At 71.9% G+C, this 56,908-nt stretch carries 53 protein-coding genes (2 of these 53 only partly in view); 27 read left to right on the forward strand and 26 right to left on the reverse strand.

Translation table 11 applies throughout. The features are described 5' to 3' along the window. Positions 1-702, reverse strand: the 5' portion of a protein-coding gene (locus IAG44_RS24605) for a hypothetical protein (protein WP_187749240.1). Its footprint begins 81 nt before the window's first position; the window shows 702 of its 783 coding nt (coding positions 1-702); its start codon is at positions 700-702; its stop codon lies beyond the left edge, outside the window. A gap of 303 nt (positions 703-1,005) precedes the next feature. Further along, positions 1,006-2,226, reverse strand: coding sequence for an acetyl-CoA C-acetyltransferase (locus tag IAG44_RS24610; protein ID WP_187749241.1), 1,221 nt, complete (start codon positions 2,224-2,226; stop codon positions 1,006-1,008). A gap of 247 nt (positions 2,227-2,473) precedes the next feature. Between IAG44_RS24610 and IAG44_RS24615 the strand changes: the two genes are divergently transcribed. After that, the gene (locus tag IAG44_RS24615) at positions 2,474-2,977 is read left to right on the forward strand and encodes a GNAT family N-acetyltransferase (RefSeq protein ID WP_187749242.1); all 504 of its coding nucleotides are present in this window, start codon (positions 2,474-2,476) and stop codon (positions 2,975-2,977) included. 225 nt (positions 2,978-3,202) lie between these two features. On the opposite strand, the gene IAG44_RS24620 is transcribed toward IAG44_RS24615, so the two are convergent. After that, on the reverse strand, positions 3,203-4,378 hold the full coding sequence (locus tag IAG44_RS24620; RefSeq protein ID WP_187749243.1) for an SGNH/GDSL hydrolase family protein: 1,176 nt from the start codon (positions 4,376-4,378) through the stop codon (positions 3,203-3,205). A 169-nt stretch (positions 4,379-4,547) separates the two neighbouring features. On the opposite strand from IAG44_RS24620, the gene IAG44_RS24625 reads away from it, so the two are divergent. Further along, entirely contained in the window at positions 4,548-5,936 is a 1,389-nt protein-coding gene (locus IAG44_RS24625) for a cystathionine beta-synthase (protein WP_187749244.1), read from the forward strand. A 411-nt stretch (positions 5,937-6,347) separates the two neighbouring features. Next, entirely contained in the window at positions 6,348-6,788 is a 441-nt protein-coding gene (locus IAG44_RS24630; protein ID WP_187749245.1) for a DUF6924 domain-containing protein, read from the forward strand. On the opposite strand, the gene IAG44_RS24635 is transcribed toward IAG44_RS24630, so the two are convergent. Both IAG44_RS24635 and IAG44_RS24640 read right to left on the reverse strand, forming a co-directional pair. After that, a complete protein-coding gene (locus IAG44_RS24635; RefSeq protein ID WP_187749246.1) occupies positions 6,688-7,131 on the reverse strand; it encodes a hypothetical protein in 444 nt (147 codons plus the stop codon). The two genes, IAG44_RS24630 and IAG44_RS24635, sit on opposite strands and share 101 nt — an antisense overlap. A gap of 129 nt (positions 7,132-7,260) precedes the next feature. Then, positions 7,261-7,947, reverse strand: a complete 687-nt coding sequence (locus tag IAG44_RS24640) for a carbonic anhydrase (protein WP_187749247.1) — start codon at positions 7,945-7,947, stop codon at positions 7,261-7,263. A 181-nt stretch (positions 7,948-8,128) separates the two neighbouring features. Between IAG44_RS24640 and IAG44_RS24645 the strand changes: the two genes are divergently transcribed. Then, positions 8,129-8,971, forward strand: coding sequence for a MurR/RpiR family transcriptional regulator (locus IAG44_RS24645; protein ID WP_187749248.1), 843 nt, complete (start codon positions 8,129-8,131; stop codon positions 8,969-8,971). A gap of 134 nt (positions 8,972-9,105) precedes the next feature. Continuing rightward, positions 9,106-9,660: a hypothetical protein gene (locus IAG44_RS24650; RefSeq protein WP_187749249.1), complete on the forward strand. Its 555-nt coding sequence runs from the start codon at positions 9,106-9,108 to the stop codon at positions 9,658-9,660. Between the two features lie 97 nt (positions 9,661-9,757). Here IAG44_RS24650 and IAG44_RS24655 read toward each other — a convergent pair whose 3' ends face one another. Further along, positions 9,758-10,132 carry a roadblock/LC7 domain-containing protein gene (locus IAG44_RS24655; RefSeq protein ID WP_187749250.1) on the reverse strand — a complete coding sequence of 125 codons (375 nt, stop codon included), beginning with the start codon at positions 10,130-10,132 and terminating at the stop codon, positions 9,758-9,760. A gap of 14 nt (positions 10,133-10,146) precedes the next feature. Then, positions 10,147-10,686 carry a roadblock/LC7 domain-containing protein gene (locus IAG44_RS24660; RefSeq protein ID WP_187749251.1) on the reverse strand — a complete coding sequence of 180 codons (540 nt, stop codon included), beginning with the start codon at positions 10,684-10,686 and terminating at the stop codon, positions 10,147-10,149. A gap of 367 nt (positions 10,687-11,053) precedes the next feature. Between IAG44_RS24660 and IAG44_RS24665 the strand changes: the two genes are divergently transcribed. Then, positions 11,054-11,485 (forward strand): hypothetical protein, encoded by a 432-nt coding sequence (locus tag IAG44_RS24665; protein ID WP_187749252.1) that lies wholly within the window; start codon positions 11,054-11,056, stop codon positions 11,483-11,485. Between the two features lie 272 nt (positions 11,486-11,757). On the opposite strand, the gene IAG44_RS24670 is transcribed toward IAG44_RS24665, so the two are convergent. The 3 genes from IAG44_RS24670 to IAG44_RS24680 form a co-directional block, all read right to left on the reverse strand. After that, on the reverse strand, positions 11,758-12,141 hold the full coding sequence (locus IAG44_RS24670; protein WP_187749253.1) for a hypothetical protein: 384 nt from the start codon (positions 12,139-12,141) through the stop codon (positions 11,758-11,760). A 713-nt stretch (positions 12,142-12,854) separates the two neighbouring features. After that, the gene (locus tag IAG44_RS24675; protein WP_187749254.1) at positions 12,855-13,256 is read right to left on the reverse strand and encodes a hypothetical protein; all 402 of its coding nucleotides are present in this window, start codon (positions 13,254-13,256) and stop codon (positions 12,855-12,857) included. 140 nt (positions 13,257-13,396) lie between these two features. Then, on the reverse strand, positions 13,397-14,794 hold the full coding sequence (locus tag IAG44_RS24680) for a type III PLP-dependent enzyme domain-containing protein (RefSeq protein ID WP_187749255.1): 1,398 nt from the start codon (positions 14,792-14,794) through the stop codon (positions 13,397-13,399). A gap of 151 nt (positions 14,795-14,945) precedes the next feature. Between IAG44_RS24680 and hutU the strand changes: the two genes are divergently transcribed. The 4 genes from hutU (at position 14,946) to hutI (ending at position 21,206) form a co-directional block, all read left to right on the forward strand. Continuing rightward, entirely contained in the window at positions 14,946-16,610 is a 1,665-nt protein-coding gene (gene hutU, locus IAG44_RS24685; RefSeq protein WP_187749256.1) for a urocanate hydratase, read from the forward strand. A 794-nt stretch (positions 16,611-17,404) separates the two neighbouring features. Further along, a complete protein-coding gene (locus IAG44_RS24690; RefSeq protein WP_187749257.1) occupies positions 17,405-18,613 on the forward strand; it encodes an allantoate amidohydrolase in 1,209 nt (402 codons plus the stop codon). Beyond that, entirely contained in the window at positions 18,610-19,950 is a 1,341-nt protein-coding gene (locus IAG44_RS24695; RefSeq protein WP_187749258.1) for a formimidoylglutamate deiminase, read from the forward strand. Before IAG44_RS24690 ends, IAG44_RS24695 begins: the two co-directional genes overlap by 4 nt. A 23-nt stretch (positions 19,951-19,973) precedes the next feature. Continuing rightward, positions 19,974-21,206, forward strand: a complete 1,233-nt coding sequence (gene hutI / locus IAG44_RS24700; RefSeq protein WP_187749259.1) for an imidazolonepropionase — start codon at positions 19,974-19,976, stop codon at positions 21,204-21,206. Between the two features lie 6 nt (positions 21,207-21,212). Here hutI and IAG44_RS24705 read toward each other — a convergent pair whose 3' ends face one another. Then, positions 21,213-22,121 carry an RNA polymerase sigma factor SigF gene (locus IAG44_RS24705; protein WP_187749260.1) on the reverse strand — a complete coding sequence of 303 codons (909 nt, stop codon included), beginning with the start codon at positions 22,119-22,121 and terminating at the stop codon, positions 21,213-21,215. Between the two features lie 284 nt (positions 22,122-22,405). Between IAG44_RS24705 and IAG44_RS24710 the strand changes: the two genes are divergently transcribed. Both IAG44_RS24710 and IAG44_RS24715 read left to right on the forward strand, forming a co-directional pair. Continuing rightward, on the forward strand, positions 22,406-22,789 hold the full coding sequence (locus IAG44_RS24710; RefSeq protein ID WP_187749261.1) for an STAS domain-containing protein: 384 nt from the start codon (positions 22,406-22,408) through the stop codon (positions 22,787-22,789). 156 nt (positions 22,790-22,945) lie between these two features. After that, positions 22,946-23,410, forward strand: coding sequence for an ATP-binding protein (locus IAG44_RS24715; RefSeq protein WP_187749262.1), 465 nt, complete (start codon positions 22,946-22,948; stop codon positions 23,408-23,410). 400 nt (positions 23,411-23,810) lie between these two features. Here IAG44_RS24715 and IAG44_RS24720 read toward each other — a convergent pair whose 3' ends face one another. The 4 genes from IAG44_RS24720 to IAG44_RS24735 all read right to left on the reverse strand — a co-directional run bounded on the left by IAG44_RS24720 (position 23,811) and on the right by IAG44_RS24735 (position 28,457). Beyond that, positions 23,811-25,016, reverse strand: a complete 1,206-nt coding sequence (locus IAG44_RS24720) for a hypothetical protein (RefSeq protein ID WP_246564378.1) — start codon at positions 25,014-25,016, stop codon at positions 23,811-23,813. A gap of 77 nt (positions 25,017-25,093) precedes the next feature. After that, positions 25,094-26,122 (reverse strand): hypothetical protein, encoded by a 1,029-nt coding sequence (locus IAG44_RS24725; protein ID WP_187749263.1) that lies wholly within the window; start codon positions 26,120-26,122, stop codon positions 25,094-25,096. A gap of 4 nt (positions 26,123-26,126) precedes the next feature. Continuing rightward, positions 26,127-26,780, reverse strand: coding sequence for an LPXTG cell wall anchor domain-containing protein (locus IAG44_RS24730; protein ID WP_187749264.1), 654 nt, complete (start codon positions 26,778-26,780; stop codon positions 26,127-26,129). Between the two features lie 171 nt (positions 26,781-26,951). After that, a complete protein-coding gene (locus IAG44_RS24735; protein ID WP_187749265.1) occupies positions 26,952-28,457 on the reverse strand; it encodes an oligopeptide:H+ symporter in 1,506 nt (501 codons plus the stop codon). Between the two features lie 289 nt (positions 28,458-28,746). On the opposite strand from IAG44_RS24735, the gene IAG44_RS24740 reads away from it, so the two are divergent. Beyond that, positions 28,747-29,424, forward strand: a complete 678-nt coding sequence (locus tag IAG44_RS24740) for a response regulator transcription factor (protein WP_055720913.1) — start codon at positions 28,747-28,749, stop codon at positions 29,422-29,424. Between the two features lie 77 nt (positions 29,425-29,501). Beyond that, positions 29,502-30,776 (forward strand): HAMP domain-containing histidine kinase, encoded by a 1,275-nt coding sequence (locus tag IAG44_RS24745; protein ID WP_187749266.1) that lies wholly within the window; start codon positions 29,502-29,504, stop codon positions 30,774-30,776. 20 nt (positions 30,777-30,796) lie between these two features. On the opposite strand, the gene IAG44_RS24750 is transcribed toward IAG44_RS24745, so the two are convergent. Beyond that, on the reverse strand, positions 30,797-31,312 hold the full coding sequence (locus IAG44_RS24750) for a GtrA family protein (protein WP_187749267.1): 516 nt from the start codon (positions 31,310-31,312) through the stop codon (positions 30,797-30,799). Between the two features lie 197 nt (positions 31,313-31,509). On the opposite strand from IAG44_RS24750, the gene IAG44_RS24755 reads away from it, so the two are divergent. From IAG44_RS24755 to IAG44_RS24775, 5 genes are all read left to right on the forward strand, one after another. Then, entirely contained in the window at positions 31,510-32,649 is a 1,140-nt protein-coding gene (locus IAG44_RS24755) for a 5-(carboxyamino)imidazole ribonucleotide synthase (protein ID WP_187749268.1), read from the forward strand. Continuing rightward, a complete protein-coding gene (gene purE / locus IAG44_RS24760; protein ID WP_187749269.1) occupies positions 32,646-33,170 on the forward strand; it encodes a 5-(carboxyamino)imidazole ribonucleotide mutase in 525 nt (174 codons plus the stop codon). The genes IAG44_RS24755 and purE overlap by 4 nt, the downstream gene beginning before the upstream one ends. Further along, the gene (locus IAG44_RS24765) at positions 33,167-34,360 is read left to right on the forward strand and encodes a dipeptidase (protein ID WP_187749270.1); all 1,194 of its coding nucleotides are present in this window, start codon (positions 33,167-33,169) and stop codon (positions 34,358-34,360) included. The genes purE and IAG44_RS24765 overlap by 4 nt, the downstream gene beginning before the upstream one ends. Positions 34,361-34,498: 138 nt before the next feature. Beyond that, on the forward strand, positions 34,499-35,623 hold the full coding sequence (locus IAG44_RS24770; protein WP_187749271.1) for a dipeptidase: 1,125 nt from the start codon (positions 34,499-34,501) through the stop codon (positions 35,621-35,623). 91 nt (positions 35,624-35,714) lie between these two features. Then, the gene (locus IAG44_RS24775; protein ID WP_187749272.1) at positions 35,715-35,963 is read left to right on the forward strand and encodes a hypothetical protein; all 249 of its coding nucleotides are present in this window, start codon (positions 35,715-35,717) and stop codon (positions 35,961-35,963) included. Position 35,964: 1 nt separating this feature from the next. Here the strand turns inward: IAG44_RS24775 and IAG44_RS24780 are convergent, their stop codons facing one another. Further along, positions 35,965-37,308: a UDP-glucose dehydrogenase family protein gene (locus IAG44_RS24780; protein ID WP_187749273.1), complete on the reverse strand. Its 1,344-nt coding sequence runs from the start codon at positions 37,306-37,308 to the stop codon at positions 35,965-35,967. A gap of 169 nt (positions 37,309-37,477) precedes the next feature. Between IAG44_RS24780 and IAG44_RS24785 the strand changes: the two genes are divergently transcribed. The 6 genes from IAG44_RS24785 to IAG44_RS24810 all read left to right on the forward strand — a co-directional run bounded on the left by IAG44_RS24785 (position 37,478) and on the right by IAG44_RS24810 (position 44,952). After that, entirely contained in the window at positions 37,478-38,641 is a 1,164-nt protein-coding gene (locus tag IAG44_RS24785) for an acyl-CoA dehydrogenase family protein (RefSeq protein WP_187749274.1), read from the forward strand. Between the two features lie 88 nt (positions 38,642-38,729). Continuing rightward, positions 38,730-39,128 carry a VOC family protein gene (locus IAG44_RS24790; protein ID WP_187749275.1) on the forward strand — a complete coding sequence of 133 codons (399 nt, stop codon included), beginning with the start codon at positions 38,730-38,732 and terminating at the stop codon, positions 39,126-39,128. An 11-nt stretch (positions 39,129-39,139) separates the two neighbouring features. Beyond that, the gene (locus IAG44_RS24795) at positions 39,140-39,523 is read left to right on the forward strand and encodes a VOC family protein (RefSeq protein WP_187749276.1); all 384 of its coding nucleotides are present in this window, start codon (positions 39,140-39,142) and stop codon (positions 39,521-39,523) included. Between the two features lie 161 nt (positions 39,524-39,684). After that, a complete protein-coding gene (locus IAG44_RS24800; protein ID WP_187749277.1) occupies positions 39,685-40,998 on the forward strand; it encodes an LCP family protein in 1,314 nt (437 codons plus the stop codon). A gap of 93 nt (positions 40,999-41,091) precedes the next feature. Continuing rightward, the gene (locus IAG44_RS24805) at positions 41,092-41,715 is read left to right on the forward strand and encodes an HAD-IA family hydrolase (RefSeq protein ID WP_187749278.1); all 624 of its coding nucleotides are present in this window, start codon (positions 41,092-41,094) and stop codon (positions 41,713-41,715) included. Between the two features lie 186 nt (positions 41,716-41,901). Beyond that, on the forward strand, positions 41,902-44,952 hold the full coding sequence (locus IAG44_RS24810; RefSeq protein WP_246562043.1) for a S8 family serine peptidase: 3,051 nt from the start codon (positions 41,902-41,904) through the stop codon (positions 44,950-44,952). Positions 44,953-45,020: 68 nt separating this feature from the next. On the opposite strand, the gene IAG44_RS24815 is transcribed toward IAG44_RS24810, so the two are convergent. The 5 genes from IAG44_RS24815 to IAG44_RS24835 form a co-directional block, all read right to left on the reverse strand. Then, a complete protein-coding gene (locus tag IAG44_RS24815) occupies positions 45,021-45,539 on the reverse strand; it encodes an RICIN domain-containing protein (RefSeq protein ID WP_187749280.1) in 519 nt (172 codons plus the stop codon). A gap of 191 nt (positions 45,540-45,730) precedes the next feature. Beyond that, a complete protein-coding gene (locus IAG44_RS24820) occupies positions 45,731-46,522 on the reverse strand; it encodes an SAM-dependent methyltransferase (RefSeq protein WP_187749281.1) in 792 nt (263 codons plus the stop codon). Between the two features lie 82 nt (positions 46,523-46,604). Continuing rightward, a complete protein-coding gene (locus IAG44_RS24825; RefSeq protein WP_187749282.1) occupies positions 46,605-46,988 on the reverse strand; it encodes a VOC family protein in 384 nt (127 codons plus the stop codon). Between the two features lie 11 nt (positions 46,989-46,999). Continuing rightward, positions 47,000-47,488, reverse strand: coding sequence for a VOC family protein (locus IAG44_RS24830; protein ID WP_187749283.1), 489 nt, complete (start codon positions 47,486-47,488; stop codon positions 47,000-47,002). Between the two features lie 303 nt (positions 47,489-47,791). After that, positions 47,792-49,213, reverse strand: a complete 1,422-nt coding sequence (locus tag IAG44_RS24835; RefSeq protein WP_187749284.1) for an LCP family protein — start codon at positions 49,211-49,213, stop codon at positions 47,792-47,794. Between the two features lie 120 nt (positions 49,214-49,333). Between IAG44_RS24835 and IAG44_RS24840 the strand changes: the two genes are divergently transcribed. Continuing rightward, a complete protein-coding gene (locus IAG44_RS24840; RefSeq protein ID WP_187749285.1) occupies positions 49,334-50,359 on the forward strand; it encodes a glycosyltransferase family 2 protein in 1,026 nt (341 codons plus the stop codon). On the opposite strand, the gene IAG44_RS24845 is transcribed toward IAG44_RS24840, so the two are convergent. The 4 genes from IAG44_RS24845 to IAG44_RS24860 all read right to left on the reverse strand — a co-directional run bounded on the left by IAG44_RS24845 (position 50,360) and on the right by IAG44_RS24860 (position 56,310). Beyond that, positions 50,360-52,024, reverse strand: coding sequence for an LCP family protein (locus tag IAG44_RS24845; RefSeq protein ID WP_246562044.1), 1,665 nt, complete (start codon positions 52,022-52,024; stop codon positions 50,360-50,362). It abuts the gene before it with no gap. A 230-nt stretch (positions 52,025-52,254) separates the two neighbouring features. Further along, on the reverse strand, positions 52,255-54,036 hold the full coding sequence (locus tag IAG44_RS24850; RefSeq protein WP_187749286.1) for an LCP family protein: 1,782 nt from the start codon (positions 54,034-54,036) through the stop codon (positions 52,255-52,257). 244 nt (positions 54,037-54,280) lie between these two features. Beyond that, complete coding sequence (locus IAG44_RS24855) at positions 54,281-55,360, reverse strand: LCP family protein (RefSeq protein ID WP_187749287.1); 1,080 nt, start codon at positions 55,358-55,360, stop codon at positions 54,281-54,283. A gap of 191 nt (positions 55,361-55,551) precedes the next feature. Then, entirely contained in the window at positions 55,552-56,310 is a 759-nt protein-coding gene (locus IAG44_RS24860; RefSeq protein ID WP_187749288.1) for a TIGR03089 family protein, read from the reverse strand. A 129-nt stretch (positions 56,311-56,439) separates the two neighbouring features. Between IAG44_RS24860 and IAG44_RS24865 the strand changes: the two genes are divergently transcribed. Then, positions 56,440-56,908, forward strand: partial view of a peptidoglycan recognition protein family protein gene (locus tag IAG44_RS24865; protein WP_187749289.1) — the beginning only. The gene runs 716 nt beyond the window's last position; the window shows 469 of its 1,185 coding nt (coding positions 1-469); it begins with the start codon at positions 56,440-56,442; the stop codon falls past the right edge of the window.

Here is a 56,908-nt window from a genome sequence, read left to right on the forward strand (position 1 = left end):
GATGCCGGAGCCGCCCAGCAGGATCGGGGCGTGGCCGGCGGTGAGGGCGGAGGCGAGGCGTTCGGCGGTCTCGCGGTGGCCCGGGGTCATGCAGAGGGTCGTGCCGTCGGCGAAGACGTAGACGTCGAGGGTGCCGAGCGGGCCCGGACGGACGTCCGTCAGTTCCACGCGCCCGGCGGCCAGCTCCTCCAGCGTGCTCACCGTGCGCTCGTGGTCGCCCATGACGGGAGACTGGACGGGGACGAAGTCGGGGTGGGAGGGGTGGCGGCGGCGGGCCGCGGCCAGCTCGGGGGAGTCACCGGCCGTCAACTCGTCCGCGTCCGAGGGGAGTTCGCCCACCGGCTCCAGGCCGGCGAAGTCGGCCTGGCGGGGGAGGTACAGCTCGCTGTCGGGCAGCCCGAGGAAGGAGGGCGCCTCGGAGACGTCACGGGCCTCCTGGGCCGCCCAGAACGCCCGCGCCTCGGCCAGCTCGCGCTCCCGCTCCTCCGCCAGCGCCTCCGCGACGGCGGCGCGTATCCCGTCGGTGTCGGAGCTGCGCGCGGCGGGTACGAGACCGTGCGCCAGGGCGGCGTGGTCCTCGGCGAGCTGGGTGCTCAGCGCCGTCACCTGGCGGCGCAGCGCCAGCAGGGTGCGCAGGACGGCGACACCCACGGCGCCGGTGGCGGCCGTGGTGACCAGCAGGGCGATCGGCAAGGCGCTCACTGACGTACTCCCGGTTCAAAGTCGACCCCCGACTTCCTACCTCAGCTTGGCGGGCGGACTCGCCCACTGTCAGTGCGTAACGTCACGAAACGGACAGGACTTTGGGCCCGGAGACAGTGGGTGGAACGGCCCTGAGCTGGGGAATTGCGGTGGTCAGGGAGATAGGTCACATCCTGGGGGAGATTGGATCACAAATCGGCCCGGAGTTCGGGGGAATCCCTCACTCCGGGCCGACCGGTGACTTCGGGTGCCACAGCGGTCACGGACGGCCGTCAAAAGGCCGTCCACGGGCCGCCGTCCGGCTCAGCTCAGCCGCTCGATCACCATCGCCATGCCCTGCCCGCCGCCCACGCACATCGTCTCCAGGCCGAACTGCTTGTCGTGGAACTGGAGGGAGTTGATCAGCGTGCCCGTGATGCGCGCGCCGGTCATGCCGAAGGGGTGGCCGACGGCGATGGCGCCGCCGTTCACGTTCAGCCGGTCCAGGTCGATGCCGAGGTCGCGGTAGGAGGGGATCACCTGCGCCGCGAACGCCTCGTTGATCTCGACGAGGTCGATGTCGCCGACCGTCAGCCCCGCCCGCTTCAGCGCCTGCTTGCTCGCCTCGACCGGGCCGAGGCCCATGATCTCGGGGGAGAGGCCGGAGACGCCGGTGGAGACGATCCGCGCGAGCGGGGTGAGGCCCAGCTCGCGGGCCTTCGTGTCCGACATGATGACGACGGCGGCGGCGCCGTCGTTCAGCGGGCAGCAGTTGCCCGCCGTCACCAGGCCGTCGGGGCGGAACACCGGCTTCAGGCCCTCCACGCCCTCCAGCGTCACGCCGGGGCGCGGGCCGTCGTCCTTCGAGACGACCGTGCCGTCCGGCAGGGTGACCGGGGTGATCTCGCGCTCCCAGAAGCCCTTCTTGATGGCTTCCTCGGCGAGGTTCTGGGAGCGGACGCCGAACTCGTCCATGTCCCGGCGGGTCACGCCCTTCACGCGGGCCAGGTTCTCCGCGGTCTGGCCCATCGCGATGTACGGGTCGGGGACGAGGCCGTCCTCGCGCGGGTCGTGCCACGTCGAGCCGGTCGACTGGGCGACCTCCGCCGTGCGGGCCTGGGCCTCGGCGAACAGGGGGTTCGTGGTGTCCGGGAGGCCGTCCGAGCTGCCCTTCGCGTACCGGGAGACCATCTCGACGCCGGCCGAGATGAAGACATCGCCCTCGCCCGCCTTGATCGCGTGCAGGGCCATGCGGCTCGTCTGGAGCGACGACGAGCAGTAGCGGGTGACCGTGCAGCCCGGGAGGTGGTCCATGCCCATCTGGACGGCGACGATGCGGCCCAGGTTGTAGCCCTGCTCGCCGCCGGGCAGGCCACAGCCCAGCATCAGGTCGTCGATGTCCCTCGGGTCCAGCTCCGGGATCTTCGCGAGGGCCGCCTGGATGATCGTCGCGGTCAGGTCGTCCGGGCGCAGGTCCTTCAGGGAGCCCTTGTTGGCACGGCCGATGGGGGAGCGGGCGGTCGAGACGATCACGGCTTCGGGCATCACGGCTCCATTGACGTTCACGGATCAGCTGGTGCTTGGAAGTTACCCGGACGTATGGGGTTGGTCACGGGGGTTGTGGTGTGACCCTGACCGCAATTGTCCAAGCGCTTGCTTGGACGGGTGGGGAGGGGGCGAGGCTCGCTGCTATGGTGTCGATCACCAGCGAGCCTTCACGGCGGGACTTCCCCGCCGCGGAGGCTTTTTTCGTGCCCGTTTCCCGGGCGCGGACCACGCTGAAAGGCTCGCCATGCAGATACGTACCGCCGTGCCCGCCGACCGGGGTGTCGTCGACCGGCTCTGGCTCATGTTCCGCCACGACCTCTCCGAATTCTCCGGGACCCTCCCCTTCCCCGACGGCTCCTTCCGCAGCGAACGCGTCGACTCCGCGTTCGGCGAACCCGGCTGGGCCCCCTACCTCCTCCTTCTCGACGACCGCCCCATCGGCCTCTCCTTCATCCGCGGCCTTGACGGCCCCTCCGCCATCATGAACACCTTCTTCATCACCCGCGCCACCCGCCGCCGTGGCCTCGGCCTCACCGCCGCCCGCACCCTCATCTCCCACCACCCCGGCCCCTGGCAGATCCCCTTCCAGGACACCAACCCCACCGCCGCCCCCTTCTGGCGCCGCGTCGCCACGGAGGTGGCCGGCGAGGCATGGACAGAGGAACACCGTGCGGTACCGGGACGGCCTGACTTGACGCCGGACACGTGGATCTCGTTCGACACGGGGAGTGGGACGGGCGGCAGGTAGAGGCCGGGGGGCTGGAAGCGGGGGCGGGGGCGAGAGGGGCCGAGGCCGGCGGAGGTGGGGTGCGGCGGGCCGGGGCCGGGGTGGGGAAGCTCCCGGCCGACGTGGTCTCCTCGCCGATGCGGCGTCCCACCCGTCTGTGCCTGCGCCGGTTCCCGCTTCCGCGTTTCCTCCCCCCCGGTGCTCCCGCTCAGCTCCGTCGCCGGCTCACCTCGTGTCACGGCTTGGTCAGGGGGTGCCCGTCGGCTCGGGGAGTCTTCTGCGGCGGCGTTTGAGGAGGGCCCAGGGGCCTCGGGGGCCGGTGGGGAGGGCGGCGGTGACCTCGGTGCCGGGTTCTGCCGCCGCTTCGGCTGCCGCGCGGGCGACGGGGAGGAAGCCTTCGTGGCGGGAGGTGTCGGGGCGGTCCTCTTCCGCCGGCCAGAGGGAGAGGGCGGCGCAGAGGGTGGGGAGGACGGCCATGGCGGCGGTCGCGTAGCCCTCGGCGGACGGGTGGTAGTGGTCGGGGCCGAACAGCTCCCGGGGATTCGCCTCGAACTCGGGGCCCAGGAGGTCGCCCAGGGAGACCGTCCGCCCGCCCTGCTCCACCGTCCCGATCGTCTGCGCCGCCGCCAGTTGGCGGGACGCCCTGCGGGCCAGCCAGCGCAGGGGCTGGCCCACCGGTTCGATCGTGCCGAGGTCGGGACACGTGCCGACGACCACCTCCGCGCCCGCCGTCCGCAGCCGCCGCACCGCCGCGGAGAGGTGCCGCACGGACCGGGTCGGCGGCATGCGGTGTGTGACGTCGTTCGCGCCGACGATGATCACGCAGATGTCCGGCACGGGTTCGCCGGCGCCGAGGACGAGGGAGACCTGCCGGTCGAGGTCGTCGGACTGCGCCCCGGGGAGAGCGACGTTGCGCAGGCGCACGGGACGCTCCGCCACCGCGGCGAGCCCCGACGCGAGCAGTGCACCCGGCGTCTGCGAGGCCCGGTGCACCCCCTGCCCGGCAGCCGTGGAATCACCCAGAAGCACGAGCCGCAACGGGGGTTCGGCAGAGCCCGACGCGGACGCCGTGCCCTCGCTGGACGCCGAGGACGATGCCGAGGCCGGCCCCGAGTCCGACGCCGAGCCGGAGACCGCCGAGCCGGAGACCGCCGGGCCCGAGCCCGGTGCCGCGCCCGAGGACGCCGTCAACCCCGACGGCGTCGTCACCCCCGCCCCCACCCCCGCGTACACGCTCCCGTACACCCCGTCCGCCTGCGGCACCCGGGCCGACGTCACGTTCTCCACGTGCCGGCGGGCCCACTGGGCCTCCGCGAGGAGGAGTCCCACCGCCGCTGCCCCGGCGAGCCCGATTCCGCCGCCGCCGTACGCGGCGCCCGCCGCGATGCGCCGGGCCACCCGTGCCCTCGACATGCTGGTCATACCTCGCCGCCACCTCCCTCGTCGCCGTACAACCTCTCCTTGCCCCGCGGACCCCGCCACCCAATCTCCCGGGGGCCCGCGACTCTCGCCGTCCGGCACCGCCCCCGGTCAGGGCTTTAGGCTGGCGGCACCATCACGACCAACCTTTTGCAAGTGACCGGAGACAACGGTGCAATTCCACGACTCGATGATCAGCCTCATCGGCAACACCCCGCTGGTGAAGCTCAACAGCGTGACCCAGGGCATTCAGGCGACCGTCCTGGCGAAAGTGGAGTACTTCAACCCGGGCGGCTCGGTGAAGGACCGCATCGCCGTACGCATGATCGAGGCGGCGGAGAAGAGCGGTGAGCTCAAGCCCGGGGGCACGATCGTCGAGCCGACCAGCGGAAACACCGGCGTGGGGCTGGCGATCGTGGCCCAGCAGAAGGGGTACAAGTGCATCTTCGTGTGCCCCGACAAGGTCAGCCTGGACAAGATCAACGTGCTGCGCGCGTACGGCGCCGAGGTCGTCGTCTGCCCGACGGCCGTCGCCCCGGAGCACCCGGACTCGTACTACAACGTCTCGGACCGCCTCGTACGGGAGACCCCCGGCGCGTGGAAGCCCGACCAGTACTCGAACCCGAACAACGTCCTGTCGCACTACGAGTCCACGGGCCCGGAGATCTGGACGCAGACGGAGGGGCGGATCACCCACTTCGTCACCGGCGTCGGCACGGGCGGCACGATCTCCGGCACCGGCCGCTACCTGAAGGACGCGAGCGACGGCCGGGTCAAGGTCATCGGCGCCGACCCGGAGGGCTCCGTGTACTCGGGCGGCTCGGGACGCCCGTACCTCGTCGAGGGCGTCGGTGAGGACTTCTGGCCGAGCGCGTACGACCGCGGCGTGGCCGACGAGATCGTCGCCGTCTCGGACAAGGACACCTTCCAGATGACCCGCCGCCTCGCGAAGGAGGAGGGCCTGCTGGTCGGCGGCTCCTGCGGGATGGCCGTCGTCGCGGCGCTGCGGGTCGCGGAACGCCTCGGCCCGGACGACGTCGTCGTCGTCCTGCTGCCGGACAGCGGGCGCGGGTACATGTCGAAGATCTTCAACGACGAGTGGATGAAGGACTACGGCTTCCTGGAGGACGAGGGCCTGAGCGCGCGCGTCAGCGACGTCCTCGACGACAAGGAGCACGGCGCGATCCCCTCGCTCGTGCACATGCACCCCGACGAGACCGTCGGCCAGGCGATCGAGGTGCTGCGCGAGTACGGCGTCTCGCAGATGCCGGTCGTCAAGCCGGGCGCCGGGCACCCGGACGTGATGGCGGCGGAGATCGTCGGCTCGGTCGTCGAGCGGGAGCTGCTGGACGCGCTGTTCTCCAACCGGGCGTCGCTCGTCGACCCGCTGGAGAAGCACCTGTCGGCGCCGCTGCCGCAGGTCGGCTCCGGGGAGCCCGTCGAGGACCTGATGTCGGTGCTGGGCGAGGCGGACGCGGCGATCGTGCTGGTCGAGGGGAAGCCGAAGGGGGTCGTGAGCCGGCAGGACCTGCTCGCGTTCCTCGCGAAGAACGGCAAGTGAGCGGCGCGTAAGTCGACCGGCGCTCGGGGTGTACGGCGGGGAAACCTGCGGTGCCCCCCGGGTTCCACCGTTGAACATCCTTTTACCCACCGAAACGATGGACTTCGCGGAAGTGGTACGAGCGCGTCACGTCCGCGCAGCACTCGCTTAACACGAGTCCGGCACATTGGTGGGTGTCGGCAGGCGGGAGCGGCTCCCCGCCGAACCGGCGAACCGAACGGCGTCACGGACCTCCGGAGCGGCTCCCGGACCTCCACAGACGCCTAGGACGCAGGGTTCAGCCCGCGTCCCTCGCGGGGACCGCCGTCGTCCCGCCCCCCTCACAGGGGGTGCGGCGGTCCCCGCGCATATCTCTTTCCGGGGACCCTCAGCGGTACTACGGGTACTACGGCGGCTGCGAGGATGTGCCGTATGCCGCTTCCCCAGCCCAACGGTCTGACCTCGCTCGTCGTGCGTACCGACTTCTCCGACGACACCGCGTGGGACGCGCTGTGCGCGGTGCTGGGGACCGCGGCGACGTGTGTGAACGACCCCGGGTACGACGGGGTCGAGATCGGTGAGCTGCTGGGGGAGGACCTGCACCACGTCTTCCTCGCGGACGCCCGCGCCCAGCGCGAGCACCTGCTGCTGGCGCTGGACCTGGCGGACCTGGTGGGGGCGGTGCTGCGGGTGCCGGTCGACCGCTTCGCGGAGGTGTCGGCGCACCTGTCGTCCGGCGCCGTCGACCTGGAGGACTACCTGTGCGCCGGGTTCAGTCCTCCCAGCGGTCGTCCTTCCGGGACTTCCCCCGGCGGCGGCTCAGCAGGGCCTCGACGAGGCCGGGGGATCCTCGGAAGGCGTGGACCGCGTTGACGCCCACGATGCCGGCCCAGGCGACGAAGAGGCCGGGGAGGTCGGCGTTGACGACGGCGATCGCCGAGAGGGGGATCGCGAGGACGAGAGAGACGATCCCGAAGCCGAAGCGCTCGCCCCAGGAGTCGGCCGGGCCGGGCGTACGGGCGTCCCGGGCCGCCGACATCTGCTGCTCGGCGAACTGCCGGCGCACCCGGCGCTCCACCGCCCCGTCGATGCGCTGGTCCACCTTCTCCAGGAACGACTCGACCAGCGCCGAGTCGTACTCCTCGCCCAGCTCCCTGCGCGCGTGCAGCGTCGCGTCGAGTTCCTTCTTCAGTTCGGTGTCCCGGCCGGCCGTCATCGTCGTCTCCTCAATCCCCTGGAACCTCCTCCAGGCTAGGGAGCGTGGCGCGGCGCCGCACGGGGGGTAGCCCCCCTCTTGGGGCGGGGGACGCCGGGAGGGCGGCGCGGGTGCCGGCGTCCCGAGCGGCTACGGCAGGACGGTCACCAGGCCCGTGTCGAGGTCGAAGCGGGCGGCGGTCACCTGGGCGCCGGAGAACGCCGGGTCGTGGCGGAGGGTGTCGCGGACGCGGACCGTGTGGGCGGTCATGGTGTGCTCGGCCCAGTCGCCGGGGACGGCGCGGGTGCGGTGCGCGGCGGGGGCGATCTCCTCGACGAGGAGTTCGAGGTGGCCGGGGGCGTCGGCGCCGGACCGCAGGTGGTCGAGGGTCGCGGCGACCGCGCCGCAGCGCTCGTGGCCGAGGACCAGGACGAGGGGGATGCGCAGCTCCGCCACGCCGTACTGGACGGACGCGAGGACGGCCTCGTCCAGCACCTGCCCCGCCGTTCTCAGGCACAGCACGTCGCCGAGGCCCTGGTCGAAGATCAGCTCCGGCGGCACACGGGAGTCGACGCAGCCGAGGACGACGGCGTACGGGTGCTGGCCGCCCGCGAGGGCGTGGCGCAGGCGCCGGTCCTCGTGCGGGTGGCTGGGGCGGCCGGCCGCGTAACGCCGGTTGCCGGCGAGGAGTTCGGCCAGGGCCTCGGCGGCGGTGGCCGGAGGGCCGGTGCGGTGCGGACGGCGGCTGCGCGGGGCGCGGGTCGCGGCGGCGGCGGGGGCGGTGGCCAGGGCGGCGACGGCACTGGCCGTCAGGAAAGCCCGGCGGTTGGAGGGCATGACGCTTCCTCGGGGTCGTACGTGGATCCTCACGGGAGGGATGAATCACCGTACGCGCGCAGTCACTTACTCTGCGTGCCTGTTTAACGATCCTTTGCCGGGCGGTGGTGCGGGGGAGCGGTGCGGCCTGTATGACAACATGCAGGGACGTCGCAGCCTGAATAGCCAGGGGGAGCACAAGATGAGCGTGTCCGAGGGTCCCGCCGCGCGGCTTCAGGCGCTCTTCGAGGGGCACCGGCTCACGCCGACGCAGCGGCGGATCGCCCACAGCATGGTGCGGCGGGCCGCCGACGTGCCGTTCCTGTCCAGCGTCGAGCTGGCGGAGCTGGCGGGGGTGAGCCAGCCGTCCGTCACCCGGTTCGCCGTGGCCCTCGGGTTCGACGGGTATCCCGCGCTGCGGCGCCACCTGCGGGAGGTCGCGCCCGTCGAGTCGGCGGCGGCCTCCCGGCCGTTCAACGCGTACCAGCAGGCCGTCGAGGCCGAGATCTCCAATCTCCGGCATCTCGCGGAGGCGCTGGCGGACGACGGGCCCGTCCGGCGGGCCGGGCGGCTGCTCGCCGCGTCCCGGCCGCTGCCGGTGCTGGGGCTGCGGGCCGCGGCGTCCCAGGCGTACGGGTTCTCGTACTTCGCGGCGAAGGTGCACCCCGATGTGCGGCTGCTCGACGAAGGGGGGTCCATGCTGCGGGACCGGATCGACGCGGTCGTCCGTGCCGGGGCCTCCGCGCTGCTCTGTTTCGCGCTGCCCCGGCATCCCCGGGAGGTCGTGGAGGCGCTGGGGTACGCGAAGGGGGTGGGGCTGACGGTCGTGACCGTCGCCGACTCCGCGTTCGCGCCGGTCGCCAAGGTGTCCGACCTGATGCTGCCCGCGGCTGTGGGGACGGGGCTCGCCTTTGATACCGCCTGTGCGCCGATGCTGCTCGGGCGGGTGTTGCTGGAGGCGATGTGTGATGACTTGCCGGAGGCGCAGGCTTGGTTGGAGGAGTTCGACGCGGGGGCTGCGGCTCGGGGGTTGTTCGTGGAGTGAGGGGGCGTCAGGGGGGGGCGGGGCTTTCTCAGGTTCGTTTCACGTTCGGTCGGTAGGTTTCCCGGCGAAGTCCGGACCGGAGGATCGGCTTGGGGAGGCGAGGCGTCGTGCGCGGTGGGCAAGGGTTGGTTCGGGTGGCTGTTGTGGTGCGGGCCGCTGCTGTGGGCTGGTGGTGGTGCGGGGTGTTGGGGGCGGGGGTCGGGGTGTTGGTGCCGGGGGTGACTGGGCGGCGGATCGGGGTGCTCGCGGGGGCCGCGGGGTTCCTCGTGGCGGCGTTCGTTGTCGCGTGGGCGCGGCGTCGGCGGTACGAGGCGCTGGCGCGGGGGGCCGTGCGGGCGGGGAAGCACGACCTGCTCCAGGACCGGGGCGTCAGCGTGCGGAACTGGCGGCGGGGGCATCGGTGGGGGCTGGCCGGGGCGTTCCTTGTGGCGGTGGGGAGTTCGTTCGTGGTGCCCGCGGGGGTGGGGATGCTGATCGCCGGGTGCGGGGTGGGGCTGTGGTGGAAGGCCGTCCGGCTCGGGCGGTGGGAGCGGGGGGCCGGGGAACTGCTGTGGGTGCGGGTGGACTGGCTGGGGCGGCGTGGGGGCGGGGTGGTCGGCAAGGGGGTCAAGGGGTTCCGGAGTACCGGGATCGCGGCGGGCGATGCGGCTCCTGGGGGAGCGCGCCGACGGGCTGGGGCTTCGGCGTGAGCGGGCGGTGGCCCGGGTTTTCGGGTCGGCCGTGATGTGACGCGGGCCGGGCGGGTGTGGGGCCCCGCCCGGGGACCGGCGTTCGTCCTGAAGGGCCTCAGACCTCCAGCTCCTCCTCGATCCGCTTCAACTGGTGGCGCGCCATCGCCAGGTTGGAGCGCTTGGAGTCCAGGACGAGGTACAGGAAGAGGCCGTTGCCGCTGCGACCGCTGAGCAGCCGCAGCAGGTGGTACTGGTCGCTGAGGGTGATGAGGATGTCCTCGATCTGGCCCTTCAGGCCCAGGTGCTCCATCGTGCGCATCTTCGCGCGGACGACGTCCGTGTTGCCGGCGGCGGCGACGTTCAGGTCGAAGCTCTTGCTGCCGCCGAGCGTGCCGAGGGCCATGCCGCTGGTGTAGTCCACGAGGGCGACGGCGGTGGCCCCCTCGATCGAGGCGAGGGCTTCCTTCAAGGCGGTCTCGGTGTTGGCCATGACGGTGGTTCCTTTCAACTCTCTTCGGTGGAGCGCGCGTTGTTGGATGGAGTGCGCGCGGGTAAGGGGGGAAGCGTGGGGAGGGGGACGCCGTCGGAGGCGCCGGGGGCGGGGGGAGAGGTGGGCTTGGCGGGAGTGGACGGTTTTCTCGTCGCGGTGCCCTTTCGCGCCGTTCTCTCCTTGGCCGCCGCGTCGACCAACTCCCCTATCCGCGTGCTGGTCCGGCGTCCTTCGAGGTGCAGGCGGCCCACGTTCACGCGGTCCTGGGCGAGCAGCGTGAGGACGGCCGCGTCGCCGGCGGCGTACGTCGCGACGTACCCGTCGACTCCCCGGACCAGCAGTTCCCGGAGTTCGCCCTGCCCGGTCGCCTCCGCCAGGCGGACGGCCACGCCGAGCGCGGCGGCGGTCAGGGCGGCGACGCCCTCCGGTTCGACGCCGGGGGTGTCCGCCGCGAGGACGAGTCCGTCGACGCTGGCCGCCAACACGCCCGTGAGCTGCGGGACTCCTACCCGAAGCCGCCTCAACTCGTCGAGTATCTCGGCCTCGTGAGCCATCAGGTCTCTCCTCTCGGCCTGCGGCCGATACCGCTCAAAGGGCTTCCAGCGCATCTCTGAGCCTTCTCAGCAGGTTGATGTGAGGGTCGTCATCGGGGCCCACCTCGTCCGGAGGGGGCGGGGCGGGGGTGGTTGGGGAAGTGGTGGCGGTCGGGGGAGGTTCGGCAGGCGGCGCGGATGTGGACGTCGGGGAGATGGCAGCCGGGGAAGGATCAACAGGCGGCGCGGATGCGGAAGTTGGGGAAGGGATGGCGGGCGGTGCGGATGCGGCAGCCAGGGAAGGGCCAACAGGCTGCGCGGATGCGGCAGTTGACGTGGATCCGGCGGCCGGTGCGAGGGTTGTGGACGGGGTGGGGCCAACGGCCCTGTGGCTGGCGTCAGTTGGCGGAGCCTGCGGCCTCGCCGTCACCAACCCCGCCGCGGCCAGCCGGCGGACGTCGAGCAGGACCGGGAAACCCCGGCGTCCGAGCCGGCGTGCGATGTCGGAGGCCGTGCGCTCGCCGTCGACCTCGTCGAGCACCGCGCGTCGCCGTGCGGGGAGTTGTGGCGGCGGACGGGAGTCGGCGCGCACGAGGGGCGCCTCGTCGACGCGGCCGTCCGGCCAGGCCCGCTCCAGCAGGGCCCGGCGTCGAACCGTCTCCCGCTCCAGCGCGCCGGCCTCGACGGGGCGGACGACGCCGGGGACGTCCCCGGCGTCGTCATACCGGAACCGGGCGGGCGCATCGGCGGGCGTCAGGGTGAAGTACGCGGCGTCGTAGAGGGCCCCGAGCAGACAGACCTCCGCGGCGCCGCGAGGTAAATACCCCTCGTCGACGAGAACCCGCACCGCGTCCCCCCGACCGACAGCACTCCGCCACACATCACGCTCCAGCACACCACCGGAAGCCAACAACGCTCCCACCCCCGGCACCGACGAACTCTCCGCACCCACCACCCTCCCCCGCACCACCCACAACACCCCACCCGCCCGACTCAACACCCCACTCGCCCCTTCCCCCGCAACCCGAGCCAACAACCCCGAAACCTCCCCCACAAGATGAGCCCGAACGGGCAGAGCCTCCACGACCACCATCACCACCCCCTCACAGGGAGGTTGAGGGCGAGGGCGGGAACGAGGACGTGGGTGAGAGGGAGGGCGTGGGCAAGGGCGAAGGCGTGTGCGGGAACGAGGACGTGGGTGAGGGGGAGGGCGTGGGCGAGAGCGAAGGCCGGGGCGAGGACAAGGGCGGAAGTGAAGTCGTGGACGTGGACGAAGGCGAGGCGTTGGCCCCCACGCTCCCACCGCCCAGCACCAGCCACCTCTCCGCCGTTCTCCCCCCAACTTCCCCGGCCCTCGTCGCCGGCCGCCCAACTCGCCGTGTCACCCTCGACGTTCAGGCCGCCGGCCTCGAAGCCGACCGCTCGACTCCCGACCCAGGCGCCGCCCCGGCAGCCCGCACCGGCTGCCCAACTCACGGCACCGCACTGGGTACTCCGGACACGGACCGCAGCCCCGGTCGCCCGGCACCGCGCCCCGCCTCCTCGGCCGTCGCCCCCACGCTCCCACCGCCCAGCACCAGCCACCTCTCCGCCGTTCTCCCCCCAACTTCCCCGACCCTTGCCGCCAACCCCCCAACTCACCGCGTCACCCTCGACGTTCAGGCCGCCGGCCTCGAAGCCGACCGCTCGACTCCCCACCCCGGCGTCAGCCGCCCAACTCGCGGGGCCGGGCTCGGAGTCAGGGCTGCGGCCCTCGAAGCCGTCCGTTCGACTGGCCCCGCCCTCGGCCGCTCGACCGCCGGGGCCCTTCGCCCAACTCGCGCTATCAGCACCAGAGTTCCGGTGGTCGCACCCGGACCGGGCGGTCAGACCCTGCGCCCCGCCCTCGCCTCCCCGGCCTCCGGCCCCGATCCCCTGGCCGGCGCCCCCGACGCCTGTCGACCAACTCGCGGAGCCGGTCTCGGGGTTCAGGCCATCGCCCCCGTCGATCCCCGCCCCGCCGTCCCCGGCACGCCGGCACCCGCTCTCCAGCTCAGCCTTCCAACCCGCGAAGTCGTGCCCGGAGTCAAGGGCATCGCTCCCGCAGATCTCCACCCCGCCGCCCCCGGCGTGCCGGCCTCCACCCCCCAATCCCGCCCTCCAACTCCCCACGCCACCCAAGCCGTTCAGCACCCCAACCTCCCGCCCCCTCACGCCAGCACCAGCTTCCTCGCCAGTTCCTCCAGGCGGATCCGCGTGAGGGCGAGGTTGCCCTCGTGGCGGGTGAGGCAGATGTGGAGGAAGGCGGTGGTGTCGAGGGAGGTGGGGAGGAAGTGGAGGAGGTGGTAGCTGTCGGGGTTGGTGATGATGAGGTCGGTGATGGGAGGGGCGTCGGAGGGGGAGGGGGTCGAGGAGGGGTCCGGGGTGAATGCGCGTTGTTCCGTGGCCAGTCGGGCGAGTTCGGCGGATTCCGTCGCCGCGATCTCGGGATCCCCGCCGGGAAACTCCCCGACGATCCCGAGGGCGAGCCCGCTGGTCCAGTCGACCAGGGCGGCACCCCGGGCGCCGGGCAGGCGCATGGCCTCCAGCAGACACTCGTCGATTCCGGGCACCAGTGACTCCCTCCCCCTGTGGTACGGCTGAGTGAGAGAGACGCTACAGACCGTGTGTGCGACGGGTGAGGGCTTTGGCAATTTCACTTGGAAAATGCCAACGGCAAGCTAGAGTAGGCGAGTTTGCCTGGTTTTCGGGGCTATCGGGGACCCAGAGAAGTGAGCGCGTCCGCGTACGCCCCGCCCGCCTCCGCGACGATCGACTCGACCGACTGGGCCGCACGGACCAACGCGAACTCGACCCGCCCGTCCGCACCGGGCGCGTACCCGTAGACGGCGGGCCGGGGAAGGGAGTTGTAGGCGTAGTGGTGGATGAAACAGTACGCGCCGGTGTCCAACGCGGCGGCGTAGTCCCCCTGTTCGAGCAACGGCAGACTCCGCCCCCGAGCGAGTAGATCCCCGGAGAAACAGGCGGGCCCGGCGACGTCCTGGACGACTTCGGGCCCGCCCTTGACCCGCCCCTTCGCGTCGTACGCGGCGATCCGCAGCGGCCAGGCCGCCGGCGCGTACACGGTCCGCGTGGCGACCTGGACGCCCGCGTGGGTGACGGCGATCCGCCGCCCGCCCGCGTGCTTGGCGTACTCGACGCGCGCCACCAGCGTCCCCTGCTTCGCCAGCAGCGACCGCCCGAACTCGGTGACCAGCCCGTACCGCCCGTCGAACAGCCCCGGCACGGCCTCCCGGAGCAGACCGGCGTACTGCGCGTACGTCGGCGTCGTCTCGTCGGAGGCGTAGTGGACCGGCAGACCGCCGCCGATGTCGACGGTGTCGATCTGCCGGCGCCCGACGCGCCGGTTGATCTCCTCGGCGAGTGCGTACGCCTCGGCCACTCCGCGCGCCATCAGCGTCAGTGGCACCCCCTGCGAGCCGGTGTGCGCGTGCAGCCGGGTCAGCCACGGGCGCTCGGCGTACGCCCCGATCACCCACTCCCGCGCGCCCTCGTCCCGCAGGGCCACCCCGAACTTGGAGGTCGCCGTCGCCGTGGACGTCGACTCGATCGTCCCGCCCCCTACCTGGGGGTTAATCCTGATACCCAGGGGTGACGTGCTCGGCGCCGACCGCATCAGGGCGTCGATCCGCGCCAGCTCCTGCGGATTGTCGGCGTTGACGGCGATCCCCAGCGCCAGCGCCTCCCGCAGCTCGGCCGGGGTCTTCGCGGGGGAGTCGAGGACGGTCGCCCGGGGCCCGAAGCCGGCCGCCCGCGCCAGCGCCAGCTCGCCGGGGCTCGCGACCTCCGCGCCGAGACCGGCGTCCCCCAGGAGTCGTAGTACCCCTACCAGAGGGGCAGCCTTCACGGCGAACGCGTGCAGGACCGGGGTGCCCGCGGGGACGACGGCGTCGAACGCGGCCCGCAGCTCCCGCGCCGACTCCCTGATCCCCACCGCGTCCAGCAGCCCCACGACCGGGACGTCCGCCCCGAGCAGGCCCTGTTCCACCGCCGCGCGCACCGCGTCGTCCCGGCGCGCCGCCCGCGCCTCGTCCGCCGTCTGCCGCACATCAGCCCCCGTCGAGGTCGTCCGGTATCGCGAGCGGAGCATGCCCCGTCCGTCGGCCGGGTGTGCTCCTCCTTCCAGCCAAACACCCGTACGGCGTGCGTGTCGGTTCCGCGCGCTATTGACTAGTTCTATTCACCTGGCCAGGATGTGAATACAAGCGGAATATCGGCGACGTGCCCCCAGGAGGCAGCCCATGTCAGGACCCCGGCCCGTGCGAGCCCCCCGCGGAACCGAACTGAGCGCCCTGGGCTGGCAGCAGGAGGCGGCCCTGCGGATGCTCCAGAACAACCTCGACCCCGAGGTCGCCGAGCACCCCGACAAGCTCGTCGTCTACGGCGGCACCGGCAAGGCCGCCCGCGACTGGCGCTCCTTCGACGCGATGGTCCGCACCCTGCGCACGCTCAAGCAGGACGAGACCATGCTCGTCCAGTCCGGGCGTCCCGTCGGCGTCATGCAGACGCACGAGTGGGCGCCGCGCGTCCTCATCGCCAACTCCAACCTCGTCGGCGACTGGGCCAACTGGGAGGAGTTCCGCCGCCTCGAAGCGCTCGGGCTGACCATGTACGGCCAGATGACCGCCGGGTCCTGGATCTACATCGGCACGCAGGGGATCCTCCAGGGCACCTACGAGACGTTCGCCGCCGTCGCCGCGAAGAAGTTCGGCGGCTCCCTCGCCGGAACGATCACCCTCACCGCCGGGCTCGGCGGGATGGGCGGCGCCCAGCCGCTCGCCGTCACCATGAACGACGGCGTCGCGATCTGCATCGACTGCGACCCGCGCGCCATCGAACGCCGCATCGAGCACCGCTACCTCGACGTCAGGGCCGACAACCTCGCCCACGCGCTCCAGCTCGCCACCGAGGCCCGCGACGCCCGTCGGCCGCTCTCCATCGGCCTCCTCGGCAACGCCGCCGAGCTGCTTCCGCAGATGCTCGCCGAGGGCGCCCCCATCGACATCGTCACCGACCAGACGTCCGCCCACGACCCGCTGTCCTACCTGCCGGTCGGCGTCGCCTTCGAGGACATGGCCGACGCGGCGGCGAAGGACCCGGCCGGGTTCACCACGCGGGCCCGCGAGTCCATGGCCCGGCACGTCGAGGCGATGGTCGGCTTCATGGACGCCGGCGCGGAGGTCTTCGACTACGGCAACTCCATCCGGGGCGAGGCCCAACTCGCCGGTTACGACCGGGCGTTCGCGTTCCCCGGGTTCGTCCCCGCCTACATCCGCCCGCTGTTCTGCGAGGGCAAGGGCCCCTTCCGCTGGGCCGCGCTCTCCGGTGAGGCGTCCGACATCGCCAAGACCGACAAGGCGATCCTCGACCTCTTCCCCGAGAACGAATCGCTGCACCGCTGGATCAAGATGGCCGGTGAGCGCGTCCACTTCCAGGGCCTGCCCGCCCGCATCTGCTGGCTCGGCTACGGCGAGCGCGACAAGGCCGGCGAACGCTTCAACGACATGGTCGCGAGCGGCGAGCTGGCCGCGCCGCTGGCCATCGGCCGCGACCACCTCGACGCCGGTTCCGTCGCCTCCCCCTACCGCGAGACCGAGGCCATGCTCGACGGCTCCGACGCGATCGCCGACTGGCCGCTGCTGAACGCCATGGTCAACGTCGCCTCCGGCGCCTCCTGGGTCTCCATCCACCACGGCGGCGGCGTCGGCATGGGCCGCTCCATCCACGCCGGCCAGGTCACCGTCGCCGACGGCACTCAGCTCGCCGGCGAGAAGATCCGCCGCGTCCTCACCAACGACCCCGGCATGGGCGTCATCCGCCACGTCGACGCCGGCTACGACATCGCCGAGACGGCGGCCGACGAACGGGGCGTACGGGTGCCGATGCGCGAGGGCGGCGCCGCGTGAGCGACGACACCACTGCGGCGGGGAACCGGAGCACGCCCCCGCCGCCCACCCCGGCCCACCCCGCCCAGCCCCCGTCCCCGGCCCCGAAACCCCCGGCTCGGCCCTCGGCGTCGGTCCCGGAACCCCCGGCTCGGTCCTCGGCGTCGGTCCCGGAACCCCCGGCTCGGTCCTCGGCGTCGGTCCCGGAACCCCCGGCTCGGTCCTCGGCGTCGGTCCCGGAACCCCCGGCTCGGTCCTCGGCGTCGGTCCCGGAACCCCCGGCTCGGTCCTCGGCGTCGGTCCCGGAACCCCCGGCTCGGTCCTCGGCGTCGACCTCGGAGCACCCGGCTCGGCCCTTGTCCCCGGCCCCGGAACCCCCGGCTCGGCCCTCGGCGTCGGTCCCGGAGCGCCCCGCCCGGCTCTCGGCGTCGGCCTCGGGTCACCCCGTCCAACCCCCGTCACAGACTCCGGGCCGCCTCGTCCAGCCCTCGGCGTCGGCCTCGGGTCACCCCGTCCAACCCCCGTCACAGACCCCGGGCCGCCTCGTCCAGCCCTCGGCGTCGGCCTCGGGTCACCCCGTCCAACCCCCGTCACAAACCCCGGGCCGCCCCGTCCAGCCCTCGGCGTCGGCCTCGGGTCACCCCGTCCAACCCCCGTCACAAACCCCGGGCCGCCCCGTCCAGCTCTCGGCGTCCGCCCCGGGCCACCCCGCTCGGCCCTCGGCGTCCGCCCCGGGCCACCCCGCCCGGCCCTCGTCCCCGGCCCCGGAACCCCCCGTCCACCCCCCGTCGCCCACGCCCCCCACCTTCCAGGAGATGTGGCGGGAGCTGCGCCCCCTCGGCCGGCACCCCGACTCCGGTGGCTACCGGCGTTTCGCCTGGACCCCGGCCGACGCCGAGTGCCGGGGCTGGTTCGAGGGGCAGGCGCGGTTGCGGGGGCTTGTGTACGAGGTCGACCGGAACGGGAACCAGTGGGCCTGGGTGGGCGACCCGGGCGCGGGGGACGCTGTCGTCATCGGGTCGCACCTCGACTCCGTGCCCGACGGGGGCGCTTTCGACGGCCCCCTCGGGGTCGTGTCGTCGTTCGCCGCGCTCGACGAACTCCGCGCCCGGGGCGTCGAGTTCACCAGACCCCTCGCCATCGTCAACTTCGGCGACGAGGAGGGCGCCCGCTTCGGCCTCGCCTGCGTCGGATCGAGGCTCACCGCGGGGCAGCTCACCAAGGAGCAGGCGCACCGGCTGACCGACGGGGACGGCATCACCCTCCCGAGGGCGATGGAGACCGCCGGGTACGACCCGGACGCGATCGGCGTCGACAGCGACCGCCTCGACCGGATCGGCGCGTTCGTCGAACTCCACGTCGAGCAGGGCCGCGCCCTCGACCTGAGCGGCGACCGGGTCGGCATCGCCAGCGCCATCTGGCCCCACGGCCGCTGGCGGTTCGACTTCCGCGGCGAGGCCAACCACGCGGGGACGACCCGGCTCGTGGACCGGCGTGACCCGATGCTGTCGTACGCGGAGACCGTCCTCGCCGCCCGCAGGGAGGCCCGGCTCGCCGGCGCCGTCGCGACGTTCGGGAAGATCGCCGTCGAGCCGAACGGCGTCAACGCGATCCCCTCGCTCGTGCGGGGCTGGCTGGACTCCCGCGCCGCCGACCAGGAGAGCCTGGACGCGGTCGTCACCGGCGTCGAGCAGGCCGCGCACGCGTACGCGCGGGAGCACGGCGTCGAACTGGACGTCGTGCGCGAGTCGTTCACGCCGGTCGTGGAGTTCGACCACGCCCTGCGGGACGAACTCGCCCGCATCCTCGGCAAGGAGAAGGACCCCGCCCTCGCGGTCCCCGTGCTCGGCACCGGCGCCGGACACGACGCCGGGATCCTGTCGGGGCGCGTCCCGACCGCCATGCTGTTCGTGCGCAACCCCACAGGCGTCTCGCACTCCCCGGCGGAGTTCGCGGCCGAGGACGACTGCGTCGCCGGGGTGCGGGCGCTCGCCGACGTAGTGGAAGGGCTGGCCGGCAAGTGACAACCGCACAGACGTACTGGCTGGAGCACGCCTGGCTGGATCCGGTCGTCGAACCCGGCGTCGCCCTCGACGTCGCCGACGGCAGGATCACCGCCGTCCGCACAGGCGTCGACACCCCGCCCCCCGGCGCCGAGGTGCTGCGCGGCCTGACCCTCCCCGGCCTGGCGAACGCCCACTCCCACGCCTTCCACCGCGCCCTGCGCGGCACGGTCCAGGTCGGCAGCGGCACCTTCTGGACCTGGCGCGAGGTGATGTACGGCGTCGCCGCCCGCCTCACCCCCGAGAGCTACCACGCCCTGGCCCGCGCGGTGTACGCCGAGATGGCGCTGGCCGGCGTCACGGCCGTCGGCGAGTTCCACTACGTCCACCACAACCCGGACGGCACCCCCTACGCCGACCCCAACGCGATGGGCGAGGCGCTGATCCAGGCGGCGGCGGACGCCGGGATCCGGATCACCCTGCTGGACGCCTGCTACCTGTCGGCCGGGTTCGGCGAGGCACCCAACGCCCACCAGCGGCGCTTCTCCGACGGCGACGCCGACGCCTGGGCCACACGCTGTTCAGGACTCAAGGAACGGGATCACGCACGGATCGGCGCCGCGATCCACTCGGTACGGGCGGTCCCCGCCGACCAGCTCGCGACCGTCGCGCGGTGGGCCCAGGACCGCCGGGCCCCCCTGCACGTCCACCTCTCGGAACAGACCGCCGAGAACGACGCCTGCCGGGCCGCCCACGGCCGCACACCCACGCGGCTCCTGGCCGACCACGGCGTCCTCGGCGCCCGCACCACCGGCGTCCACAACACCCACCTGACGGACGAGGACATCGCCCTCATCGGCGGCTCGGGCACCGGCACCTGCATGTGCCCGACGACGGAACGGGACCTCGCCGACGGCATCGGACCCGCCGTCGCCCTCCAGCGGGCCGGCTCCCCGCTCTCCCTCGGTTCCGACAGCCACGCCGTCATCGACCTCTTCGAGGAGGCTCGCGCGATGGAGCTGAACGAGCGCCTGCGCACCCGCACCCGGGGCCACTGGACGGCCGCCGCCCTCCTGCGGGCCGCCTCGGCGGACGGCCACGCCGCACTCGGCTGGGACGACGCCGGCACCCTCGCGCCGGGCGCCCTCGCCGACTTCACGACCGTCGCCCTGGACTCCGTCAGAACCGCGGGCCCGCTGCCGCGGCTGGGCGCCGAGACGGCCGTATTCGCGGCGTCGGCGGCAGATGTCCGCCATACGGTCGTGGGCGGCCGGCACGTCGTACGGGACGGGGCCCACACAGCCGTGCCGGACGCGCCGCGAGCCCTTGCCGAGGCCGTCGCCGCGCTGCGGTCCTGACCTTCGCCACCCACGAGGACGCCATGAACACGCCCACCACGCCGAGCAGCCCCGCCGGGCCGAACCAGGCGAACAGCACGACCGGCACGACGACCGTCATCACGAACATCGGCACCCTTGTCACCAACGACCCCTCCCTGGGCGACCACTCCCCACTCGGACTGATCCAGGACGCGGCCGTCGTCATCGAAGGCGACCGCGTCGTGTGGACCGGTGAATCAAGCAAAGCACCCACCACTGACAACGCCCTCGACGCGGGCGGCCGGGCCGTCCTGCCCGGCTTCGTCGACTCCCACTCCCACCTCGTCTTCGCGGGCGACCGCACCGCCGAGTTCAACGCCCGCATGTCCGGCCGCCCCTACACGGCCGGCGGCATCCGCACCACCGTCGCCGCCACCCGCGCCGCGAGCGACCGGGAACTCGAGGCGAACCTCACCCGTTACCTGGACGAAGCCCTCCGCCAGGGCACGACGACCATGGAGACCAAGTCCGGCTACGGCCTCACGGTCGCCGACGAGGCCCGCGCCCTGCGCCTCGCCGCCCGCCACACCGACGAGACCACCTACCTCGGCGCCCACATCGTCGCCCCCGACCACGCCGACGACCCGGCCGCGTACGTGGCCCTGGTCACCGGCGAGATGCTGGACGCCTGCGCGCCCCACGCCCGCTGGATCGACGTCTTCTGCGAGAAGGGCGCCTTCGACGGCGACCAGGCGCGCGCGATCCTCACCGCGGGCCGGGCCAAGGGCCTGCACCCCCGCATCCACGCCAACCAGCTCACCCACGGCCCCGGCGTCCAGCTCGCCGTCGAACTCGACGCGGCCAGCGCCGACCACTGCACGCACCTGACGGACGCCGACGTCGACGCCCTCGCGAGCGGTGACACCGTCGCGACTCTGCTGCCGGGGGCGGAGTTCTCGACGCGCGCCCCGTGGCCCGACGCCCGGCGGCTGCTGGACGCGGGCGTCACCGTCGCCCTGTCCACCGACTGCAACCCGGGCTCGTCGTTCACGTCCTCGGTGCCGTTCTGCATCGCCCTCGCGGTGCGGGACATGGGCATGACGCCGGACGAGGCCGTGTGGGCGGCGACGGCGGGGGGCGCGGCGGCGCTGCGGCGCACGGACGTGGGGCGCGTGGCCCCGGGCGCCCAGGCGGATCTGGTCCTGCTGGACGCCCCGAGCCACGTGCACCTGGCCTACCGGCCGGGCGTGCCGCTGGTGACGGGGGTGTGGCGCAAGGGCGTACGGGAGGTGTGACCGGGGTCACTCCTCCACGGTCAGCCCCTTCCGCAGCCGCACCAGCGTCCTGGCCAGCAGCCGCGACACATGCATCTGCGAGATGCCCAGCTCCTCGCCGATCTCGGACTGGGTGAGCCCGGCGACGAACCGCAGCGACAGGATCCGCCGCTCGCGGGGCGGAAGCGCGGCGATCAGGGGCTTGAGGGATTCGACGTACTCGATCCCCTCAAGCCCGTGGTCCTCGTACCCGATCCGGTCCGCGAGCGCGCCCTCGGTCTCGTCCTCGTCCGGCTGGGCGTCGAGGGAGGAGGCCGTGTACGCGTTGGACGCGGCCATCCCCTCCACGACCTCCTCGGCCGAGATCCCCAGCCGCTCGGACAGCTCCGCGACGGTGGGGGAGCGGTCGAGGCGCTGCGACAACTCGTCGCCCGCCTTGGCGAGTTCGAGCCGCAGCTCCTGGAGGCGTCGGGGGACGCGCACGGACCAGGAGGTGTCGCGGAAGAACCGCTTGATCTCGCCGACGATCGTCGGCATCGCGAAGGTCGGGAACTCGACGCCTCTGCTCAGCTCGAAGCGGTCGATCGCCTTGATCAGCCCGATCGTGCCGACCTGGACGATGTCCTCCATCGGCTCGCTGCGGGAGCGGAAGCGCGCCGCCGCGAACTTGACGAGCGCGAGGTTCAGCTCGACGAGCGTGTTGCGGACGTAGGCGTGCTCGTGGGTGCCCTCTTCGAGGGATTCGAGCCGGGCGAAGAGCGTCTTGGACAGTGCGCGCGCGTCGACGGCGCCGATCTCGTCGTACGGGGGGATCTCGGGGAGATCCGCCAGCGGATCCAGAGGATCCGCGAAGTCTTCGTGGTGGGGATCAAGCTGTTCCGGTGGGGGTGTCGACGCCGCCGTCGGGGGCCGGGATGCGTCGAGCCGGGGTGACATGTCGTCCTCCATCGTTCTCGGCAGGTGTGGCGAATGGCTGCCGAAGCCAGTACCTGTGGACTGCGGTGTGCGGCGCCTCCGAGGCCGTCCGGTCGTTCCCCCGGGAATCGGGGCTTCCTACTAGCCCTACCTGCTTCCGCGACCCGACCGCAAGTCCGATTCGCCCCATTTTTCAAGCCGTGTACGGTTGTTCGGCTGTTCGGACTCGGTGGAGGAGCGGAGGGAGGGGGCGTAATGTTCGAGAGCATCGGTACACGGCGGACTACCTCGGGAGAGATGACGGCATGGACCACGGGACGGTCGGCAGCGCACAGTCGGGCCGGCTGCTGGTGGAGGTGCGGGAAGAGGGGGCCAGCGCGGTCGTGACCCCCGCGGGTGAGCTGGACCACCACACCGCGGACCTGCTGCGCGAACCTCTGGAAGGCTGCCTGGCCAAGGGCCTCAGCCGCCTCGTCATCGACTGCTCGCGCCTGGAGTTCTGCGACTCCACCGGCCTCAACGTGCTGCTCGGGGCCCGGCTCAAGGCGGAGGCGGCCGGGGGCGGCGTCCATCTCGTCGCGATGCAGCCCGTCGTCGCCCGCGTCTTCGAGATCACCGGCGCGGAGGCCGTCTTCACCGTCCACGACACGGTCGCCGAGGCGCTTCCGGGGCCCGGCACTGACGGCTGAGCCACCATCGGCCCGCCGGGGTGTGTTCCCCACGCCGCGCCGGGCAGGAGACTTCGTGAACATGTCGACGGCACGTGTCCCTGCGGGAGGGGCGCCGTCGATCCCTAGAGGGACCTGGTACTTCTGGCCCCGGTGAACTGGTGAGGTGAAGCGCTGATGAGCACCACGCGGCCCCCTGTGCCGAGCGACCGCGGCCCGGAGCCCGTGCCGTCCGGCGGGGTCCGCCGACTGCGGCTCGACGGAGCCAGTGGGGTCGTGCCGCTCGCCCGCGACTTCGCCCGGCAGGCGCTGTACGCCTGGGGGTGGCTTCCAGCGGTCGGCGCGGACCGGCGGGCCGCCGCCGAGGACGTCCTCCTCGTCGTCTCCGAACTCGTCACCAACGCCTGCCTGCACGCCGGGGGGCCCGACGAGATCCGCATCTCCTGCGACAACAAGGTGATCCGCGTCGAGGTCGAGGACCGCGGCGCCGGCCAGCCGTCCCCCCGCACCCCCCACCGCGCCGGCCGCCCCGGCGGCCACGGCATGTTCATCGTGCAACGCCTGTGCCTCGACTGGGGGGTCGTCCGGACGCCGGGGATGACTGGGAAGACGGTCTGGGCGGAGGTGGGCGCGCCAGCGTGACGCGGAGCACGCCCGGTCCACCGGGGACCGGGCGCGCCCCAACTCGCCCACGACCGCTTGGCGCCGCCCGTGAAGACCACGGCGGGGCCGTCCACTTGCTCGGCTCCTTCACCGGTGCTCGGGAAGCGCACGAGGACGAACGACCGGACGTCATCCCCTGGTCGGCCATGAGCTCGTACACCTTCACCTTGCACATGGCCTCGACGTCGAGGCCGCCCGGCGCGCAGAGGAGGGCGACGTCCTCCTCGTCGTCTCCGAACTCGTCACGGACGCCGTCCGATCCGACGCGCACGCCTGTTCGCCCGGGTCGCCCCCACGGGAGCGTTCCGGCACCGCGGGATGCGGGTGAATCGCCGGGTCCCTGCCGTCGTCTCCGTCGGCAGGGACGCCCTCGCTCTGTCTACCGCGTCCGCCGCTTCGGCAGGAACGTGAACACCGCCCCGCCCAGCAGGATCGCCGTCCCGGCGACGAGGCCCAGTGCCTTCAGCCCGCCGTGGTTCTCGGCGCCGGTGTCGGCGAGGCCGCCGCTCGTGCCGGTGCCGCCGGCGGCGGACCCGCCGCCCGTGGACGTCCCGCCCGAGGCGCCCCCTTCCTGTTCCTGCGTCTTGAGCGTCAGGGAGACCAGGCTCTGGTCCGGCGTGCAGGTCGTCTTCGTGCCCAGCGCCTCGATGAGCAGCACCCCGGGCGCGAGGGTGGACTCACCGGTCGCCCCCGGTTTGTAGGTGCCCTTGAGGTCGGGGATCTCGATGGGGTCGTTCGTCTTGATCGGGGCGGAGTTGAGGGGCCCCTCGACGTGGACGGTGCCGGTGTCCGCGCCGCCGAGCTTCACCTCCATGGACGGTTTGACCGACCCGGCGGGGATGTCGGCCGGGCTGTTCATCACCGATTTCTTGAACTGGACGGTGAGGGCGTAACTCCCGCCGCTCTTGGTGGCGTTGATCTGCACCGGCGAGGTCGCCTTCTTCTCCCCGAGCGGCGACTGGCAGGTGTACGGCACCTCGACGACCTTGCCGGTGAAGTCGGTCGGCTCCGGAGAGCCGGTGACGGACGGCGAAGGGGACGGCGAGGGCGACTGCGACACCGAGGGGGACGGCGAGGGGGAGAGGGAGGGAGACGGCGACGGCGACGAAGAGCCGCTGGGGCTCGGCGAGTCGGAGGACCCGCCCGTCACGGTGATCGTCGCCGCCTGCGCCACCGCCTGCGTCGGCGCGCACTCCGTGTTCGTCCCCATCGCGTTGACGACATACGCGTCCGGCGTCAGCTTCACCTCCCCCGGCGCGGTCAGTTTCAGCGAGCCCTTCATGTCGGCCAGCACCATCGCGCCGCCCTTGGGGATCGCCGGGTTCTCGCGCGGCCCGGTCATCGCGAGGTCCCCGCTCTGCGCCCCGGAGACCTTCAACGTCCCCGACGGCTGAACGGAGTTGGCGGGCAGGTCGATGATGTCGGGGTTCTTGGACGCGGCCTGGACGAACTTCCAGACGACGTCCACGGTGTCGCCGACCTTCGCGGTGGCGGGCGCGGTGACGGCGACCTTGGTGGTCCCGTCGACGGGGGGAATCCCGGCCGGGGGGACGCAGTGGGTGGTGTACGACACCTCGGCGGCCATGGCGGGGACGGCCGTGAGCCCGAGCAGGGCGCCCGTCCCGACCGCGACCACTGCGACGGCCGCTCTCCTGGTGGCTCTCACGTCATGCCCTTCCTGCTGGGGGTCGTTCGGTCGTCGTGCGGTGCGGAGAGGCGGCCCTGGGTGTCCGGGGCGAACCAGGGCAGGGTCCGTTCGACGGCCGGTGCCGGTTCCTCCCGCTTCCGGTAACGGCCGTGCAGGGGACGCCACGTGCGGTGGTGCGGGCGCGGGCGCACCCGGTCGACGATCGCCATGCCGATCCGGAACAGCGCGGAGGGGACGACGACGGCGACGAGCGCCCAGAACAGGACGACGCCCCAGGGCCGGCCGACGTCCCAGTCCCGGTCGGCGAGGACCTTGCCGCCGTATCTCAGGGAGACCGTGTAGTCGCCGTGCGCCCCGCTGCCCAGCTCGAACGGCAGCTCCAGGCGGGCGCGTTGACCGGGGGCGAGGGTGCCGTCCCACTGGTGGTCGTCCCACTGGGGCGCGAACACCCCGTGGGCGGTGCCGACTTGGAAGACGGGGTTCGTGACGGGGGTGGTGCCGGCGTTGCCGACGGTCACCGTGAACGTGCGGGCGGGCGGCGCCCCGAACCAGGTCAACAGGCCGCTGGAACCCTTGAGTCGAGGGTCCGTCAGGACGCGGATCTCGCCGGCCCCGGAGATCTCCGGGAGCGGTTTCTCCTCGTGTCCGGCGACCTTCAGCGCGGCGTCGGCCTGTGCCTTGGGTCCGGTCGCCGTCGCGGCGTGGACCACGCACGGGCAGGGCACCGGCGGTCCCACGACGGGGAGTTCGCGGGTGAAGCGTCCGCGCGCGTCGGTCGTGACGGCGCGGCCGTCCGCGTTGGCGCAGGAGTTGGTGCCGCCGAGGACTCCGCGCTCGGGGCTGGACCGGCCGCACAGCAGCAGGGTCAGCAGGGATTTCGCGGGCCAGCCGGTGCCGGTCACGGTGAGGGAACTGCCCTTGCCCGCCTCGGATTTGGCGAGTTTCAGGGTTGGTTGCGGTGCGGCGTCGGCTATCCCTGCCACCGTCGCCGTCAGCAGCAGTGTGAGGGCGGCCAGCAGGGCGGCGACCCTCCTGACAGGCACGGCGCTAACGGGCACGGCGTGTCAGCCACAGGGCGCCCGCCGCGCCGGCCAGCAGGACCGTGCCCCCGAGGGTGCCGAGCGCGACGAAGGAGTCCTCGGGGCCGGTCTGCGGGAGCTGGGGCGTGGCGGCCGGCGGGGAGTCGGAGTCGCCCGCGGTCACGTCCAACGTCAGTGACGCGCCCGGGGAGTTGGTCGGCGTGCAGGTCGTCGTCGTGCCGAGCGCCACGATCGTCAGCGTCCCGGCGGTGAACGTCACCTTCCCGGCCGCCTTCGGCGTGTAGGTCCCGCTCAAGTCGCTGATTTTTATGGGGGTGTTGGCGGGGATCTTCGCCTGGTTGGCGGCCCCGGTGACGGTGAGCGTCCCGCTGTCGGCCCCGCCCACCTTGACGGTCGCCGAGGGCTTCATCGCGCCGGCCCCGAGTTCGACGGGGCTGGACGACACGCCCTTCTGCCACGACATGGTGATCCGGTAACCGCTGCCGCTCTTCACGCCCTTGATGTCGATCGGCGAGACCGCGCTCTTGTCCCCGATCGGCGTCTTGCAGGCGTAGTTGACGTCGACGACGGCTGCCCGCGCGCCCGGCGCCACCACCAGCACCCCCGCCCCGGCCAGGACCGCGCCCGACGCGAGCACGACACTCCGCTTCCGCTTGGCCACGATCCCTCACCCCTGACGCCTCATCAGATTTGGTGCGCCAAGGTACGCCGGGGAGCGTGAGGAGGGAAGGGAAACGACGGCACGCGGTGGACACGGCGAGGGCCGCCCCGGTTCCCACCAGGACGGCCCTCGACACGCGAGACGCGCGAGACGCGCGAGACGCGCGAGACGTCAGCGCACGTCGCCCATCATGGAGTTGACCTTCTTGCGGTACATCCACACGGCGACACCGGCGATGACGGCGAGGACGGCTTCGAGGGCGACGAAGCCCATCCGGTCCAGGTCGACCCCGCCCACCGCGGGGTTCGACAGCAGCGCCGTGACGGAGTCACCGGCGGTCACCGCGAGGAACCAGACGCCCATCATCTGGGACGCGTACTTCGCGGGCGCCATCTTCGTCGTGACGGAGAGCCCGACGGGGGAGAGGGTCAGCTCACCCACCGTCTGCACGAAGTAGATCCCGGCGAGCCACAGCGCGGCGGCCTTGTGACCGCCCTCGGCGATCGACAGCGGCGCGAGGAAGAGGAAGAACGACGCGCCGACCAGCACGAGACCGGTCGCGAACTTCACGATCGTGCTCGGCTCCTGGCCACGCCGGTTCAGCCACAGCCACAGCCACGCGAAGACCGGCGCGAGCGCCATGATCATGACGGGGTTGACCGACTGGTACCAGGAGACCGGGAACTCCCAGCCGAACACCGTGTTGTCGGCCTTGCCCTCGGCGAACAGCGACAGCGTCGAGCCGCCCTGGTCGTAGATCATCCAGAAGACGGCGGCGGCGAGGAAGAACCAGATGTACGCCGACACCTTGGACTGCTCGGCCGCGTCCAGGTCCTTGTCCCGCTTGATCCGCCCGAGCACGAGGACCGGCACGACGAGCCCGATGACCGTCAGCGGGATCAGCACCCAGTTCAGCGTGTAGTGCCCGGTGAAGCCGACGACGGAGTAGAACACCGCCGCGATCGCGAGCCAGATCAGCCCCTTGCGGAGCGTGGCCGCCTTCTCGGCGGCGGACAGCGGGGTCGGCACGACGTCGCTGCGCTCGCTCAGGTGACGCGTCCCCAGCAGGAACTGGCCGAGGCCCAGCGCCATGCCGACGGCCGCGAGCGCGAAGCCGAGGTGCCAGTCGACGTTCTCGCCGATCGTGCCGATGACCAGCGGCGCGAAGAACCCGCCCAGGTTGATGCCGATGTAGAAGAGTGTGAAGCCGGCGTCGCGGCGCGGGTCGTCCGGGCCGTCGTAGAGGTGGCCGACCATCGTCGAGATGTTGGCCTTCAGCAGGCCGGAGCCGAGCGCGACGAGGGCGAGGCCGCCGTAGAAGGAGCCGGAGAACGGCACGGCGAGGCACGCGTGGCCGACCATGATGACCAGACCGGCGGCGGCCACTGTCTTGCGCGGGCCGAGCACCCGGTCCGCGAACCAGCCGCCGGGCAGGGCGAGCAGGTACACCAGCGAGACGTAGACGGAGTAGATCGCCGTCGCCGTCCCCGCACTCAGGTGCATACCCCCCGGTGCCACCAGGTACAGCGGCAGCAGAGCCCGCATGCCGTAGTACGAGAACCTCTCCCACATCTCCGTCAGGAAGAGGGTGGCCAGACCGCGCGGGTGGCCGAAGAAGGTACCGGCGGAGCCGGGGTTCACCGGCCGGGCCGAGTCCTTCGTCAGGCTGGACGCCATGATGGATCCTTGCTGCTGTTTACGGGTCGCTTACACCGCTACGCACGAAAAAGGACCCCCGGCTCCCTCGCCGACGGTCCCCACAGTGCAACAGGCGTCCGGCCACCCTACGGCAGGGTAGGGGGCGAAATGGAAGGGTTTGAGGCATGGATCACAAGGTCCATACCAAGAATCCGTACGACGGACACGCCCCCCGGACCGCCCGAGTTGCCCCCACTTGCCCCTTGGTAAGAAACAGGCGTGCCGATCACACCCCTGGCCACCCCTCGTGCGGACTACCATCAGCCTCATGACCCGTGTACTGCTAGCCGAGGACGACGCGTCCATCTCGGAACCGCTGGCCCGCGCCCTGCGCCGGGAAGGGTACGAGGTCGAGGTGCGGGAGGACGGACCGACCGCGCTCGACGCCGGGATGCAGGGCGGCATCGACCTGGTCGTGCTCGACCTCGGGCTGCCCGGTATGGACGGGCTCGAAGTGGCCCGCCGGCTGCGCTCCGAGGGACATGCCGTGCCCATCCTCATCCTCACCGCCCGCGCGGACGAGGTCGACACGGTCGTGGGGCTCGACGCGGGTGCCGATGACTACGTCACCAAGCCGTTCCGCCTCGCCGAACTGCTCGCCCGCGTCCGGGCGCTGCTGCGGCGCGGCGCCGCCGAACCCGCGCAGCCGCCGGCCACGCACGGCGTGCGGATCGACGTCGAGTCGCACCGGGCGTGGATGGGCGACGAGGAGCTTCAGCTCACCGCCAAGGAGTTCGACCTGCTCCGCGTGCTCGTCCGGGACGCCGGGCGCGTGGTCACCCGCGACCAGCTCATGCGCGAGGTGTGGGACACCACCTGGTGGTCGTCCACCAAGACGCTCGACATGCACATCTCGTGGCTGCGCAAGAAGCTCGGGGACGACGCGGCGAACCCCCGGTACATCGCCACCGTCCGGGGCGTCGGCTTCCGGTTCGAGAAGAGCTAGGCGCTACGCGCGTCATGCCGTGCGGGGCGTGGATCGTGGCTGGTCACAGCTCGCCGGGCCCCTGAAAGAGTGGGAACGTGCGCCGTCGTCTGATCCAGTCCACCCTCGCTGTCGTCCTCGTCGTCATCGCCGTGTTCGGGGTCTCCCTCGTCATCGTCGAGAGCCGGACCATCAGCACCAGCGCGCAGGAGCGCGTCGACTCCGAGGCCGTGCGGCTCGTGGGGATCGTCGACAGCCGGCTGCTCGGCTCGGAGGACGTGACCGCCGAGATACTGCGGGACCAGGTCACGCAGGACCGTTACGCCGTGATCCGGATCCCGGGGCGGGCGCCGATCGAGATCGGGCAGAAGCCCGAGGGCGAGGTCATCCACGCGGAGGAACTGGGCGAGGGCCGGGAGAGCGTCCGCGTCGAGGAGCCCAAGTCCGCGGTGACCCGCGAGGTCGGGCGGACGCTGCTGATCATCGGCCTCGTCGCGCTGCTCGCCGTCGTCGCGGCCGTCCTCCTCGCCGTGCGCCAGGCCAACAAGCTGGCGTCCCCCCTCACCGACCTCGCGGAGACCGCCGAACGCCTCGGCTCCGGCGACCCCCGCCCCCGGCACAAGCGGTACGGGGTCCCCGAGCTGGACCGGGTCGCCGACGTCCTCGACTCCTCCGCCGAGCGGATCGGCCGCATGCTCACCGCCGAACGCCGCCTCGCCGCCGACGCCTCCCACCAGCTCCGCACGCCGCTGACGGCCCTGTCGATGCGCCTCGAGGAGATCACCCTCACCGACGATCTGGCGACGGTGAAGGAGGAGGCGAACGTCGCGCTGACCCAGGTGGAGCGGCTGACGGACGTCGTGGAACGCCTCCTCACCAACTCCCGCGACCCCCGCACCGGCAACGCCGTCTCCTTCGACCTCGACGAGGTCATCCAGCAGCAGCTCGCCGAATGGCGCCCCGCCTACCGCTCCGCCGGCCGCGCGATCGTCAGCTCCGGCAAACGCCACCTCCAGGCCGTCGGCACCCCCGGCGCCGTCGCCCAGGTCCTCGCGGCCCTCATCGAGAACTCCCTCATGCACGGCGGCGGCACCGTCGCCCTCCGCACCCGCGTCACCGGCAACCAGTCGGTCATCGAAGTGACGGACGAGGGCCCGGGCGTCCCCGGAGAACTCGGCGCCCGCATCTTCGAACGAGCGATCAGCGGCCGCAACTCGACGGGCATCGGCCTCGCGGTAGCCCGAGACCTGGCGGAAGCGGACGGCGGCCGCCTGGAGATGCTCCAGGCGCAACCGCCGGTCTTCGGCCTGTTCCTGTCCCGCACGGCTCCCCTGAAGAAGTCAACGGAAACGGACGAACCGACGGTCAGGTGAGGGTTTTGCTCTTTAGGGGCTCAGGCCCGTTCGCTGACCCGCCCCACCGCCGGAGACCGCTGCTCCAGGATCGCCTCGGCCCCGGCCACAGCCTCCCCCGCCGGCATCGCCTTGAACACCCAGGTCCGGTACGACCAGAACCGGAACAACGTCGCGACCCCGATGCCCACGAACTTGAAGATGTTGCTCTGCAGCGGGCTGTCCCAGTGGAACGAGTACGTGGCGACGTAGAGCACCCCGTTCTCGATGACCATCCCGATGACCGAGAAGAAGAGGAAGAGCGTCAGCTCCTTGGTCCGCCCGCTCTTGTCGCGATCACGGTAGGTGAAGTACCGGAACCCGACGTAGTTGAAGACAATGGAGACGACGGTGGCGATGACGCTGGCCCGGACCACCTGAAGGTCGGTGACATGCCGGACGAGGTTGAAGACGGCGAGGTTGACCAGCAACCCCGCCCCACCCACCGCACCGAACTTGGCCACCTCGCGAAGGATGCGGCGCAAACCGGAAGCATGCCCCGTGGAACCGTGTTCCATGCTCGTACAAGCCCCCGTCCGGGTTCGGTTTCGTCAACCCAGCCATGCTAACCACCCCCGATGGAGGTTTCCTGTGGTCGACCTCACGGGTTGGAAACAGCTCGGGAAGCAGGGGGGAAACTCCCGGTATGAGTGAGGGAAACCCGCAGTAAGAGCGGGCGGAAACCGGCCGGACGGCGTGCCGATACCCTAGGGGTGTGACGTTTCCGGTAGTCGGCATGGTCGGCGGTGGCCAGCTCGCGCGTATGACGCACGAAGCGGGCATCCCGTTGGGCATCAGGTTCAAGCTTCTCAGTGACACCCCTCAGGACTCGGCGGCCCAGGTCGTGAGCGACGTCGTCATCGGCGACTACCGCGACCTGGAGACGCTGCGCGCCTTCGCGAGGGGCTGCGACGTGATCACCTTCGATCACGAACACGTCCCCACCGAACACCTCCGCGCCCTGGAGGCGGACGGCATCCCGGTCCGCCCCGGCCCGGACGCCCTCGTGCACGCCCAGGACAAGGGCGTGATGCGCGCGAAGCTCACGGAGATCGGCGTCCCCTGCCCGCGGCACCGCATCGTGACGGACCCGGCGGACGTCGCCGCGTTCGCGGCGGAGGGTACGGGTTTCCCCGTAGTACTCAAGACCGTCAGGGGCGGCTACGACGGCAAGGGCGTCTGGGTCGTCGACGGCCCCGAGGACGCCGAGGACCCCTTCCGCGCCGGCGTCCCGGTCCTCGCGGAGGAGAAGGTCGACTACGTCCGCGAGCTGGCCGCAAACGTCGTCCGCTCCCCGCACGGCCAGGCCGTCGCCTACCCGGTCGTCGAGTCGCAGCAGGTGAACGGCGTCTGCGACACCGTGATAGCCCCCGCCCCCGGTCTCGACGAGGAACTGGCGCTCAAGGCCGAGGAGATGGCCCTGACGATCGCCAAGGAACTCGGCGTCGTCGGCCACCTCGCCGTCGAACTCTTCCAGACCCGCGACGGCCGCATCCTGGTCAACGAACTCGCGATGCGCCCCCACAACTCGGGCCACTGGACCCAGGACGGCGCGATCACGTCCCAGTTCGCCAACCACGTGAGGGCCGTCCTCGACCTCCCCCTGGGGGACCCCCGCCCCCGCGCCAAGTGGACCGTCATGGTCAACGTCCTCGGCGGCGACTACCCCGACATGTACTCCGCGTACCTGCACTGCATGGCCCGCGACCCCCAGCTCAAGATCCACATGTACGGCAAGGACGTCAAGCCCGGCCGCAAGGTCGGCCACGTCAACACCTACGGCAACGACCTCGACGACGCGCTCGACCGCGCCCGTCACGCGGCCGGCTACCTGAGAGGCACGATCACCGAATGAGCCCTGTCGTAGGCATCGTCATGGGGTCGGATTCCGACTGGCCCGTCATGGAGGCCGCAGCCCAGGCGCTGGACGAGTTCGAGGTCGCCTACGAGGTGGACGTCGTCTCCGCGCACCGCATGCCGCACGAGATGATCGCGTACGGGGAGCGGGCGGCGGAGCGCGGGCTGAAGGTGATCATCGCCGGGGCCGGGGGAGCGGCGCACCTGCCGGGGATGCTGGCGTCGGTGACGCCGCTGCCGGTCATCGGGGTACCCGTACCCCTCAAGTACCTGGACGGCATGGACTCGCTGCTGTCGATCGTGCAGATGCCGGCCGGCGTGCCGGTGGCGACCGTCTCCGTCGGCGGCGCCCGCAACGCCGGTCTCCTCGCCGCCCGGATCCTCGCCGCGCACGACGACGAACTCCTCGCGCGCATGCGGGACTTCCAGCAGGAGCTGAACGACCAGGCCACCGAGAAGGGCAAGCGGCTGCGCGCCAAGGTCGAGGGGGCCAAGGGGTCCTTCGGGTTCGGCAAGTGAACGCCGCCGCGCGCGACCGGGTCCGGGAACTCCTCGCCGAGTTCCCGGTCGTCGACGGCCACAACGATCTCCCCTGGGCGCTGCGCGAGCAGGTCCGCTACGACCTCGGCGCGCGCGACATCGCCGTACGCCAGGACGCCCACCTGCACACCGACCTGCCGCGCCTGCGCGAGGGCGGCGTCGGGGCGCAGTACTGGTCCGTGTACGTACGCTCCGACCAGCCCGACGCGGTCCCGGCGACGCTCGAACAGATCGACTGCGTACGGCAGTTGATCGACCGTCACCCGGGCGCCCTGCGCGCCGCGTTCACCGCCGCCGACATGGAGGCGGCACGCGGAGAGGGCCGCATCGCGTCGCTGATGGGCGCCGAGGGAGGCCACTCGATCGCCAACTCCCTCGGCACGCTCCGGGGGTTGTACGCGCTCGGCGTTCGCTACATGACGCTCACCCACAACGACAACATCGCGTGGGCCGACTCCGCGACGGACGTCCCGAACGTCGGCGGGCTGACCGCGTTCGGCCGCGAGGTCGTCCGCGAGATGAACCGGCTCGGCATGCTCGTCGACCTCTCGCACGTCGCGCCGACGACGATGCGGGCGGCGCTCGACACGTCGTCCGCGCCGGTGATCTTCTCGCACTCCTCGTCCCGCGCGGTCTGCGACCACCCCCGCAACATCCCCGACGACGTCCTCGAACGCCTCCCCGCGAACGGCGGCATGGCGATGGTGACGTTCGTCCCGAAGTTCGTCCTCCAGGCGGCGGTCGACTGGACGGCCGCGGCCGACGACAACATGCGTGCCCACGGCTTCCACCACCTCGCCACCACCCCCGAGGCGATGGCCGTCCACCGCGCCTTCGAGGCGGCCCACCCCCGCCCCGTCGCGACGGTCGCCACGGTCGCCGATCACCTCGACCACATGCGCGAGGTCGCCGGTGTCGACCACCTCGGCATCGGCGGCGACTACGACGGCACCGCCTTCACGCCGGACGGCCTCAGCGACGTCTCCGGCTACCCCAACCTCCTCGCCGAACTCCTCGACCGCGGCTGGTCCCGCACCGACCTCGCCAAGCTGACCTGGCAGAACGCGGTCCGGGTGCTCGGCGCGGCGGAGGACGTGGCACGCGGGATCCAGGGGACGCGCGGACCGTCGTCGGCGCGGATCGAGGACCTCGACGGCGTCGTCGGCTGAGGACATACGGGCCTCGGGGGACGTGAAACAGGTCGCGTACCCCCGAACGCCCCGTCCGCCGGGTGACCCGCCGTACCCCGTGCGACGGTGGACCGTACCGCTGATCACGACCCGGATCACGACGTACGGAGCCCCCTCATGGCAGACCTCCAGAACGAACTGCACCCCACGGCCGAGGCCGGCGAGCTGCCGCTGGAGGCACCCTTCGAGGAGACCCCGTACGCCTGCGACCCCCTCGAACGCGCCCGCGAACTCCTCACCGACCACCCCGTCGCCGACGGCTACGGCACCCTCCCCTGGGTCCTGCGCGGCCTCCCCTGGTACGACCTCGAACTCGGCGAGAGCGCGGTCGACACGGACATCCCCCGCCTGCGCGAGGGCCAGGTGGGCGCGGTGCTGTGGGCACTGCGGCTACCGGGGGACACGGCCGAGGGGGCCGGCGGGGACGCCGGGCGGCGGGCCGTCGCCGTCACCCTCGAACAGATCGACCTCGTCCGCGCGGTCGTCGACGCGCACCCCGAGGGCCTGCGGGCCGCGCGCACCGCGGGCCAGGTCATCGACGCGCGCAACTGCGGACGCGTCGCCGTCCTCCTCGGCCCCGCCGGGGCGCCCGCGCTCGACGACTCCCTCGGCGTCCTGCGGATCCTGCACTCGCTCGGGCTGCGCGTCCTGACCCTGGCCGGCACGAGCTGGGCCAGCGAGGCGGGGCTCAGCAGGTTCGGCGAGGAGGTCGTGCGCGAGATGAACCGGCTCGGCGTCGTCGCCGACCTCTCCGGCGCCTCCGACGCGACGATCGTCCGCACGCTGACGCTCTCCAAGGCGCCGGTCCTGTGCACGCGTTCGGCCGCCCGCGCCCTGCGGCCCCACCCCGACAACCTCTCCGACGAGCTGCTGTCCGCGCTCGGCCGCGCCAAGGGCGTCTGCATGGTCCCGCTGACGGCGGACCAGACCGGGCCCGCGCTGACGGACGTCGCCGATCACCTCGACCACATCCGCGCCGTCGCCGGTCCGCACGCCGTCGCCCTCTCCGGCGTCTACGACTCGCCCGCCGCCCACCCCGAGGGCCTGCCCGACCCCTCCGCGTACCCCCACCTCGTCACCGAACTCCTGCGCCGGGGCTGGCCCGACACCGACCTCACCCTCCTCACCTGGGACAACCTCCAACGCGTCCTGCGCAACGCGGACTTCCTCTCCCGCGCCGCCCGGTCCCGCCGCGAACCGTCGACGGCGAGACTGACGGAACTGGACGGCGGCCGGGGCTGAGGCTCACCCGCTGGGCCTGAGGCTCACCCTTTGGGCCGGTGTTTTCCCGCACCGGCCCCCCGCCGCCCCGCGGTTGGCTAGCGTGTCCCCCATGACCGAGATGGACCATGACGCCCTGGTCGCGGACCTGCGCGTACGCACCAAGGAAGCGCTCATCCGCATCGCCAGCCTGGTCACCCAGACGGGCATCCCCTTCACCTTCGGCGAGGTCGTCTCCCTGGTCGAGGAGGGCCTGCCGCCCGACTACCCGCACCCCACCCGGGGCCTGCTGTCCCGCGAGAACATGATCACGGACATGGCCTACACGATGTTCAAGGGCCAGGCCCCGAAGGAGTACTGACTCAGGCGGTAGGCCGTCCCATCCCCCGGTAGACCCACCCCGCCTTGCGCCACACCGCGGGATCCAGCGCGTTGCGCCCGTCCAGGATCACCCGGCCCCGGGCGACCTCCCCCAGCGCCGCCGGGTCCAGCTCCCGGAACTCCCGCCACTCCGTGAGGTGCAGGACGACATCGGCGCCGCGCACGGCGTCCAGCGCCGAGTCGGCGTACCCGAGCGTGGGGAAGAGGCGGCGCGCGTTGTCCATCCCCTTGGGGTCGTAGACGGTCACCTGCCCGCCCTGGAGATGGATCTGCCCGGCGACGTTGAGCGCGGGCGAGTCACGGACGTCGTCGGAGTCGGGCTTGAACGCCGCGCCCAGCACGGCCACCCGCTTGCCCAGGAACGCCCCGCCCCCCAGCGCCTCCCGGGCCATCTCCACCATCTGTCCCCGCCGGCGCATGTTGATGGAGTCGATCTCCCGCAGGAACGTGAGCGCCTGGTCCGCCCCCAGCTCCCCGGCACGGGCCATGAACGCCCGGATGTCCTTGGGCAGACACCCGCCCCCGAACCCGATCCCGGCCCGCAGGAACTTGTGCCCGATCCGGTCGTCGTACCCGATCGCCTCGGCGAGCTTCGCGACGTCCCCCCCGGCCGCCTCGCACACCTCGGCCATCGCGTTGATGAAGGAGATCTTCGTCGCGAGGAACGAGTTCGCGGAGGTCTTGACCAACTCGGCGGTGGGGAAGTCGGTGACGACGAACGGCGTCCCGGCGGCGATCGGCATCGCGTACACCTCGCGCAGCAGCCCCTCGGCCCGCTCGCTGCGCACCCCGACGACGACCCGGTCCGGCCGCAGCGTGTCCTGCACGGCGAACCCCTCCCGCAGGAACTCGGGGTTCCAGGCCAGCTCGGCCCCGGCCCCGGCGGGCGCGTGCTCGGCGAGGTAGGCCGCGAGCCGCGCCGCCGACCCGACGGGCACCGTCGACTTCCCGACGACGAGCGTGGGCCGGTCGAGGTGCGGCGCGAGCGAGGCGATCGCGGCGTCGACGTACGACATGTCCGCGGCGTACTCACCGTGCCGCTGCGGGGTGTTGACGCACACGAAGTGGACGTCCCCGAAGGCGGCGGCCTCCGCGAAGTCGAGCGTGAACCTGAGCCGCCCGGACGACCCCTCGATCCCGGCGACGTGCTGCCTCAGCAGCTCTTCGAGGCCGGGCTCGTACATCGGGACCTCGCCCCGCTGGAGCATCTCGACCTTCTCCGGCACGACGTCGAGCCCCAGCACCTCGAACCCCAGCTCGGCCATGGCCGCCGCGTGCGTCGCGCCGAGGTAACCGGTGCCGATCACGGTGATCTTGAGGCTCATGAACGCTCCACAGGGGTACGGCCGGACGTGCGCTGCCTGAGCATAGTCGGGGCGTGCGCGGGCCCCTCACCGGGCAGATTCCTCCTTGTCGCGTAGCTCACGTATCCGTCCCGGGGGCGGGCCCCTAAACTTTGAGTTACTTAACGGTAATTAGCGTCGTCTGGAGTGAATGACCTTGGCCGGATCGGCTGATTTCGACCTGTACCGCCCGTCCGAGGAGCACGACATGCTCCGCGACGCGGTCCGCGCACTCTCCGAGGCCAAGATCGCGCCCTTCGCCGCCGCGGTCGACGAGGAGGCCCGCTTCCCCCAGGAGGCGCTGGACGCCCTCGTCGCGAACGACCTGCACGCCGTGCACGTCCCGGAGGAGTACGGCGGCGCCGGCGCCGACGCGCTCGCCACCGTCATCGTCATCGAGGAGGTGGCCCGCGCCTGCGTCTCCTCCTCCCTCATCCCGGCGGTCAACAAGCTCGGCTCGCTCCCGGTGATCCTCTCCGGCTCCGAGGAGCTGAAGAAGAAGTACCTGGGCCCGCTGGCCAAGGGCGACGCGATGTTCTCCTACTGCCTCTCCGAGCCCGAGGCCGGCTCCGACGCGGCCGGCATGAAGACCCGCGCCGTGCGCGACGGCGACCACTGGATCCTCAACGGCGTCAAGCGCTGGATCACCAACGCGGGCGTCTCCGAGTACTACACGGTCCTCGCGGTCACCGACCCCGAGAAGCGCTCCAAGGGGATCTCCGCGTTCGTCGTCGAGAAGTCCGACGAGGGCGTCTCCTTCGGCGCCCCCGAGAAGAAGCTCGGCATCAAGGGCTCCCCGACCCGCGAGGTCTACTTCGACAACGTCCGCATCCCCGCGGACCGCATGATCGGCGCCGAGGGCACCGGCTTCGCCACCGCGATGAAGACCCTCGACCACACCCGCATCACCATCGCCGCCCAGGCCCTCGGCGTCGCCCAGGGCGCCTTCGACTACGCCAAGGGCTACGTGCGCGAGCGCAAGCAGTTCGGCAAGCCGATCGCCGACTTCCAGGGCATCCAGTTCATGCTCGCGGACATGGCCATGAAGATCTCCGCCGCCCGCGCCCTGACCTACCAGGCCGCCGCCGCCTCCGAACGCGTCGACGCCGACCTCACCTACCAGGGCGCCGCCGCCAAGTGCTTCGCCTCGGACGTCGCCATGGAGGTCACCACCGACGCCGTCCAGCTCCTCGGCGGGTACGGGTACACCCGTGACTACCCGGTCGAGCGGATGATGCGGGACGCGAAGATCACGCAGATCTACGAAGGCACGAACCAGGTCCAGCGGATCGTCATGGCCCGCAACCTGCCGTAAATCCGGTTCCGCTGTCCGGCCCCGGCGTCGATGATGCCGGGGGCCGCGCCCTGTCCGGGGCCGGTGGGGCACGGGAACAGAGGGACCGATGAGACTGACCGCCGTGACGCTGGACTGCGCCGACCCGCTTGCCCTCGCGGCCTTCTACCGCGAGGCGGCCGGCTGGGAGCCGCACCCCCGCTCCGACGACGGGTTCGCGGGGCTGACGACGTCCGACGGCCTGTTCGTCGGGTTCCAGAAGGTGGCCGGTTACCGCGCGCCCACCTGGCCCGACCAGTCGGGCGTCCCCCAGCAGGCGCACCTGGACTTCGACGTGGACGACCTCGCGCAGACGGAGGCCCGCCTGCTGGCCCTCGGCGCCACGAGACCCCCGCACGTCCCGCACGTCCCGGACGAACCCCGCTGGAGGGTTCTGCTGGACCCTGAGGGGCACCCGTTCTGCCTGACCGAGCGCAGAGCAAGCGCCGAGCCTGAACGCCGAGTCTGAGGGAGCCGCCCATGTCCGCCGTCGGCCGATTCCACTCCGTCGTCGTCGAATGCCCCGACCCGCACGCCCTCGCCGAGTTCTACGCGGCGCTCCTCGGCGGCAAACCGGACGCGGAGAACGACGACTGGGTCGTCCTGCACACCCCCGGCGGCCCCCGCCTCGCCTTCAACCACGCCCCCGACCACGTCCCCCCGGTCTGGCCCTCCCAGCCCCACGACCAGCAGCAGTTCCACATCGACATCGACGCCGGCACCACCTGGGACGAGATCGACACCGCCGAACACCGCGTCCTCGAACTCGGCGCACGCCCCGCACACCGGGCCGACGAGAACGACTTCCGGGTCTACCTCGACCCGGCCGGACACCCCTTCTGCTTGTGCAGGATCACCGACTGACGCCACTTCGGCCTCACTCGCACCATCCGAACCGAATGTCACGTTGACCCCCGTATGGGGATGTGAACGAAGCGGGACTTTGTGTCGGCTTGGCAACAGGGGGGATCGGATTTTCCGACGGGTCTTGTATAGGGGACGGGCGCGACCGGCACACTGTGCGCATGAACGATTGGCCCGAGGGATGGTCCGGCGACAACCGAGGCGGCCGCGGCAACGCAGGCGGCGGCCACGGCTACGGCAGCGCGAACGCGCAGCCCGAGGGCGCGCAGGTGATGCGCCAGGTACGGCGCGGCCCGACGGCCCCGCCTCCGCAGGGGTACGGCGTTCCGCCGCAACAAGGCCAGTACCAGGGGCAGGGGCAGTACCAGGGTCAGCCCCAGTATCTGGACCAGGGTGCCGGCCCCCAGAGCAGCGGCTACGACGGCTACAACACCGGCCAGGTCTACGGCGGTGGCGGCGGCCAGAGCGTCGGCCGTACCGGCGGCGACCGCCCCGCCCCGAACTGGCGCAGGCGCATCAAGTGGACGGCGATCGCGGTCGCCGGCGTCCTGGTCGTCACGACCGTCGGCACGTATTTCTGGGCCGACGGCAAGCTCCGCCGCGAGGTCGACCTCTCGAAGGTCATCGACCGCCCCGACGGCGGCGACGGCACCAACTACCTGATCGTCGGCTCGGACAGCCGTGAGGGCATGTCCGCCGAGGAGAAGAAGAAGCTGCACACCGGCTCCGCCGAGGGCAAGCGCACCGACTCGATGATGATCCTGCACGTCGGCGGCAACGGCGACACGCTGATCTCGCTGCCGCGCGACTCGGACGTCGAACTGCCCTCCTTCGTCGGCTCCGAGTCCGGCAAGCGCTACGAGGGCACCGGCCGGCACATCAAGCTGAACGCCGCCTATGCCACCGACGGCCCCGAACTCCTCGTCCGTACCGTCGAGTTCAACACCGGTCTGCGGATCGACCACTACGTCGAGATCGGGTTCGCCGGGTTCGCGAACATCGTCGACGCGGTCGGCGGTGTGGAGATCGACATCGACAAGGCGTTCAAGGACAAGTACTCCGGCGCCGACTTCCAGGCGGGCAAGCAGACGCTGAACGGCGAGGAGGCGCTGGCGTTCGTCCGCACCCGGCACGCGTTCGCCGCGTCCGACCTCCAGCGGACGAAGAACCAGCAGAAGTTCCTGGCCGCGCTGGCGCACGAGGTCGCGACGCCGGGCACGGTCCTGAACCCGTTCGCGCTGTACCCGACGATGGGCGCGGGCCTCGACTCCCTGATCGTCGACAAGGACATGGGCCTGTGGGACCTGGGCTCGATGTTCTTCGCGATGAAGGGCGTCAACGGCGGTGACGGCACCTCGATGAACATGCCGATCTCCGGCACCTCGGGCGGCAACCTCGTCTGGGACAAGTCGAAGGTCAAACAGCTCGTCAAGGAGCTCAACAACGACGAGAAGGTCACCGTCACCGGTCAGTGACCCCCGCCCCACCGGGCTCCCGGCGGCCGCCCCGGCCCCGGGAGCCGTCCCGCGTCCGGGAACCCCCCGCCTCCAGAGAGCCGTTCGACCGCCGTGACCCACCCCACCCCCCGCCCCTTCGACGCCGTCCTGTGCGACGTCGACAACGTCGTCCGCCGTTTCGACAGCTCCGGCGTCCACGCCCTGGAGCGCGCGGCCGGCCTCGCCGAAGGCACCACCCACAAGGTCGCGTTCGCCCGCGAGGCGATCCTCCCGGCGCTGCTGGGCCGCATCACCGGCCAGGAGTGGGCCGCGGCGATCGCCGCCGAACTCACCGGCCCGGTCGACGAGTCCACGGCCTGGGACCTCGGCCGGACCCTGCTGGAGTCCCCGTTCCACGCGGACGACGCCGTCGTCACCCTCCTGCGCCGCGCCCGCGTCCACGTCCCCCTGGTCCTCGTCACCAACGCGACCCTGGACCTCGAAGCGGACCTCGCGGCGCTGCACCTCACCGACCTCGCGGACGACGTCGTCAGCAGCGCGCGCGTGGGCCTCGCCAAGCCCGACCCGCGGATCTACCAGCTCGCCGCCGAGCGGGCCGGCGTCCGGGCGGAACGGTGCCTGTTCGTGGACGACATGCTGGAGAACGTCGAGGCGGCGGGGGCCCTCGGGATGACGACGGCGCACTTCCGCGAGGCGGCCGACCTGGAGCGCGCGCTGCGACCGCTGCTCGGCTGAGGAGAACGCACGGCGACATCCGTGAAGCTGCTGTGAATTTCTTGAGTTCTCAAGGGAATGGGGTTTCCCCGGCGGTCCCCCGAGTAACAAGATGATCCCTTCATCGGGGGATTCGACCACTCCATTCGCGATCGTCATGCGCATGCCCCCACCCCGTGGGCCGGCATGCGCGGGGGAAGGCCCACCTTGTCCCAGCACCACCCCGGCCGGCGTCGCACCGCCGGCCGCAGAGCGGCCGCTCTGCTCGCTCCCGCCCTCGCGGGCAGCCTCGTCCTGGCCGCCGCCACGCCCGTCCTCGCCGCCCCGGCCCAGACCGCCGCCGGCGCGCAGCAGCAGACCTACCAGGCCGGCATCTACTTCGTGCAGCTCGCCGACCAGCCCGTCGCCACCGACCCGGCGACGGCGCCCACGCCCGGCACCCGGCTGAACACCGCGACCGACGCCGTCCGCGACCACGTCCGCCACCTCAAGCAGGAGCGCGACAAGGTCCTCGACTCGGTCGACGGCGTCAAGCCCCTCTACAGCTACCAACTCCTGCTCAACGGCTTCGCCGCCAAGCTGACGGCGAGCCAGGCGAACGAGCTGGCGGGCACCCCGGGCGTCCTGTCCCTGACCCGGAACGTGATGAGCCACCCCATGGCCACCACGAGGACCGCCACCGCGACGGCCGCCGCCAAGGCAGCCGCCGGCCTCCCCGCCGCCGACACCGCCGACTTCCTCGGCCTGAAGAAGCCCGGCGGCCTCTACTCCAAGATCCCCGGCGGCATCAAGCAGGCCGGCGCCGGCATGATCCTCGGCGACCTCGACACGGGCATCGACCCGAGCAACCCGTCCTTCGCGCCGCTCCCCGCGGAGAGCCTGGCGCAGGCGACGGTGAACCGGAAGTGGAAGGGCACCTGCGACCCGGGCCAGGACCCGGCGCACCGCGTCACCTGCAACAACAAGGTGATCGGCGCCCAGTACTTCAACAAGAGCATCACGGACCCGAAGCCCGACGACTGGCCCTCGCCGCTGGACGGCGAGTCGCACGGCTCGCACACCGCGAGCACCGCCGCCGGCAACGCGAACATCTCCGCGCGCGTCCCGGACAGCGGGATAGCCGACACCTCGATATCCGGCATCGCCCCGGCCGCCCGGATCGCCGCCTACCGCATCTGCTACACGGACGGCTGCGGGACCGTCGACATCGTCGCCGCCCTGGAGAAGGCCGTGGCCGACGGGGTCGACGTCATCAACTACTCGCTCGGCGGCTCGAACACCGACCAGGCGAACCGCCCCGAGTACCTGGCGATGCTGAACGCGGCCCGCGCCGGCGTCTTCGTCTCCGCCTCGGCCGGCAACTCCGGTCCGGGCACCGCCTCCAACGGCGTCCCCTGGGTGACGACCGTCGCCGCCTCCAGCCACAGCATCGGCTACCAGGGCACCGTGACCCTCGGCAACGGCAAGGCGTACAGCGGCGTCAGCATCGCCGGCGCCGGCGTGCCCTCCGGCCCGCTCGTCGACGCCGCCAAGGCCGCCAAGAGCGGCGCCAAGGCCGAGGACGCGGCCCTGTGCATGCCCGACACCCTCGACCCGGCGAAGGTCAAGGGCGCGATCGTGGTCTGCGCGCGCGGCGGCAACGCCCGCACCGACAAGAGCGCCCAGGTCAAGGCCGCCGGCGGTACCGGCATGGTGCTCTACAACACCCTCGCCACCGACGAGGAGATCGCCGACGCCCACACCATCCCGAGCGTCCACCTCGCCAAGGCGGACGGCGAGGCCGTGAAGGCGTACGCGGACGGCTCCGGCGCGACGGCGACGCTCGCCCCCGCGCGTGCCGTCAAGCAGGAGGCCCCGGTGGTCGCCGGGTTCTCCTCCTCCGGCCCCGACGTCAACAGCAACGGCGACCAGCTCAAGCCCGACATCACCGCCCCCGGCGTCGACGTCGTCGCGGCCGTCGCCCCCGGCACCCCGGGCTTCACGGGGCAGCAGGGCATCATGTCCGGCACGTCCATGTCCGCCCCGCACGTCTCCGGGCTCGCCCTGCTGCTGCGCCAGCTGCACCCCAAGTGGACGCCGATGGAGGTCAAGTCGGCGCTCATGACGACCGCGACCACCAAGGACAGCGCGGGCAAGCCGATCAAGCGCGCCGGCGGCAGCGTCGCCACGCCGCTCGACTTCGGCGCCGGGCACGTCGTCCCCACCAGCGCGGCCGACCCCGGGCTGGTCTACAACTCGACGGCCGTGGACTGGGTCGCCTACCTCTGCTCCATCGGGCAGGCGCCGGTGATGAGCGACGGCAGCGACATCTGCGCGCGGGTCAAGAAGATCGACCCGAGCGACCTCAACACCCCCTCGATCGCCGTCGGTGACCTCGCGGGCAGCCAGACCGTCACCCGTACGGTCACCAACGTCGCCGCCACGCGCGGTGTCTACACCGCCTCCGTTCAGACCCCGGCCGGCTACAAGGCGACCGTGTCCCCGAAGACGCTGACCGTGCTGCCGGGCCGCTCGGCCACCTACAAGGTGACCTTCACCCGCACCAGCGCCGCGTTCGGCACGTGGGCCTACGGCGCCGTCAACTGGACCGACAAGACCCACACGGTGCGCTCCGTCGTCGCGCTGCGCGCCGCCCAGGTGAGCGCGCCCGTCGAGGCCGCCGGAAAGGGCGCCACCGGCTCCGCCGCCCTCGCCCCGAAGGCGGGCTACACCGGCACCTTCACCACCTCGGTGAACGGGCTCTACGCCGGTACGACGAAGACGGGCACCCTCAAGGGGGCCGGTCTCCTCGACCCGACGAAGCCCTCGGACCACACCGCCGCGAGCACGCTGACCGTCCCGGCGGGCACCACGCTCGCGCGGGTCGCGATCGTGTCGTCCGAGTTCAAGGCCGGCAGCGAGGTCGACCTGTGGGTCTTCGGCGAGGACGGCAACCCCGTCGTCCAGCCCGGTGAAGGCAACAACGAGCACGTCGACCTGAAGCCGGGCACCTACAGCGTGTTCGTCAACCAGGCGCTCGCGCCGACCGGGTCCGCGAGCCAGCGGTACGTGCTGCACACCTGGCTGATCGGCAAGAACGGCAAGCCGACCGTGAAGGCGACGGCCACGCCGGCGTCCCAGAAGGTGAAGTCGGCGGCGCTCGCCAAGAGCAAGGTCTCCTGGAAGGGCCTCAAGGCCGGGCAGGTGTACCTCGGGCTCGTCTCCTACGGGGACGGCAAGCGCGGCATCGGCACGACGGTCCTGACCGTCAAGCCGTAGCACCCTTTGCCACCACGGCACTCGGGGCGGGCGTCCGGACACGGTTCCGGGGGCCCGCCCCTTCGCCGTCACACGGGGAGGTGCCGCCACCAGCATCGGATGTCTCCGTACCGGAAGTCGCCGCGGGCCGTGACGTACGAGGTGCCCGCCACGTACGGGGTGCTCAGCGCCCTCTGGTCGTCCACCGAGCCGTAGTGCCACTCGCCGTTGCCGTTGATCGACGAGTCCCAGATCTGGTCGCGGTCGGCGCGGTCACAGGTGCCGAGCCAGGCCAGGCCCCAGCCCGCGACGTCCGCCAGGCACTGGCGGGTCGCGTGGTTCACGATCATCACGTCGCCCGTGCTCAGCAGGTCCCAGTACCACCACTGCCGGGTGTCGCCCGCGTCGCACGGCGCGAACGTCGCCGTCCCGACGAAGGCGTTCGCCGGGTCGTCGGCCGAGGTCATGCACAGGTTGTTGCCCACGTTGCGCCACAGCTCCCACCTCTCGGCGGCCTCCGCCCTGCCGGTCCCCGCGATCCCCGTCACCCCGGCGAGCGCCAGCACGACCGCCGCCCACAGCACCCTCACTCCACGCCTTGCCCCCATCGCTTTCCCCCGTCCTCGATCGGCCCCGCGGTGCCGGTCCGCATCCGCGTCTCGCCCCACCAGCATGAAAGCGAACGCACGTCCCGCACCATCCCTCGAACGAGTGGCGGACCCCCTAGGGGAGATCCCGGGGTTGCTCAAGGGCTGGCCATCACCGCAGCTCAGCCGCGTTCACCGCCCCCGTCCACCCCTCACCGCTTCCTCCCCACCCCCGCGAAATGCGTCACCGCCCCGATATCCGCCCCCACCCCCTCCGGCCGCCACCGCGTGCACGTCACCACCCCCGGCTCCAGCAGTTCCGCACCCTCGAACAGGCGGATCAGCTCGGCGCGGGAGCGCAGGGTCATCGGGGACGACCCCTGGGCGTTCCAGTAGGTGACGGCCTCGGACATGGCGGCTCCGTCGACCTCGGTCGTCGGGTGGGAGATGACGATGTGGCTCCCGGAGGGCACCGCGTCGAGGAAGCGCCGGACGATCGAGGCGGCCTCGTCGGTGTCGAGGACGAAGTTGAGGATCCCGAGGAGCGTGATGGCGACCGGCCGGCTCAGGTCGAGCGTCGCGGACGCCTTGCGCAGGATCGCCTCGGGATCGTGGACGTCCCCCTCGACGAAGACGGCCGCCCCCTCCGGCGTACTCGTCAGCAAAGCGTGCGCGTGCGCGAAGACGAGCGGGTCGTTGTCGACGCAGACGACCCGGCACGCGGGGTTCACCCGCTGCGCGATCTCATGCGTGTTGTCCGTGATGGGCAGCCCAGTCCCGATGTCCAGAAACTGCCGGATGCCGACGTCCCCGGCGAGGTGCCGCACCGCCCGCGCGAGGAACCGCCGGTCCGCGACCGCCGAGCGCGGCAACGCCGGGACCAGCGCGACTATCCGGTCGCCGACCTCGGCGTCGACCGGATAGTGCCCCATCCCGCCGAGCCAGTAGTTCCATATCCGGGCGGAGTGCGACACATCGGACCGGAAGTGAGAAGCGCCGAGCATGGGGACCAAGGTAAATCCGGAATCACCCTTCCGGGGTCAACTTTCGGACACTTGTTTCCAACTCCTGACCCCCGGCGGGCGGTCAGTCGGTGATCCTGCACAAGCAGAAGGGGTGTCCGGCCGGGTCGAGGTAGACCCGGAAGTCGTTCTCGTCGGCCCGGTGTGCGGGGCGTGCGCCGAGTTCGAGGACGCGGTGTTCGGCGGTGTCGATCTCGTCCCAGGTGGTGCCGGCGTCGATGTCGATGTGGAACTGCTGCTGGTCGTGGGGCTGGGAGGGCCAGACCGGGGGGACGTGGTCGGGGGCGTGGTTGAAGGCGAGGCGGGGGCCGCCGGGGGTGTGCAGGACGACCCAGTCGTCGCTCTCCGCGTCCGGTTTGCCGCCGAGGAGCGCCGCGTAGAACTCGGCGAGGGCGTGCGGGTCGGGGCATTCGACGACGACGGAACGGAATCGGCCGACGGCGGACATGGGCGGCTCCCTCAGACTCGGCGTTCAGGCTCGGCGCTTGCTCTGCGCTCGGTCAGGCAGAACGGGTGCCCCTCAGGGTCCAGGAGAACCCTCCAGCGGGGTTCGTCCGGGGCGTGCGGGGCGTGCGGGGGTCTCGTGGCGCCGAGGGCCAGCAGGCGGGCCTCCGTCTGCGCGAGGTCGTCCACGTCGAAGTCCAGGTGCGCCTGCTGGGGGACGCCCGACTGGTCGGGCCAGGTGGGCGCGCGGTAACCGGGCACCTTCTGGAAGCCGACGAACAGGCCGTCGGGCGTCGTCAGTCCCGCGAACCCGTCGTCGGAGCGGGGGTACGGCTCCCAGCCGGTCGCCGCGCGGTAGAAGGCGGCGAGGGCGAGCGGATCGGCGCGGTACCTGCGGCAGCCTCCCCGACCGGCCGGAGGAGCGGCAGGCTCCGGGGAGGTTACGCGGTTTCCCGTTCCGTCAACTGTGATCGCTTGACCCGCGCGCCCCGGCCTCGGGAGCATCAACCCAGATGCGGGGTACTGGCAGCACGGGAGAGGGGAACCCAGTTCAGGGGGAGACTCCGACCGACCACGGGCTTCGGATTCCCGCTCACGAAACCCTGGTCGAGATTCCGATGGAACTGATCCAGAAGGCCATCGGTGACAACCTCCCAACCGTCGCCGCAGCTCAGCCACGTTCCCCACCCTCGGCCCAGCTCCACCCCGGCTCCCCACCGCCGAGTGCCCTCACCTCACCCCCCGTCCGCCCTCGTCCCCTCACCGCTTCCTCCCCACCCCTGCGAAACGCGTCACCACCCCGGCCCCCTACCCCTCGCACCCCACCTCATCCCCCCGGACCACCCCACCCCCCGCCCCGTCCTGCCCCCGTACCTTCCGCACATCCCCGAACCCCGCCCCCACGATCACCTTGAGCGTCGCCCCCAGCCCCTTGACGGCCCGCAGCTCGCTGCCGGGCAGCGCGGCGGCGAGGGAGCGGGCGGACCGGTCCCACCGGGGGTCGTACTGGACCACCGTCCGGGACACCCGCAGCGCGGAGGTCACCGGCTTCCCGGACGTACGGAACCCGGCCCCGGCGAGAGCCGTGTCGGCCCGCCGCCCCAGCCCGTCCGTCCCGGACCCGTTCTCGACCTGGACATGGATCGCGGCCGGCGCCACCTCGACGACCGGCACGGCGGCGGCCCGCGGCTTCGCGGAGGACAGCGGCCTGTCGTCCCGCAGCGCCTGGAAGACCCGCGCGGACCGCACCGGATCCCACTTCAGCGTCGACCCGATCCCCTTCACGGCGAACCCCATCTGCCCGATGGGCACGGTCATGAACTCGGACGACGACGGCGAGAAGTTCCGCATCGCCCGCCCCAGGTCGATCAGCTCGTCGGTCCCGAACCCCCGGTCGGCCCGCACGGACCCGAGCACCGCACGCGTCACGTCCCGGAACCGCAGCGGGTTGAAGAGGATCCCGGAGGACGTGGTCCGCTCCACCAGCGCCGCCAGGAACCGCTGCTGCCGCTTCATCCGCCCGAGGTCGGACGACGCGTCGGCGTGCCGCGACCGCACGTACTGCAACGCCTCACCCCCGTGCAGCGTGTGCGTACCGGCGGCGAGGTTCAGCCCCGTGTAGGCGTCCCGCAACGGCTGGGCCGTGCAGATCTTGACCCCGCCGAGCACGTCCACCGTCTTCATGAAGCTGGTGAAGTCGACTTCGAGGTAGTGGTCGATCTTCACCCGCGTCATGTGCTCGACGGTCCGCACGGTCAGCCGCGGCCCGCCCTCCGCGTACGCCGCGTTGATCCGCACCGGATGCCCCCGGTGGTGCTCCCCGGTCGTGTCGTCGGTGTGCGGCGGCGTGTCGGCGTAGCTGTCGCGCGGCAGACTGACGACGCTGGCCCGCTCCCGGTCCTCGGAGATGTGGACGATCATGATCGTGTCGGTGCAGTGACACGGCGCCCCGCCGAGCCGGTAGCGCTGCCGCTCCGCCTCGCCGATCCGGTCCCGCCCGTCCGTCCCGACCAGCAGCACGTTCATGCCGTGCCCCGCGCGCGGCCGGTTCTTCATGTCCTTGAAGGGGTCCACGCGCGCGATGTCCGCGTCCAGCGTCGTGACGACGGAGTGCCCGATCCCGGCGGACGCGAGGACGACGACGGAGAGGGTGGTCGCCAGCCGCAGCGCCCAGCGCGGGCGCGTACGACGGCGTGACGGGCGGCGGCGCGGGTGCGGGGAACGGGGCATGTGGGGGAGACCTCCGGCGGCGGCCGTACAGGGGGAGCCGTGAGCACCGTAGGTCCATACGATCTTCGGACGACGGCGGCGCGCATCGCTGTCCCCCGTTCGCGGTAACGTGAGCCTCCTATGAACGCCAAGCCCCCCGCTGTGTCCGTGATCATGCCGGTCCTCGACGAGGAGCGGCACCTGCGCGGCGCCGTCCAGGCGATCCTCGCGCAGGCGTACGAAGGCGAGATGGAGGTCGTCATCGCCCTCGGTCCCTCCAAGGACCGCACGGACGAGATCGCGGCCCAGCTCGTCGCCGAAGACCCCCGTGTGCACACGGTCCCGAACCCGACCGGCCGCACCCCCGCCGCCCTCAACGCCGCGATCAAGGCGTCCCGCCACCCGATCGTCGTCCGCGTCGACGGCCACGGCATGCTCTCCCCGAACTACATCGCCACCGCCGTGCGCCTCCTGGAGGAGACCGGCGCGCAGAACGTCGGCGGGATCATGCACGCCGAGGGCGAGAACGACTGGGAGCGGGCCGTCGCCGCCGCGATGACGTCGAAGATCGGCGTGGGCAACGCGGCCTTCCACACGGGCGGCGAGGCGGCCCCCGCCGAGACGGTCTACCTCGGTGTCTTCCGCCGCGAGGCCCTGGAGCAACAGGGCGGCTACAACGAGGAGTTCATCCGCGCCCAGGACTGGGAGCTGAACTTCCGCATCCGCGAGGCGGGCGGCCTGATCTGGTTCTCGCCGGAGCTGAAGGTGTCCTACCGGCCCCGCCCGTCGGTGCGGGCGCTGGCCAAGCAGTACAAGGACTACGGCCGCTGGCGGCACGTCGTCGCCCGCTACCACGCCGGTTCGATCAACCTCCGCTACCTGGCCCCGCCGACGGCCGTCTGCGCGATCGCCCTCGGCATCGTGCTGGGCGCCCTGGTCACCCCGTACGCGTTCGTCGTCCCCGCCGGCTACCTGGCGGCGATCGTCGCCGGTTCGATCCCCGCGGGCAAGGGCCTCGGCCTGAAGGCGCGCGCGCAGATCCCCGTCGCCCTCGCGACCATGCACATGTGCTGGGGGTTCGGCTTCCTGACCAGCCCCAAGTCGCTGGCCAGGAAGGTCATCGCGTCCCGCAGGCCGGCGGTCCTCACCGCCGCCGACCAGAAGTGATCACCAGGTGTACGCCGGATCCACGTGCATGCACTGGCTGGTGTCCGCCGCGTTGATCGCCTGAGCCGTGTCCGGGGCCTTGTCGTCCCCGGGCACGGCCTTCGGCACCTGGTACGCCGTCCCCGTCCGCCAGTCCGCGCCGACGACCAGCGTGACCCCGGAGACGTCCGTGGACCTGTGGACGGCGCTCGCCGGGATGCCCAGCACCTTCGCGACGCGCAGGGCGTTGCCCTCCAGGTCGGCGCTCGGGTAGCGGACGACGGTCGTCGCCTCGGACGTCGCGGGGGAGGGGTCCGCCACGGCCTGCGTGAACCCCTTCGCCGTCAGCACCCCGGCCACCGCCGACGCCCGCCCCCGCGCGGAGCCCCGCGTGTCGGTACGGGTCCCGTTGTGGACCTGGACGGCGATCTGCCCGTCCGGCGAGGCGACCGGCGCGAGGACCGGCGACGCGGACGGCGTGGGCGACGCCGACGCCTTCTCCTTGTCCTTGCCGTCCAGCGCGATGTCCTCGCGGACCAGGCGGAACAGCTTGTCGGCGTCCTCGGTGGGCTCGACGCGGACGCCGACGTACCGGTTCGGCATCGTCGTCATCGTGATCCGGTCCGTCGGGACGCGCTGCAACTCGGTCGCCAGGTCGTACATCTTCGTGATGCTGTCGAGCCCGTTGTCGACGGTGATCGCCGTCGTCGCCGCCTCGGCCAGCTTGCGCAGCTTGTTCGGGCTGGTCAGCTTGGCGTTCGAGCGCAGCTCGCGGACCATCGAGTTCATGTACATGTGCTGGGCCTTCGCCCGGCCCAGGTCACTGCCGTCCTCGAACCCGTACCGGGTGCGCAGCCACTGCAACGCCTGCTCGCCCTTGATCGAGTGCGTGCCCTTCGGGAGCCGCAGCCCCGAGCCCTTGCCGGTCGACGTGTGCGAGTACACGTTCGCGTCCACGCAGACGGGGACGCCGCCGACGGCGTCCGCCATCGACACGACCCCCGCGAAGTCGATCATCATGAAGTGGTCGATGTGGATGTCGGTCAGCTTCTCCCAGGTGGCCACCGTGCACCCCGGACCACCGCGCCCCAGCGACTCGTTGGTCATCGCCCGGGTGCTGGCGGCGTACGTCTTGCCGGTGTCGGGGTCGGTGCACTTGGGGATGGAGAGCAGCGTGTCGCGGGGCATGCTCACCACCGACATGTTGCTCCGGTCCGCCGACACGTGCAGCAGCATCTGCACGTCCGCGAGCGGCGGCCCCCCGAACGTGTCCTTCGCGCCGCCCAGCTTCTGGTTCTCCTCGGTGTCCCGGGCATCGGACCCGATCAGCAGGATGTTCAACGCCCGCTGCCCGGCCGCGTTCGCCTTCGTCGTGGCCGCCCGGTCCTTCGCGTCCCCCAGGTTCAGGTCATCACTGCGGATGTTCCCGTTCAGATGCCGGTAGTACAGATACCCCGCCCCGGCGGTCCCGAGTATCACCACCGCCAGCACACTCGCCGACCACCGCAGAATCCGCCGCCGCCGAGTACGCCGTCCGGCAGGAGGCGACACGGCCACAGAACCGGCGTCAACAGCCTCCCCCTCAGCCCTCGTTGCGGACGCCTCCCCCTCAACCGCACTGCTCTGCGCCATCCCCTGCCCTCCCCGGCCCGGGACCACCCCGCGCCTGCCCGACCCGGTGCCCATAGCCCGCGTCACCTTCTGAGACACACGGAAGAGCCCGCGCGTTGTATAAGACGGCCCAGAGCATCAAGGGTTCACTGCCCATCTCCGGGCAACACCCATGTCTTTGAGGCTTTTAGGGGCGCGGGGCTGTGTCTATGTGCGGCTACCGCCGCGCGGGCGCGAACAACCACGACGCACCCGCACCCCGCAACGCACACAGCCCCCCACCCCGAACCCGGCCCCGCCGCCCCCTACTTCGCGCACTGCACCTTGTCCGCAGTCGACTTGTTCACCGAGGACGGCACCTTCGCGGGCGCGGTCATGGAAACCCCCGCCCCCTTGAAGTCCTTCCCCAGCGTGAGCGTCATCGTCGGCAGCCCCTGGGAGTTCGTCACACTCTTCCCCGGCTTCAACGCACTCCCCGACAACCCCATGATCGCCGCCAACTTCCGCGCCTGATCGGCCTGCTCAGGCGCGTACTCAAGCGTCGTATTGGCCAACTCCGCAGGCGCGTTCCCCGCGTTCTCGGACTTCGTCACCCCTTCTTCGTTCTGCAACCAGCTCAACGTCTCCTGAGCACTCCCGGCCACCGCCCCCCCGTTCATGACCTGCACCCGCACCTCGGACGCGGCGGCCTGAGTCCCCTTGAGCCGGGCGGCAGCCTCAGCAGCAGCGGCCGACTTGGACTCCTTGGCCTGCTGAGCGACCTCCGTGAACGACACGTCGTCCCGGATCATCTGGAACACGGTGGGCGCGGCCGACTGATCCAGCACGACGGTCGCCTTGACCTTCTCGGCCGGATTGTCGACGACGGGAATCGTCGTGAACGTGAGGTTCTTGACGTTCAGCTTGCCCAGTTCCAGCCCGAGATCCTTGAGCTTGCCGATGCTGTCGAGCTGGCTGTCGACGGTGAGCGCCTTCGTCCCCGCCTCGGCCAGCTTTATCATCTTCGTCGGATCGGTCAGCGTGTCGTTGGACTTCAGCTTCCGCATGAGCGCGCTGAGGAACTGCTGCTGGATCTGGATCCGGCTCAGATCCCCGCCGAACCCCACGGAGTGCCGCGTCCGCACGAACGCGAGCGCCTGCTCGCCCTCGATGAGATGCGTCCCCTTGGACAGCTTGAGGTGCGAGTCCTTGTCGTCGATGTCCTTGGCGAGGCACACCTCGACCCCGCCCACGGCCGACGTCAGCGTCTTGACCGCGTTGAAGTCGGCGACCATGAAGTTGTCCGGCGTGATCCCGGTCAGCTCGGTCACGGTCCGCATGGTGCAGCTCGGCGTCCGCCCGTCCTGCCCGAGGCTCGTGTTGAACCGGGCCCCCTCGCTGCCGGGGACGACCTTGGAGGTGCCGTCCGCCTGCTCGGTGGGGCAGTCGGGGATGTCGACGATCAGGTCACGGGGGATGGACAGCGCGGTCGCGTTGGTCCGGTCCTTGGAGACGTGCAGCAGGATCGTCGTGTCGGCGTGCCCGACGCTCCCGGCGTCCCCGTACCCCTCGTTGCCCGCCCCGGTGCGCTTGTCGGTGCCGATCAGCAGGAGGTTGATCGCCTTGTCCTTGCTGAACCCGCCGGTCCCGGCGCCGTCGGTGGAGGAGGAGGAGATGTTGCCGTTCAGGTGCTCGATGTAGAGGTAGGCGGCACCGGCCGTCCCCACCAGCAGGAACGCCATGGTCCCGCCGGTCCACACGAGGATCTTCCTGCCCTTGGACTTCTTCTTGACGGGCTTGCGCCCCCGGCGTCCGGGCAGCGGTTCCTCGACGGGCGCGCCCTTGCGCCGCCGTGGCCCCGGCACGTCCCGTCCGGGCTCCCCGGGCAGCGAACCACGGCCGGGCGCGGGCGCGTCGACGGCGGACGCCGCGCGGGACGCCGCTCTGCGGGGGCCGGGCACGGAAGAGGCCCCGGGCGGTGGCGCCGCGACGGCCGACTGCGCTGCGGCAGTACCCAGTTGCAGTTCGTATTCGCCGGTGTTCGGATTGAGCACCCACTGGTCTGCGGGATCGATGTTGTCCGCCCGCCCACGGCCTTGCGCGTCCACGGTTGTCCGAATCCTCCGTCGGGGCCACGCGGCGCCCTTTTCCCCCGTAAAGGCGCTCAGGTCTCGGTCTTCGGTGCCACGGCCCCGGGGAAGGAGTCGCGGCCGAGTGCTATGGAGCGCTCACACTATCCGCCCGCTCGGGTGTCAAGCGACGGCGGTGACAAATTACACGTCCCTACATCGGGCAATCCGGCGCAATTCCTGGAACTGGAGTTCGTTAAATCTTGGGTACGCGGCGGTTGCCTCACTCACATCGCTGTGCGGCGGCTGTGCTGCCCCGGAACCCGGGGTTCGCAGGCGTGTGCGGACCGTGGCCGTACGACTGCGCGGAGGTGACGGTGACGGGGAGATCGGCCCGCAGCCGTTCGAAGAGTTTCCCGGCGGCGGGCTGCAGGAGCTGGTCGCGATTGGTGTTATAGATGTACGACTCTCTCGGTACCGTAAGGAATTGCACCCGATCGGTGGGAATCTCGCGCAGACCGCGGACGAGTTCGTACATCCCGCGCAGCCCCGCGAGTTCCGGATCCGCCGTCACGGACGAAGTCGCCGCGTCCAGCACGGGATACAGCTTCACCGGATTGAGCAGCACGCCATTGCTCCACACCTTCTCCACCAGAGCCGCGAGAAACGTCTGCTGACGTTCCATCCGGTCCGTGTCGCTGCCGCCCCCGAGCGTCTTGCGTGCCCGCACGAACCCGAGCGCCCGCTCCCCGTCCAGCGTGACCTTCCCGGCGGGCAGCCTGAGCCCCGCGTCCGGATCGTCGACGGGCCGCGCGAGGCACACCTGGACGCCGTCCACCGCGTCGACCATCTCCTTGAACCCCTGGAAGTCGACGACGACGTGGTGGTCGACCCGGATCCCGGTCAGCTCCTCCACCGTCCGGATCGCGCACGCCGAACCGCCCTCCTGGAAGGCGTGGTTGAGCATCCCGAGCGTGGGCGAGGTGCGCGTCCCGTCGGCCTTCAGACACGCCGGCGTCTCGACCATCAGGTCCCGGGGCAGCGAGACGGCCGTGGCGCTGCGCCGCCCCGCCGCGAGGTGCAGCAGGATCATGCTGTCCGCCCGCTCGGTCCCCGAGTCCCGCCCGTACGCCCCGTTCCCCTCCCCGGCCCGCGTGTCCGACCCGATCAGCAACACGTTCCGCGCGTCCTTGACCAGCGCGGACGGTCGTTCCCGCGCGAACCGCGCGAGTTCGGCGGCGGCCGCCTCGTCCGGCGTGATGTTCCCGTCCAGCCGCGCGTACACGACGCTCCCGCCCACCCCGGCGACCAGGGCGCACGCGAGCAGCCCACCCCCGATCCACCACCACCGCGTCCGCCGCATCCCGAGTGGACCCCCTCCTGTGCCGGTTTCCCTGTCCCTGTGACGCCTGTCCCTACGACGATGGCGCGCCCGGCAGGGGGGTGCGGCGCGGTGGTGGGCCGAACGGGGGAGGGGCGGGCGGGGGAGAGGTGAGAGGAGGAGGGGCGGGCGGACACCTTCGCCCGCGGCACGTCGGCCGCCCGGCACGCCCCTCAGCGCGCTGTCGCCGTCACCTTCTCGCTCTCCACCCGCTTCGCCACCGTCTCCGCGCCCGCCAGCTCCAGGTTCCGGCACAGCACCACCGAACCCCCGCTGGCGAGCGGCGCGTACAGCCCGGCGCTGAGGCCGTCCCACGTGTCGTACGGCAGCCCGCTCAGCAGCCGCCCCGAAGGGCCGGTCAGCCCGAGCCGCCCGGCGTCCGCGCGGGCCCGCTCGACGACCTCGGCGCCGCTCAGCTCGGCCCCGGCGACGACGAGCGCGGGCTCCTCGGGGTCCACGGGGGCGTACGGGGTGAAGCGGTCGCCGTAGGTCGGGACCTCGACGGCGTAGTCGGTGTAGCCCTCGGGCGGCGCGGGCAGGAACCGGCGCCCGAGCGGCGCGAGGGACAGCGCGTACCGCTCGCCCCGGCAGGCGCGCCCGGCGTCCAGCGCGTCCGGCCCGGCGACGACGACGTCCGCGCGCGCGGGATCGCCGTCCACGTCGGCGACGGCGCCCACGGAGGCGCAGGCGAGCAGCCAGACGGCCGTCTGCCAGTGGGCGGGCAGCAGGAGGGCGACGCGGTCGCCGGGTTCGACGGAGAGGCCGTCCTGGAGGAGGTTGGAGGTCTTGGCCACCCAATTGGCGAAGGTGGCGACGGAGAGTTCGACGCGTTCGCCGGTGGCGTCGTCGTAGAAGGTCACCAGGGGGCGGGCCGGGTCCGCGGCGAGCGCGGAACGCAGCAGGTCGGCGGGGGTGCGGTCGGTGGCGTTCACCCGCGCAAGCGTATCGGGGCGCCACGCGCGCGTGGTGGGCGCGGCGCTCACCGGTTCGGCCGAACGCATCCGACGGTCCGTCAGCTCCCCGATGGACAGATATGTCGGACTATGTTCAATATCGTCGGTATGCGTGGATTGCTAGCTGTCTCGATCGGCGTCACCCTCTCCCTGACCCCCCTCCCGCCCGCCGCAGCGGCGCCGACCGTCCAGCCGGCGCCCGTCGTGTCGGGCAGCACCCAGTCGCTCCCCCTCACCCCCCTCACCCCCCGCACCCGCGCCGTCGGCGCCGCCCCCGGCCTGCCCCGCCGCGACGTCCGCCCCTTCTCCCTCCTCGGCGTCGTCTGGGACGACCCCGCCGCCCACCTCGACGCCGCCGTCCAGGCCCGCACCCGCGCCGCCGGCACCGACACCTGGTCCGACTGGCAGGACCTGGAGACCCACGCCGACGACCACGGCGCCGACCCCGGCACCCCCGAACACGACACCGCCCGCCTCCACGGCGGCACGGCCCCCCTGTGGGTCGGCGACTCGGACGGCGTCGAGGTCAGGATCCAGCCCGGGACGGCCGTCCCGGCGGGCCTGCGCGCCGAACTGG

Source organism: Streptomyces roseirectus (genome assembly GCF_014489635.1).
Taxonomy (GTDB): Bacteria; Actinomycetota; Actinomycetes; order Streptomycetales; family Streptomycetaceae; genus Streptomyces; species Streptomyces roseirectus.

Excerpts from the sequence above, each read along its gene's own strand:
- IAG44_RS24610 (WP_187749241.1), bottom strand. The coding sequence starts at position 2,226 with ATGCCCGAAGCCGTGATCGTCTCGACCGCCCGCTCCCCCATCGGCCGT.
- IAG44_RS24615 (WP_187749242.1), top strand. The coding sequence starts at position 2,474 with ATGCAGATACGTACCGCCGTGCCCGCCGACCGGGGTGTCGTCGACCGG.
- IAG44_RS24620 (WP_187749243.1), bottom strand. The coding sequence starts at position 4,378 with ATGACCAGCATGTCGAGGGCACGGGTGGCCCGGCGCATCGCGGCGGGC.
- IAG44_RS24630 (WP_187749245.1), top strand. The coding sequence starts at position 6,348 with ATGCCGCTTCCCCAGCCCAACGGTCTGACCTCGCTCGTCGTGCGTACC.
- IAG44_RS24635 (WP_187749246.1), bottom strand. The coding sequence starts at position 7,131 with ATGACGGCCGGCCGGGACACCGAACTGAAGAAGGAACTCGACGCGACG.
- IAG44_RS24640 (WP_187749247.1), bottom strand. The coding sequence starts at position 7,947 with ATGCCCTCCAACCGCCGGGCTTTCCTGACGGCCAGTGCCGTCGCCGCC.
- IAG44_RS24645 (WP_187749248.1), top strand. The coding sequence starts at position 8,129 with ATGAGCGTGTCCGAGGGTCCCGCCGCGCGGCTTCAGGCGCTCTTCGAG.
- IAG44_RS24655 (WP_187749250.1), bottom strand. The coding sequence starts at position 10,132 with ATGGCCAACACCGAGACCGCCTTGAAGGAAGCCCTCGCCTCGATCGAG.
- IAG44_RS24660 (WP_187749251.1), bottom strand. The coding sequence starts at position 10,686 with ATGGCTCACGAGGCCGAGATACTCGACGAGTTGAGGCGGCTTCGGGTA.
- IAG44_RS24680 (WP_187749255.1), bottom strand. The coding sequence starts at position 14,794 with ATGCTCCGCTCGCGATACCGGACGACCTCGACGGGGGCTGATGTGCGG.
- hutU (WP_187749256.1), top strand. The coding sequence starts at position 14,946 with ATGTCAGGACCCCGGCCCGTGCGAGCCCCCCGCGGAACCGAACTGAGC.
- IAG44_RS24690 (WP_187749257.1), top strand. The coding sequence starts at position 17,405 with ATGTGGCGGGAGCTGCGCCCCCTCGGCCGGCACCCCGACTCCGGTGGC.
- hutI (WP_187749259.1), top strand. The coding sequence starts at position 19,974 with ATGAACACGCCCACCACGCCGAGCAGCCCCGCCGGGCCGAACCAGGCG.
- IAG44_RS24705 (WP_187749260.1), bottom strand. The coding sequence starts at position 22,121 with ATGTCACCCCGGCTCGACGCATCCCGGCCCCCGACGGCGGCGTCGACA.
- IAG44_RS24710 (WP_187749261.1), top strand. The coding sequence starts at position 22,406 with ATGGACCACGGGACGGTCGGCAGCGCACAGTCGGGCCGGCTGCTGGTG.
- IAG44_RS24715 (WP_187749262.1), top strand. The coding sequence starts at position 22,946 with ATGAGCACCACGCGGCCCCCTGTGCCGAGCGACCGCGGCCCGGAGCCC.
- IAG44_RS24720 (WP_246564378.1), bottom strand. The coding sequence starts at position 25,016 with ATGGCCGCCGAGGTGTCGTACACCACCCACTGCGTCCCCCCGGCCGGG.
- IAG44_RS24735 (WP_187749265.1), bottom strand. The coding sequence starts at position 28,457 with ATGGCGTCCAGCCTGACGAAGGACTCGGCCCGGCCGGTGAACCCCGGC.
- IAG44_RS24740 (WP_055720913.1), top strand. The coding sequence starts at position 28,747 with ATGACCCGTGTACTGCTAGCCGAGGACGACGCGTCCATCTCGGAACCG.
- IAG44_RS24750 (WP_187749267.1), bottom strand. The coding sequence starts at position 31,312 with ATGGAACACGGTTCCACGGGGCATGCTTCCGGTTTGCGCCGCATCCTT.
- purE (WP_187749269.1), top strand. The coding sequence starts at position 32,646 with ATGAGCCCTGTCGTAGGCATCGTCATGGGGTCGGATTCCGACTGGCCC.
- IAG44_RS24770 (WP_187749271.1), top strand. The coding sequence starts at position 34,499 with ATGGCAGACCTCCAGAACGAACTGCACCCCACGGCCGAGGCCGGCGAG.
- IAG44_RS24775 (WP_187749272.1), top strand. The coding sequence starts at position 35,715 with ATGACCGAGATGGACCATGACGCCCTGGTCGCGGACCTGCGCGTACGC.
- IAG44_RS24780 (WP_187749273.1), bottom strand. The coding sequence starts at position 37,308 with ATGAGCCTCAAGATCACCGTGATCGGCACCGGTTACCTCGGCGCGACG.
- IAG44_RS24785 (WP_187749274.1), top strand. The coding sequence starts at position 37,478 with ATGACCTTGGCCGGATCGGCTGATTTCGACCTGTACCGCCCGTCCGAG.
- IAG44_RS24790 (WP_187749275.1), top strand. The coding sequence starts at position 38,730 with ATGAGACTGACCGCCGTGACGCTGGACTGCGCCGACCCGCTTGCCCTC.
- IAG44_RS24795 (WP_187749276.1), top strand. The coding sequence starts at position 39,140 with ATGTCCGCCGTCGGCCGATTCCACTCCGTCGTCGTCGAATGCCCCGAC.
- IAG44_RS24800 (WP_187749277.1), top strand. The coding sequence starts at position 39,685 with ATGAACGATTGGCCCGAGGGATGGTCCGGCGACAACCGAGGCGGCCGC.
- IAG44_RS24815 (WP_187749280.1), bottom strand. The coding sequence starts at position 45,539 with ATGGGGGCAAGGCGTGGAGTGAGGGTGCTGTGGGCGGCGGTCGTGCTG.
- IAG44_RS24820 (WP_187749281.1), bottom strand. The coding sequence starts at position 46,522 with ATGCTCGGCGCTTCTCACTTCCGGTCCGATGTGTCGCACTCCGCCCGG.
- IAG44_RS24825 (WP_187749282.1), bottom strand. The coding sequence starts at position 46,988 with ATGTCCGCCGTCGGCCGATTCCGTTCCGTCGTCGTCGAATGCCCCGAC.
- IAG44_RS24830 (WP_187749283.1), bottom strand. The coding sequence starts at position 47,488 with ATGCTCCCGAGGCCGGGGCGCGCGGGTCAAGCGATCACAGTTGACGGA.
- IAG44_RS24835 (WP_187749284.1), bottom strand. The coding sequence starts at position 49,213 with ATGCCCCGTTCCCCGCACCCGCGCCGCCGCCCGTCACGCCGTCGTACG.
- IAG44_RS24840 (WP_187749285.1), top strand. The coding sequence starts at position 49,334 with ATGAACGCCAAGCCCCCCGCTGTGTCCGTGATCATGCCGGTCCTCGAC.
- IAG44_RS24845 (WP_246562044.1), bottom strand. The coding sequence starts at position 52,024 with ATGGGCACCGGGTCGGGCAGGCGCGGGGTGGTCCCGGGCCGGGGAGGG.
- IAG44_RS24855 (WP_187749287.1), bottom strand. The coding sequence starts at position 55,360 with ATGCGGCGGACGCGGTGGTGGTGGATCGGGGGTGGGCTGCTCGCGTGC.